Source organism: Proteus sp. HMSC14B05, from assembly GCF_001808035.1.
GTDB classification, from domain to species: Bacteria; Pseudomonadota; Gammaproteobacteria; order Enterobacterales; family Enterobacteriaceae; genus Proteus; species Proteus mirabilis.
Genome location: NZ_KV791961.1, coordinates 179,667 through 222,076 on the forward strand (window position 1 = coordinate 179,667; position 42,410 = coordinate 222,076).

The following is a 42,410-nucleotide window of genomic DNA, read 5'->3' on the forward strand; positions in this document are numbered from 1 at the left end:
AGGAGGCGTTACCCAGCATTATCACATTACTATACAAAATGATGGTAGTAATGGTCAGATAGGGCCTGAAGCATTGAAAAAAGTTTATGAAATTAGTAAGCGAGGTGCTCAGGACTATATTATGAGCCAACGTCGTGATGGTGGAGCTATGTAGATGGAAACATTTAAATGGAAAGTCAAACCCGATATGAAAAAGGAGTTTGAGCCTAGAGTAAAATCAGTGAAATTTAGCGACGGCTATGAACAGCGTCGCCCTGACGGTATTAATAGTCATTTAAAAAAATACAATGTAACGCTTATCTATATAAATAGTGAAAGCTTACAAATTGAATCATTTTTAGAAAAACATGCTGGCGTTACTGCATTTTTATGGAAGCCGCCTCATCAATCAGAATTAATTAAGGTACTATGTCGAAAATGGTCGTCTTCAGTAGGGATGATTAGAACGGAGATAACAGCGGAATTTGAACAGACTTTGTTTTAATTATGCTGATTGATAAAAATAACTTTAATGAGGGTGATATGAAAAGAGTATTATTTGGTGCGATAGCATTGTTAACATGTTCTTATTCCTTTGCTATTGATGAAATTACAGTTATCGATCATGCAAAACAAGAAGCATGTAAAAGTAATGTTGAGTGTGAAAAATACTTTGTAGATGCTATTGGTATTGTATCTATGATCTCACGTTATCATGGTGAGTGTGTTGTGGACAATGATACCTCAAAGCAATGCAAGGATGCTGAAAAAATATATAAATACATCATGACTCAATATGATAAAAATAACTAATTGTTATATAGGTTATTTCACTTTAGATTATTGAAATAAGGAATAGTGGTGAAAAATATAATACTAACAGTTTTGTTATTTACTTCATTTAGTGTAATTGGTAGTGGAAATACATCGTTAGGAAAATGGATCATAACTAAAGAAGAGAATAAATTAACTGATAAAATAGATTATTTTGCAATATTACCACCCGAAAATGGTGGTGGAGCTTTAGTATTAAGATGTGTTGATAATAAAACTGATGCGTTCCTTGCGACAGATGATTTTATAAGTTTGGATGATTATAGCAAAGTTACTATCAGAATTGATGGGCAGAAAGCATATACCGAAAGATGGGAAATAGGGGGAGATAATGATACTTTATTTCCTTTAAGTCCAATACAGTTTATAAAAAAAATAAATAATAGTAATAAATTAATTATTGGTTATAAGCCATATAGTAGAACTCAAACTGTAAGCGAATTTAAAATTGATCATATAGATGAAGTTTCAAAATCAGTATCAAAATACTGTGGATGGAAACTATAAAAAATCATATTAATTGTATTATTTAAGATATTTACGGAAATTATAATAAGCCACCTTTTTTGGGTGGTTTTTTATTTGGAGCTAATATGCAACATATTCCTCCTGAAATGCGAATTAGTATTACCGAACTCTCCTCTGATGATGCTTTGCTTGAACTTTATGAATTTGATTTAACCAAAATAGGTGGTATTCGGTACCGCTTTTTTGATGGACTTAATCAGCGTAAAGAGCCGTTAATCTGGCAAGGAAACACCTATGAGCCTTATCCCGTGAAAGGTGAAGGCTTTTCTTTTAATGGCAAAGGCCCCTCAGGGCGACCCACTATTACATTGTCGAATTTATTTGGATTGATTACAGGGATTGCCAGTCAATTAGATAGTGCAATCGGTGGGCTGGTGGTACGACGCATTGTCAGCACTCAATTTTTAGATGCAGTAAATTTTCCTCAAGGCAATCCTAATGCCGACCCATCACAAGAAATTGTGACACGTTGGATCATTGAGCAGATGACCAGTTTAAATTCAGTAACAGCTACCTTTATGTTAGCCACACCGAGTGAGACTGACGGATTAATGCTGCCTGGGCGTGCTATTTTGTCTGATATCTGTAATTTTTGTTATCGCTCAGAAGAGTGTGGTTACAAAGGCCCCCCTGTTGCTGACGAATGGGGAAAGCCAACCACTGATCCACTAAAAGACAAATGTGGCAAACGTCTTAGTGATTGTAAGTTACGAAAAAACGAATCACGTATAGGCGCGTTTGTCTCCACTTCCCGTATTGGTAATAATTAACTCCCTCCTAAGGTGTTTCTTATGATAGAGCAAGCAATTTTGGCGCATGCGAAAGAGCAAGCGCCATCGGAGGCGTGTGGCTTATTGGTAAGTACCGCACAGGGTGAACAGTATTTACCTTGTGTTAATCAGCACACTGATCCGAAAAACTATTTCACGATTTCTTTTGATGATTTTATTCGAGCCGAACAGCAGGGCGAGGTGATAGCCGTTGTACACAGTCACCCTGATGGTCAACCTTATCTCAGCACCTTAGATCGACAACTGCAGGTGAACAGTGCATTGCCGTGGTGGGTGGTTTGTAATGAAAAAATTCATTGTTATCAGCCAGTATCTCATCTATTAGGTCGCCATTTTATTCATGGCTCAACCGACTGTTATGGGTTGTTTCGTGATGCTTATCATTTGGCAGGACATGATCTGCCTGATTTTGAGCGACAAGATAATTGGTGGCGCCAAGGTAAAGAACTGTACCTCGATAATATGATAAGCAGTGGTTTTCGGCAGGTAAAAAAAGAAGCGCAACCCGGCGATATTATTTTGTGTTGCTATGCCAGCTCTCGTGCCAACCACGCGGGGATTTATTTAGGCAATCAAACGATTTTACATCACATTCCAAACCAACTTAGCAAACGCGAGGAGTATAACGAACGATGGCAACGAATGACGCACTCAATTTGGCGTTACCGCGATTGGCAACCTTCCGACTTTACGGGGATTTGCAACGATTTGGACGTCGCTTTGATTTAAATGTGAATACTGCTTCTGAAGGTCTTCACGCGCTTTTTATTCAACTTCCAGCATTACGCTTAGCTATTCGTGATGGTTGGTATCAAGTGCGCATTGCGGGTACTGATATTTCCCCACAAGACATTAACCAAAGATTCAATGAAACCTTACCTGATAATGCAGTAGTTCATATTGTGCCGAAATTATCAGGGGCTAAAAATGTCGGTGTTTTTCAATTTATTGCAGGTGCTGCTTTATTTTCATTGGGATGGTGGGGGCCAGCGTGGATCTCCGCAACAGTAGCGACTTCTTTGATGGCGGGTGGTGCAGCTATGATGATTGGTGGTGTCGCTCAAATGCTGATCCCGTCTCCAAAACCTCCCAATCTATCTCGTGGTGATGAAGAAAAAGGCAATACTTATTTTAGCAATCTTGATAATGCCGTTGCACAAGGAATGCCGGTGCCCATTGCCTACGGCGAAATTATGTGTGGTTCACGCGTCATTTCACAATCTGTTGAAATTATGGATGACAGTGATGGCGAAGATATCGATGCCGGCAAACACGGTGGTTAAGAGGAGCTTGTATTATGGGTAAAGGTGGTGGCGGTCAAAGAACACCGTATGAGGCACCAAACGATTTAACATCACGACAAAAAGCCTCATTAATTGATTTAATCAGTGAGGGACCGATTGAAGGTCCTATTCATATTCAAGGCTCGATGGATGATTTAGGGTGCATTTATTTAGATGATACGCCGGTGATAGATGGATCTGGCAATAGCACGATTAATGGAATGTATGCACAATGGCGGGCGGGTACCTTAGAGCAACCGGCAATGAGTGGTTTTACCGCGTCTGCGAATGAAGTGCCAGTGGGGATTGAGGTTAAATATAATTCCCCTGTCACTCGCACTATCACCTCGCCCAATATTGACCGCTTACGCCTAACCTTTGGTACGCAATCACTGGTTGAAACTAAAGATAATGGTGATCGAGTACCTACATCTGTTCAATTACAGATCCAAATCCAGCGCAATGGGGTATGGATAACAGAGAAAAACGTCACGATTAAGGGTAAACGCTCTAACTCTCCGTACTTGATGGCGGTTATTTTAGATGATTTGCCCCCAGTTCCGTTCAGTGTGCGCATGATCCGTATCACTCAAGACAGCACTTCTGACAAAATTCAAAATAATACCGTTTGGTCGAGTTATTCTGAGTTAGTGGATATTTCACAAACCTATCCGGGTTCTGCTGTTGCAGGATTAATGTTTGATAGTGAGCAGTTTGGCAATAAATTTCCGCGCCGTAATTATTTAATTAAAGGGCGTATTATTCAGGTGCCGAGTAATTATGATCCAGATAAACGAATTTATTCTGGGATTTGGGACGGTACCTTTAAACCGGCATTTACCAATAATCCAGCATGGGTATTATGGGATTTGTTAACTCATCCTCGTTATGGCATGGGGAAACGCTTCAATATTAGTGAGGTTGATAAATTCGCCTTATATGCGATAGGACGTTATTGTGACGAACAGGTTGATGATGGTTTTGGAGGAAAAGAGCCACGTATAACCTGTAATGCTTACATTACGGATATGCGTAAAGCCTATGATGTGATGGCAGATATGTGTGCCATGATGCGCATTATGCCAGTCTGGAACGGACGAACATTAACCTTTATTCAAGACAGACCGTCTGATGTAGTATGGCCTTATACTAATGCCAACGTAATTGATGGCAACTTCCAATACAGCTTTAGCGCATTAAAATCGCGTCACACTGCCGTCGAAGTTCGTTTTATTGATCCAAACAATGGTTGGAAAACCAGTGTTGAGCTAGTTGAAGATGATGCTAGCATAGCGCGCTTTGGACGCAATGTGATGCGCGTCGATGCATTTGGTTGTACTAGCAGAGGTCAGGCTCATCGTCATGGTCTTTGGTTGTTAACTACTGAGAAATTAGAAACTCAAACGGTTGAATTTAATATCGGTAGTGAGGGGCTACGTCATATGCCGGGTGATATTATCGAAATTGCTGATAATAATTACGCGGATAATCAAATTGGTGGACGTCTAACACATATTGATTATGCCTCTCAAACATTAACCTTAGATCGCAATATCGACACACCCAAAAGTGGTAAATCAAGTGTCACACTCATCAATGCTCAAGGTGATCCGCAATCTTATGAAGTGGTGAGCTATCCCGCATCTAATCAAATAAAGCTGGATACTTTGCCGTTAGGGTTACAAGAAGGCGGAATTTGGACATTAACACTTCCGTCTTTACGTCGGCGATTATTTCGTGCCATCAGCTTGGCTGATAACGGAGATGGCAGCTTTACGGTTATTGCAGTGCAACACACGCCCGAAAAAGAGGCTGTTGTTGATAAAGGGGCTAAATTTGAGCCAAAACCTGATACGCCACTAGGTGGATTTATTCCACCGGTTGAAAACCTTTCTGTGGATATCGAATCAGATACAAGTGCATGGCAAGTAGAAGCCAGTTGGAATACACCTTATTCCAGTCGAGGGGTAGATTTTTTATTAAAACTAACCACTGGTGATCGCATTGTCGGCACCGCCTCAACCACGGATACGATATATCGTTTTGGTGGTTTGCCTCAGGGGAATTATGTTTTATCCGTCCTGCCTCAAAATGATCGGAAACAAAAAGGCGAGGTGGCCACAACTTCATTTGCGATTAATCCACCATTACCACCCAGTTATATTGAGGTTGAGTCGGGCTATTTTAGTTTAGGGATTATTCCGCGATCTGGTGGTCAAAATAGCTTACGAGCACAGTATGAGTTTTGGTTTTCAGAAAAACAGATCACGGATATTCGTGATGTGGAAAATCGTGCTGAGTATTTAGGTATTAGCTCTATGTGGGTTATACAAGGACGTAACCTAAAGGCAGGACATACCTATTATATTTATGTTCGCAGTATAAACGCGGTTGGAAAATCGGTATTTGTTGAGGCTAAAGGGGAACCTGATAGTAATACTAAAGAAATACTCGATGAGTTAGACGGCCAATTCATGACAACAGAGGCAGGCAAACAACTTGACGAAAAACTGAATTGGAATACGGAGTCTATTGCTGAACTAACTAATGCCACCTATTCGCTATCTACGGATGTATTGCGATATTCCGCTAATGCTCAAGCCGGTATTACTCAACTACAACAACTCCGAGTTTCTGATAATGAAGCATGGGCGCAGGATATTAAGCGTGTATATGCATCAATAGAGGATAACGATAAAGCCTTACGTGCAGAAATTAAAGAAACTCAAACATCAATAACCGAGTTAAACAAGGCGTTCGGTCAAACAACTACGGAGATCCGCACAGAGTTAAAAACAACCAATGATGCAACAAATAAACGCATTGATGATACCAACCAGAAGTTAGGTAATACAGATAAAGAAGTCGGCCGTATTCGTGCAGATGTTGCGACCAACAAAGAGGCGATATCTGAAACGAATAAAGCCATGGCTAAATCCGAAGAACAGGTACAAGCGCAATTCGGCAAACAGCAGGGCATGATTAACCAAAAAATGCAGGCTGAATTTAGTCAAACCGGTGACGGTGTAGTTACCCATTCCATCAACATTACGATTGTTCATAACAACGTGAAATACAATGCAGCAGGGCAAGTAATTAGTGCTCAGGTTAAGAACGGCAAGCTTGAAAGTTTCATTGGCTATAACGCGAATAACTTTGCTTGGTATAACCCTGTAAATGGCAAGATGGAATTATTCATGTATGCCAAAAACGGGCAGTTCTTTATCAAAGAGGCGTTTTTAGATAAGGCTTCTATTCGTGAAATGGTTCTTTCAGAGTCAATAAGATCAGATAATTATGTGCCGGGTAAATCTGGATTTATTATTGACGTTAAAAATAACAAACTGGAAATGTATGGTGGTAATGGCGGAACAACATTAACCAATCAAAATTTATATGTAAAAGATGAAACTGGGTATAACGTTGTTATTATTGGTGATATCACAAATGAGCGATAATTATGGAATGGTAATCAAATCTAAAAAATATGGAATTAATTTATTAAATACATCTGATAGAGTCGGCCGAATTGTTGGTTGGCATGATATTACTCCTATACCACTTATGACTAAAAAAACCTTTAGTTATGACCATTCTGATCTAAATAAATATGGAGAAGTATTTGCTTGGTTTGGGACTTCCTTTATGAGAGGGTTAGCCGGAGATGTTACTTTAAATATTAATAACGGGGTAATTATTCTTGAACTCGATAATGTTTATAGAAATGGCTTAATCGATATATATGATGACATCATTAGGTTATATTATGGAGTATATTGATGGGTAAATATGGCATTATTATAAAAGGAAAGGATCGCCATGTTCAAATAGATAGTTTTAATACGGTTATGAACTGTATTAGAAAGCAGACTGTTGTAATGAAAGGCGGGATAGTATCTGGAAATCAAGGATATTATACTGAATTACCGAACACCCCACATTTATCTACAAAGTTATTTGCTGTATCACCTAATAATGTTTTTGTTAAAGTTATTGGGGGAGCCATAAAAGGAAGTGATAAAAATATCCAGATATCCCAACCTTATAATGACTCTTCGGGTAGTGTTGATGTATTTGAATTTGGTGATTTTCCGAATAATATTTTTAAAGAAAAATATGGAGTCGTTATAAAAAATAGTAGTACAAAACAGACTGTTTATAACTCTAATTGGGGGGTGCTAAAAATAGTAGGATATTTTATTGCATCATGGAAAGAAGATATTGATTATCAATTACCAAATATAAAAGATTTAGCTTTCGTTTTTGGTGGCGGAATGGGAGGAATATGGGAAGATGGATTTGAAGGGGCTTGGATGGATACTTTTATTAAAAGAGTGGGAAATACGTTACAAGTAAGATATAAAGAAGCTGTTCTTTGGGGCACAGGCAGTGCAAATCGTGATTTATCTAGATTTCCATCTACTTGCTTAATAATAGATGTGAGCGATATTAAGAAGGTATTATGAAAAAAATAATTTTATTATCTATTGCGGTATTTATTTCAGGCTGTGCTGATAGAAAACCTATAAATTATCAGACAGTGGAGTGTGTTGGTTTAATTAAAATACAGACTATTGAAAAATATCAGAGTTTTAAATTAAGTCGTTATAATAATGATAATAATATGTATTTTGGATACGGTAAAGCAGGTTTATGGCAAGGCGGTTGGGTTAGCTCTGATATGTTTGACAAAATATATTGCAAAGATAATTCACCTATAAAAAAATAAATTTAGGAAATAAATCATGATATACACAACAGGCACTGTTAGCACAGTGTCAGGGTCTGCTATTGTCTCTGGCACAGGAACTAAATGGACCGTAAATAATCCTGCTATTCGCTCAGGAACCATTATTTTAATTAAAAATGGTAACGCTAATTTTATTTACATGGTGGATAGAGTTAATAGCGATACAGAATTAGTCATTTCACAACCGGCTACATTTACCGTAAAAAACACTAGTTACAGCATTAATCTCACTGAGCCGAACTCATACAGCGACGCTAATAATCGTATGACCGCTATTGCATCAGATACGACGTATTTTCTGCGAGCAATGGATCAATGGATGATGAATAACGGTGTGGTAACAGTAGAGCTATCTAATGGGCAAAAGGTCACTCTCGATAGCATTAAGAAAATACAGGGGGATATTGCCAATAAGCTAGATGCAAAGAAAGGTGGCATTCAGTGGGTAGATGGTGAAGTTCGATTTACTGATGCTGTAGGAACTGTTTCTCGTGACGAAAAAAATGCCGCATGGTTATCTTTAACTAGAACAGAGCCTGATATATATATTAAAAGAAATGGAGTTGCTGATACATATAAGTTTCCAGATACTCGAGGGGGAAAGTTATTATCTTCAAGTAAAATATATGATTATAAAAATCCGGTTATTGTAGAAAAAGACACTAGCCTTGCTTTACAGTGCTACCATGATTTTAGAAAACACTATATGGGACTTAGGGATATAATTTCTTATCCATTTGGGTATTCATCTGGGTTTGTTGATTATAAAACCTTATTTGGTGGTACTTCTACAAGAGCCGTAGGGTTAGTTAACTTTAGAAACTGGGGTGATAAAAGCGGGCACGGCTCTTGTTTTCAGTTGATGTCTATTGGCGGTGATGGGGTGGATGGTTACACAGGGCTGTACTGCAGGCAAGGTATCACTGGTAGTGAACAGTACCCAGAAGCTATTCCAAGTGTATTTAAGCTATTGGATAACCGTCAGGTAGAAGGTGTGGATAATGCCATGCTTAATAATACAAACATGCCTACTATGTTTTTCCGTCAAGGGGGTGGCGCTGGAACAAGTGATTGGTTTAGCGGTTGGGGTTCTGGAATAAATTTAAAATACGACTGGAATAATTCGGTAAAAATTTTCTTTCATGGTTCATCTGGTGTTCCCACTATCGCAACAAAAAGAGGTAGTGATATTTGGTGGAATGTTTTATTAGGTTCTGCAAATACAACGGTTGATAGTAATGGGTTTGTTAAAAAGGCCTCCCCAATCATTAACATCAATCCCGACGGCACATTCACCACTAACGACGAATCAGAAGGCGCTACAGTTACTCGAGTAGCTCAGGGTGAATATCTTATCGAAGGCGTTTTAGGCTTTAACTCAGATGCAGGTTGGGGCGGTGTTGATGGTGGTATTGAAATTCCACTCGATGTTAATAAACAGCCGTTGATATGGGTAGACTCTAAAGTTATGGAGGACGGTTCTATCCTCGTGAGAACGTATCATCGAACTCACCCTAACGCACCTGAGTTTGCCAATAATAAAATTGACGGTTACAAAGATGGAGACCCAATTGATATCCCTGATGGTCGTTTCATTTCCGTTCGTGTACAGATGCCTGAGCAATCCATCTATAACGTGAGAGTGCGTGAGATGGAAGAGGCGCAGAAAGTGGAACTCAGACAAAAAGAAGAAGAAAATCAGGACACCAATTATAAATAGAGCTTTATCAAAATAATAATTTAGCAGTAACTGCAGTTGGGTGGTATGATAGCATCTTGATTTTAGAGGAGTATATAGTGGAAAAGTTAGCGCAATATAATAAATATTTAATGAAAAACATAAAGTCACTAGATGCTAACTTTTTCCCTAATTTAGTTGATCTTAATTCAATAGATAAAATTCTGCGTTCTATTCTACCATTAGAAGAAATGAGAGAGGCCGGTTGCTTTTTTACAGGTGAAGATTTATCAGTTAAAGCAATAGACTCTTTCTGTAAATCGATATCTTCACAATCTATTATATTAGATCCTACTTGTGGAGCTGGTAATCTCCTAATTGCTTGTTCACGAAAACTAAAAATTGAGGTTACACTTTCAAAAACATTACAATTATGGGGAAATATACTAAGGGGCTATGATTTGTATGCTGCATTCGTTACAACGGCAAAGCTAAGAATAATTATTGAAGCTCTGAGTAGAGGAGCGCATAGTGATTGTAATATTGATGAGGCTCTAGATTTACTGCCATTTATTCAGACTAGAGATGCAATGACAGTAACAGCCAAAGATGTAGAAAAAATAACTCATGTAATAATGAATCCCCCGTTTAATAGTTGGTTATCACCTAGGATTAACTACTGGAAGCAAGGGAAAGTAAATTCTGCTGGTATTATTCTTGATCATTATATTAGAATTTTACCTAACCATTGTAATATTAGTGCGATCTTACCTGATGTTTTAAGAAGCGGTAGTAGATATCATCATTTTAGAGATTTTATATCTTCAGAAATGAAGGCTACGTGTGAAATATATGGGCGATTTAATTCACAAACAGATGTAGATGTTTTTATTTTGTCTGGTATAAAAACTGAAAATAATTTAGAAAAAATAGAATGGGTTGTTGATTTAGGTAATTACACCCCTTTATCTAAATTTTTTGATGTTTGCATTGGTCCTTTAGTTGCTTATAGAGATCCTGAAGAAGGTAATGAATACCCTTATTTCCATGCTAAAAATAGCCTTGTATGGGAAGAAATATCTACATCAACTGAAAAACGCAGATTTCAGGGGAAAGTTTTAACACCACCTCTAATCTTAATAAAAAGAACATCTAGTCCATCAGATAAATTTAGAGCGTCAGCTACTTTGATAAATTTATCAGGTCCCGTTGCAGTAGAAAATCACATGATTGTTTTAATTCCTAAGACTGGGAAGCTAAGTGATTGTAGAAAATTAATAAAAATACTTAAGTCAGAAAAGACAAATGATTTTTTAAATTCAAGGGCAAGAATGAGGCATCTTACTGTGAGTATAGTAAAAGATATCCCCATTGATTAAACTAAATTAATTATTACAATCTTTTAAATATTCTCGGTTAGAGGCTGCGTTTTTTATAGTTCTGTTGACTACTTCCAACATTTCTATAATTTCTTCTTTTATATTATCATAGGCGCTGGTAATATCTTGAGAATTAAGTCGTTCACCATGAGCAATACAGTTTCTATTATTTAATAATACTTGATCTATAAAATTGCTTTTTAGTTCAAGATCATTAAATTTTAAACCTAATTGTTCCATGATGTTTCTAAAAACGTCTGATTTTAAATTAGAATTTGTTTTGACTATATGTTTTTCATTAATGTTAAAGTTACAATTTAACCCATATGAAATATATTCATAAATTTCTTTTTGAGAGGAATATTCTTTTATAGAAAATCCTTCTTCAAATCTACTTCTTAGGCTAATATGTTTGAAATTATCTTTCATCTCAATATATTTAGGTGATATTGAATTTAAGTACGTGAGATATATTTCGGATGCATTTTTGACATGCCCCTCCCAATGAGAGTACATCAATGCTATTGCAGCTCTCATTAAAGTTATTTTTGCACTCTTTCTAGAAGATGAAACTTGCCCAACTATTGTACTTATTTCATGTTTTCTCCATGCTAGATCTTGATCTAATGCATTATCTAGTTCATATAAACTTCTAATCTTCACTGAATTAATTCCTTTCCTAGATTAATCATTGCGACCATTCTATCTAGTGGTCGGGTGTTTTTTTCTAAGATATTGATAAAATCAGAATGTGAGGATATTTGTGTACTGGCAGATATTATTTTTTCTATTAGCTCTGATTCAATATAGCTAGGGTTCTTTTCTATATAAAACGAAACAGCTGTGGATAAAGCTTCATAAACTGGGATTGATATGGGACCTTCTAACCGTTTCTTTTCTGGGTTGTATTTTTTGAAGACATTATCTTCAAGAGATTTATTCAATAAGTAAAATGTTTTATCAAAAATTGTTTTTTCATGCTGATAATCAATAACAGTGGCTTTCTTAGAAAAAATACGATTTAGTTCAGCATCTAAGTATGGGCCTACATCTGAATGTAGTTTACGTAATGGTTCACTATAATGTCTTTGAATTATAAAACGTAAAGCTAATTCTTGATTATATCTTTCTTGTTCTAATCTATTGGAAATAGGAGTTGTTGTATAGAAGTCTTCGTTTTTAGATATTTCTTGTAACCACTCAAATGCATCTGAATTTATCATAAGCAGCATACAATTACGGACTTCTTGATCTGATAACTTTGATCCGCCAGTATTTAATCTTTGAAATAATTCGAACTTGGTATCATCTTGGCTTTCGCGTTTAATTATTTTTATATCAATTTTTTCTCGTTTAAAAACTCGTTTAATATCAAGATCTAATTCATTACTTTTATCATCAGGTTTATTCCATGCTTTTCCTGATAGTGAAGGTAAATATTTTGTAGATAATAGTTCTAACGCTGGTAATTTATCTCCATTTTCATCCCTTAATTCCCCCATGAAGGAAAATATAGTCGATAATCTTTGTAATCCATCTACGACATCCCATACACCATCCTGTCTCTGAGATACAAAAATAGATGGTAATGGAATACCTAACAATATAGACTCGATTAACTTACTTTTTTGTTCAGGTGTCCACCTATAAACCCGTTGGAATTCAGGATGAATTTCAAGTTCTTCATCAATATATAAGTTTACAAGCTCTCCTATTGACATAGGGTATGAATCTGCATGAACTTGTAGCCTAGCGTTGTTTATTTCATCAATCAAAGACATTTTATATACCTTAAATAGTAAGCCATCACATATTTTTATAATCTTAACAAATGATACTGAATATATACATATTATATAAGGATCTTTTTAAAGCCAACTCATGGTTATCAAAACCAATAAAAGTATTATGGTAATCAATTAGTTATAAAAAGGTATAAACATGGTCTTTTTAACCAAATAAGAGTAAATTTATCTTAATAAACAAATAGTTAATAATGGTTGATTTATATAATGCTACGCCATATGGGTTGGACAGAAGCCGCTGACTTAATCATTAAAGGTATGGAAGGCGCAATCGAAGCGAAGACCGTTACTTATGATTTCGAACGTCTAATGGACGGCGCTAAATTGCTGAAATGTAGCGAGTTCGGTGACGCGATTATCAAACATATGTAATTGTTGATTTGATAAATAGTTAACGGGAGCTTATTAGTTCCCGTTTGTTTTTTGTACTATAAAATTATTCCCCAAAACCCCACCAAAACTATTCCCCAAAACAGTACAATTAAAAATGTGGATTATCTGAAGTGATTTCTGAGAACAATGCGTGGTGTGTGAACTTAATTGATACTATTCAAGGTAATTCAGCAGAATATGAGCTCTATGTATTTGTGAAGTCTTCTTATCATATTTCACTTCATCCTCAAAAATGGGGAATTCAAATTTATCATAAAGGTGTTATTACACACGCTTCAAGCCAAAGACCGCTTAATTTATTAGAGGGAAATAACTTTGTACTCACAGGAAATAATTGGAATGGCGTGGATGTCGGTTTCCCCTGTACGGTATTAATCACAATAATTGGGCATATTGGGATGATGGATTCGATGGGAGGAAAAACAATTAGGGTAACCCTCTGTGGGCGAGGTAACCGCATTATTCCTCATTCGATGATAGTCTCCGGACAGATGTCAACAACCTCACTAGGTAAGCAGTATTTTTATATTGATGTGAGGGAGTATGGTGGGTGATAGGAATAGTTTAGTTGGTTAGTTTAGTTGGTGAGGATGAAAAGTTGCTAAAAAAGGATATATTTGTTGGTGGTCGACTTTGTGCCAGAAGCGGGCATTGCTAAGTTCAGAACGTACTAAGCGGTAGGGGCTAGTTAGGTGGATGTGGCAATTAAAGGACAACTTACGATGGAGGCCAGAAAAGTTAAACTGGAAGCGCGTGTGCGATTTGAAAGGAACAACCCAATTCTAACAATGCTCTGGGATTGGAAATATAAGGGCCAAAAGCTGAGTTACAACAGGGGGGGAGTTGTAGCAGGACTATGAAAGAGACATTGTGGATTTTTTGTGTGATCCAAATGGGGCTTTTGGAAAAGGGAGTTGATGATGGAGCACCACAATGAAATTTTTTGAAAAATCAATTTTGAACTATTCAGGTGTGCATTCTGATGTATCAATAACAAACCACCAGATTGGCCTCCGGCAGTTTGCGCATTTATGCAATAATATTTTTCATGTGTAGCCAAAATAGTGAGTTATGAAATTAGCTAATGTTTTTGAAATAAATCGTTTATATAGCTTTCGCTATGTTCTTTTTCATCTCTGCGACTATAGAAGAGCTCTCTTTCATCGTCATCATAATCATAAAAGTCAGAGAGGTGTGCAGATGCATCGACTTTACTATACATATATTCAATTTCATTGTCCTCAAAGGGAAGATCGTATTCATTAATTAAATCATGTAGCATGTCATATGCAATGTCATCAGCTTTAGATCTTTCGTCATAATTTTCGTGCCAATATTCTTTGATATGTTCCATTAGTTCCTGAGTAACTTCCTCTTCTTTTATTGTAGGTCGAAGATTGATTAAGTGTGCTAAGGGGAGGTAATCGTCATGGCTGAGAGTATATCTCCAACTAGACCTCATGGCATAATTTATAAAGTCAGAGATGAATTGATCGGAAAATAGACTTGGATTATTTTTTACAGCCCATAACACGCACTCACCAACTTCGTAATCGTAAGTTAGATATTCTTCTTTAATGTTTAAAAATAAGCTCGGATAGACCATTCTATTTTTATTGGTGGAGATTAAATTGGAATGTATGACCGAATGAAGAAGATGAATTGAGTAATCATTTAAGCATTTAAGATCAACGGCATTGAGTACTGACTCAAGTACTGAAACAAATACATCTGAATTGATTTTCCTATTGCTGTGCAAAGAGAATAAAGTGTTAATTGATTGATTTGTTTTAAGAGCTGAAAAGTAAAGTGAAAGAGAGGTTTCATCAGTAGCATAGCGATTGATGATATAGTCAGACACTGATGGGTTGAATGGTGTCAATCTTATCATTACATTTTTATTTAGTGGTGTTAGACTTCTATTAAGTGTTGATTTTATTGACTCTTTTATGTATTCATCTATTTTATTTACTTTGGAGTAAAAGTTATTTTTATATTTGATATTGAAAACGCGTTTTAATGCATTTTTACAATCCTGTTCTTCAATGTTATTAGCATTAAAAACAACCAAGCAAACTAGATCAAGGACTTCCTCACGTGTTTGATTATTGAAACAGTGCGACCAGATCATTTCAGGATTGTCTAATGAATTTTCGATATATGACCAAAAATTCGAACTATCGATTCCTGATATTCTATCGCTATCTGTAATAAACGATATAAGCCGTGGGTTAAAGTTTGGATGATGTATTATTTTCCAATAATTACGATTATCATAAAAAGTATCAATGTACTCCTGCGATAATGAACTATGCCAAACATGATTGTAAAGTATATCAGCCTTTTCTATATCACTAAGATCTGATACATTTATCTCAAGTTCTTTTTTTTCAATTTTTTCTATATTAAATAAATCACTGAGATTTTTAGCTCTGTTTAATATATTGGTTCTTGACGTTAAAATCATCTTTTTGTTTTTGTCGGTAATGATTTTTTTAATAAACTGAACAATTTTAGAATCAGAGTTTCTAGTGAAAATTTCTAAAAGAGTAGCGCCGAGAAAATCATCAAAATAGAAAAATTGCTTTCTCTCTTTAAAATATATAGATTCTATTTCCGAAATTGATCCTTCAATGTGGTAAATTTCATAGCCGCGATTACAATGCATAAGCATCACTTGTTTTGCAAGAGTGGTTTTACCAACGCCAGGTAAACCAGTTATAATTACAACTTTATTTTCATCTAAAATCTCTAACGCTTTTTTTAATTGCTTGGTTTCGATGAATTTGTATGATTCTTTCCTAGCATCTTCAATCAGGAAGTTACTATTTTGAATCGCAGCATTATTTAGTACACTCATTAAAAAATTTGTACTGGAAAGCCAAAGTTTGTAATGGTTCCGTTCTATATCGGGGTAAAGTGTTAAAAGATCATTTAGATGCTCAGGACCAATGATGTCATTATTGCTTAGAATGTAAGGATTAAATAAATCGAAGATTTCTTTTTTATTAGCAGGGGATAAACCAACGCTTGTGATGAAAATGTATCGATTAGGTTTTAAGTTTTCAACTTTTGCAACTTCTTCGCTTTTAAGTTTACTTAATAATCCACTATAACCAGTTTTAACATAGTGTTTAACTTGGATTATTACTTCGCCAGAGTGATAAAAACGACCATCAATTCCACCATCTTTTCCTGATTTAAAACGCTCAATAAGTATATTTTCTCTCTTGCTTAAGAGGTCTGTAGCTAGTCTTTCAAACTCTTCATTATTGAGTGCTCTGAAATCATAGTTTGTCATTGGAGTTCTTAATAATCGACTGAAAATGATAGCAATGTTACATGGTGTAAAAATCAAAAAAAAGTGGAATGATGATAGATTGTTATATTTATAGAGTTCATAAGGATTAAATTGTGATTTAGTGCAAAATTGCACAATTTTTCAAGGTAACTAAATGATGTGTCGCGTCGTATATGGCGCAGTTTTTCCGCCCTTCAGAAATAGTGCTGGATATTCTAACAGAAGGTCAGAAAGGAGCGTTTACCAAAGAGGATGGCGAGAAGGTTATTGACGAAACGGGGAAGCGGGTTAAGTAATCTGCCTGCCCACTTCAGAATATAGGACGTCTGTATGGGCGTTCGGTTTTCGCTCATAGCTGTCTTTTGAGTTCTGTATACGGAGGTTTGGTGACAAAAGCGGAATAGCTAACAGCACTTAGTGTTGATTAACGGGGAGCAGGTTACTATCGATAATTCCGCTTGCTGATGTATGAAACGTACTGATAACCTTGATTTGTTGTACTTACTTAATTAATACATCAAACATTATGGATGATCATTATGTCACGTAGCTTATACCCAACTACCTTGTTTCATTTTACTAAAGAGTTAGAAACCTTATTTAAGATACTTGAATCAAGCAATTTTCGAATTTCTTTCGCTAAAGAATTTATACAAGGCCCGCACACAAATAGAAATATTGCCATACCGATGGTTTCATTTTGTGATATTAGGCTAACACAGCTTAATCAGCATACTGAAAGTTATGGTCATTATGGCATCGGATTATCCAAAAGTTGGGCAAATGAAAATGGGCTAAACCCAGTGATTTACATGTCCAAATCCTCTTCTGTTTTCGATAATTACAATCTAGAACTTAGGAAGTTAAAAAAAGAAAACAAGAAGTTACATAAGTCTTTAGAAAAAATTAAGTTATCAGGAACAGATGCTCAAATTAATAATGCAAAGCGGAAATATCAAGCGGCGAAACGTAATTACAATAAAATTATAGATCCTTTGCGATACATGAAAAATTACCAGGCAACTTTGAAAAGAAGAAATAGGTCAGAGCAACCAAACTATATTTTTGCAGATGAGAGGGAGTGGCGATTTGTTCCGGATATAGAAATGTCAAAGGGAAAGTCACTGATCGTTGCTGGACAAAACATAGTAACTCAAGATGACAAGAGAAAGTACAACGAAGAATATGAAAGCATCAGGTTGCCTTTTTCTCAAAAGGATATTAAATATATAATTGTTAAGCATGAAAGTGATGTTGAAAAGATGATGGATTTTCTGTGTTCAAAAAATATATTGTTTCCAAGGGTTCTTTCAACCGAATTGATAGCGAATGATATGTAATTTAAGCCCCGCTTGGGGCTTAAATTACATATACAATGCTTCCTTTTTGATACATCATCGTATTCTTATTGTGTTTAACACTAAAATTAACCTGCTCTCCGAGTTTCACATAGACCGCTATTAGCAATGTCAACTGTTCGCTCAAAGCTGATAAACACGTTCGAAAGGTTACATAATAAATTGTTATTTTTTATTTTCAGTTTAAATAAAATACTCTAATTTATTACTAGCTTTAATTATTATAACCAAACTATTATTTTCTATTATTTAATATAAATAATAGGTTTGAATATTTGATAGTAAATCTGATAATTTTTCGAACACTCCAAATCACTTCCCCAAAACCACTCCAACCCAAGCTAAAAATCAACCAGTTACATACAAATCAATATCACATAAAAAATAAATTATCACCCAAATAATTATAATTTATTTAATAAGTTACCTAATTATTATGGGTATAATGCTACGCCACATGGGTTGGACAAAAGCCGCTGACTTAATCATTAAAGGTATGGAAGGCGCAATCGAAGCGAAGACCGTTACTTATGATTTCGAACGTCTAATGGACGGCGCTAAATTGCTGAAATGTAGCGAGTTCGGTGACGCAATTATCAAACATATGTAATTATTGATTTAAGAAATAGTTAACGAGAGCTTATTAGTTCACATTTTTTATTGTCAATTTTGAAATGGTTATCAAATAGTTATCAAAACGAGTTATCAAAATCACCTGAAATTTGAGCAATTAAATCACGATTTTTATCTAATTTTTGGCGTTCAAGTTGTTACCTGATTACTCAGCGTCGAGTTTTGCTTTCCAGCTATAAAGTAATTTATCGGTGATCCCTAAAAAACCTGCCGCTTTTGGAACGCTATAACCTTGTTCGCTGACTAATGCGACCGCTTCTTGCTTAAATCCAGTAGTATAAACACTGTTTGTTCGTTTTTTCATTTAACACTTCAATAGTTAGATTATATTCCATTATTAAAGAGCCCTGTTTGATTAAAGTAGATCAAATAACCCCTAAATTTAATTACTTATAATAAATAAATATTTTTTATTTCTTAATTAAAATTTTTGTTGTAAATAGGCTACTTATTCTAATTTCAATAATCTATTAATGAAAGGTTTAATTTATTTTTCTATCTTTATTTTTAATTATCTTAAAATAATGAAATAGCTGATGTAATCATATTTAAAAGTGATATTATTATTTTAAAATCATTTATATATATTTACATTATTTTTATTTTAATGCTGGAGATACACGTGAATAAAAGAGCACTTTCGACAAAGTATCGAAATTCGATGTATCCATCAATGATAAAAAAAATAGGGGGATACGGTTTATCGTTATTCTTGATACCAATAATATTCTTTCATTCCGCTAATGCGTTAGAGTTATCCGTTCCTATTGGCTCAACAGGTTATTTAGGGGAGGTCACTCCGCCAGTTGGTTCAACAACGAAAAATTATGGGATGGTAAGGTCAGTGCTTGAGGCGAATACACCTTATATAGGTTTTCGGTGGGAGCCTAGTCGATTTGTGATAGGTAAACTGCCTTTTTACCCCGAAATCGGTCGAGTGGGTGTGGCTATCTACAATAAAAGCAATCCCAAAGGGGCCTTTATTGTTTTAGCACCCAGTGGATATGGTACATTGCGTTATAAAAGAGCTAATGGCACATATGAGAATGCGTCATTTTCATTTAGTCGTTCCAAAACCACCGCTATGACAAATATGTATAATAATTTTTCCTCTAATTATGATGAATTAAGTTGGGGTCTTTTGCCCAGACAAGGCAATAGTGATTTTTTCTCAGCACGATACGTAGATGGTAGTGATAAAGTTCATTCGTTAACATTAACAATATCCAGTTATTCCGCGTATGCCATCGGGCCATTAGAGGCCGGTGAATATGCCATGCGTGATGGTTCAAGATTTTATGCCAACATTAGCACTAGTCCAAGTTCTTCTGCAAATTCTAAGACATTATTAAGTTCAACGGATAATGTGAATATTAAAGCACTCAAAGCCTGTGACGTTATCCCCCAAACGTCTACCAATATTCAGTTTCCGACTCAAATCGCGAAAAATTATGCAACACCTACTAAATTAGCAGATAATTTAGCTAGTATCAGTGTCAATTGTCCTTATGCTAATAAAAATATTTATCTCACCCTGAGCCCTTTTAATAATTTAGTCTCAGGCAGTGAAACAGGGATGGAGCTATCCACCAGTAGCACTGAAAATATCACCACACTGCCTTATGTGGTGGCTTCTTTAAAATCTGCACAATCAAGTATTTGTCAAGCCAATGCACAAGAGGCCTTGCGACTCGTCGGTAGTAATAAACTAGCACAACAAAATATGAAGAGTTTTACACAAAACATAATTTTTAACCTTTGTGCTAATGGCAATATCAAAGCCAATAAATATACAGGGGCAATTAATGTAGCAATTTTAATTGAATAGCGGTATTCCGGTATTATTGATAACTGGCTTGCGCACTACATGCTATGTTAAAGAGGAGTTTTGATGATTTAGGTAACATAAAGAAATCATTTAAAAAATATTTAACATCCATTAGGTAGGGTAGTGCAAACTGTACTTGATAGCCATCAGTTAATTGCTGGTGGTTTTTTATTGAAGAAGATTATGTCAGATAAACAAGAGATAGGTGAGTTTATCTACAAAGTCTTTTCAGAGCTATTTTAATATTAAATATTTTTCTCCAACTGATGATATAGTCACTAGTTAATATACTAAGCTTAATAAGCTATTAAAAATAATATCCCTATATTTGTCAATATTGTTTTAATAAATTTAATTTAGGTTTTATTTTAACTTTTGATGCTATTGTTTTGATTTATATGTAGGTACACTCATTATCAACTATATTGCAGATATAAAGATAACTATGTATATGGTGATATTCCAATATATACTTCAGGTGCGCTATTTGAGGGCGATGACTATCTTATCGACGTGAAAGGTAAATACATTGGTCTAAGATTACGGATTGATTGGATATGATGATCCGTAAGGCTGTTGCTAAAGAACCTCATAACTTTTAATTAATAAACTTACTTCTGTGAGCTTATTAATTGGCTTTTTACAATAATGAATAACATAGTTATATAGAGAATGGTATTTATAAACAAAAAATACCCTGTGATTTTTATACTCACAGGGTGTTTAAATGAAGCAAAAATAAAACTTAATTAGATATCAACACGGGGGTTGATAGAGATTTTAATATAACCAATTAGTTAGAAAGCCTCTAATAGTAACTACTAAGTATTGCAATAGATTAAACCAATTTGTCCATAGCATTATTAATGTGTATTAGTTGCAATGAGATGCCAAAGGAGAAATTTAAAATAGCTTCGCCAATAAAATCTAACCCATTAGTAATATCGACACTATTTGCAGCAAGGCGATCACGTGATGATTTATCAACATTTTTTTGTACTGATTAACTATACCTAGTTGGCGAAAAGATAAATAGTACACATTAATATACAAAATACTGTAATTGTATACAGTAAAAGATTGCATTTCGAAAAAATTTGCCTTATCATCTCTAAATAGTGGGCAATTTGTTACTAAGCACACTAAACTTTGTTAAACCTCACTCATTTAGTGAGGTTTTTTGTTATCTGAAATTAGCGAATAACAGGCCTAAAAACATGCCCTAGTTATAAGACTAATTAAGTTAAATGGAAAAAAACTTATCAATAATATAAGGAAATATTTATGGAACACTTTACTAAAAAATCGTTATTTACCTGCGATAAAACTAATGAAAATCTCCCTAATAAACCGGGTGTAATAACACATTGCCAAGAGCTAGCGTCTGACTTAGGGTTAAGCGAAGCTTTTGCGCAATACACAATATCTTATACTTCTTGTGATAGTGTTCATGGAGAAATTATCCGTGAAGATACTGGTGCTGTTTTTATTCCGAAAAGTCAGGCACCTAAAGATGGTTGGCCTGTCATTGTATGGAATCATGGTACGGTAGGGATAGCGCCAACTTGTGCTCCCTCATTAACGCCTAAAAATAGTCGCGTATCGCAATATTTAAATACTTGGCTATCCCTTGGGTTTGCGATTGTTGCACCAGATTATCCAGGTTTAGGCTCATCAGGGTTGCATCATTATATGGATGAAAGAGCAATAGCATGGAGCGCTTTGGATAGTGCAAAAGCTGTCTTGAAAGGTGGGTTTTCGCTAAGTAATCGCTTTATCTTTATGGGGCAATCTCAAGGGGCTCATGCTGCATTTGCCTCTGTCGGCTATCAGCCTGAATATGCACCAGAATTAAATATCTTAGGTGCGATAGTGACAGGGACGCCTTATTTTAGTGATAATCTACTTGAAAACTTTATTAGTGATGGTGTTCAAGATGAAGGTGATAGAAAGCTACCTTACGCGATGTACTTATATCTTTCTGCTGCTGATAAAAATCCAAACTTAAAAGTGGAAGATTATTTCCAAGAATTAGCAATACCTTATGTTGAAAAAGCGAAAACGCTTTGTATCAGTCCATTAAGTCAATTAGTAATGGATAATAAATTAAACGCATCAAATAGCTTAAAACCTAAGTTTTACGAGCTATTAGAGCAAGAAGCGTCAAGTTTAAATTATAGAAAACTTCTTGTTGATAAGCCCGTATTTATAGGGATTGGTTTAGAAGATATTCATGTGTTAACTCGTTGGCAACAAGAGTTTGCAAGAGATGTATTGGAAGCAGGCACAAATGCATATGTATATGAATATCCGAATATTGGTCATTTAGATGTATACAATGTCTCTTTGCGAAATTCAGTGCCTTTTGTATTTGAACTGATGAAAAATGAGCATAGCAAAATAGACTAAAAACTATTTTATAACTGATTAATTTCTATCTTAATCTTATTCTTATCATTTGAATGTGGAAAGATGAGTGATGTGAGATGCCAGATCATGTTTTGGTTAAAGAACATCTGGTATCTCTTTTTATTTTAATTCTTTGATTTAAGGAAATAAAAACTTATTTTTATTGATAAGTTTTTATGATTTTGTCTATATCAATCTTATTGATAGATTTTTTATTCACCAAAAATAAAGTTTGCTATCTGAGTTTTTCTATGGCTTAATGAAGTCACTGGTTTGGAAGTACAGACCTATTTATGTTAGTCAGTTTAAAGTTGTTCCCGTTTAGCGTTATCCTTGATACCACTTCATTGCGAATTCCTTCTAATTAATTCCCATAAGTAAAAATACCAAACAAACCACATATGCCTTATGGCAAATTAAATAAATTAAAGGAAATTCTATGTCTAATTCAATGACTGGTACAGTAAAATGGTTCGATGAAGGTAAAGGTTTTGGTTTTATTACTCCAGCAGATGGCAGCAAAGATGTATTCGTGCATTTCTCTGCAATCCAAAGTGATAACTTCAAAACATTAGCTGAAGGCCAACAAGTTTCATTTACCATGGAAAATGGTATGAAAGGCCCAGCAGCAGGCAACGTGGTGGCTCTCTAAAGGCGCTATTACAATTCGCCTCTATTTTAAATGCCCAAGTTGTCGCGGTTCACAATATAGAACATCACAATTTGATGTTACAGTGAACAATCCACACGGCGCAAAATGTATCTTTTGCAAAAGTGTGATGACAGCTCAAATGAGCTAAGCATTAAATAGTTGAATATACAAAGCCTCGCTTCGGCGGGGTTTTTTGCTATCTATAATCTTATATTGACTAAAGATAAAAAATTTAGATTTTAGGGCTTGAAAAATACTTGCTCGTTCATATTTATATATTGGGCCAATCAGATATCGCCCATAATTCAATAAATACTGAAGGAGGAATTATATGCCTAATATTAAACCTTTTTCATTATTCCCAACTTTATCTGACAATCTACTTTCAAACCGTTTTGATCAGATAGATCGCCTGTTTAGTCAGTTAACAGGCAGTAAACCAATTTCATCACCGACTCAGACTTATAATCTGAAACAGATTGATGATAACCATTATGAACTAACAGTGAGTGTGCCTGGATATCAAGAAGATGACTTATCGGTTTCATTGAAAGGAAGTCGCTTATTGATTGAAGGGAAAAAAGAAGAAAAATTAGAAGAAGACAATGATAAATGGATCCACCGAGGTATATCTCAAGGGCAGTTTACATTGCAGTTTGACCTCGGTAAAAATGTCAAAATAGAAAAAGCCGATTTATCAAGTGGACTTCTGACCATTGCTATTGAGTATGAGTTACCTGAAGAAGAAAAACGGCAAACAATAGCGATAGAAAATAAAGATAAAAGCTAATTTAGTGAGATAGCTTAAATAAGATTAAGGCTGCACATAATGTGTAGCCTTAATTTTTTGTAATAGCCTATAAATTATAATATTTGAATAAAGAAGGGCAAAATAAACCAGATGCTTAAAGAAGTGCAAGCTTACACTAGAAAAATGGATTGGGTGTTTATGGCTCGCAATAGATACACTTAATCGTTGGAGTATATGTGTTCATAACAAACCTCTTTAAGAGGGGGCACTTTATGTGAACGCATAATGAGATTTAACCATGATAGTTTATACAGTAGTAAATGTTTAAAAGATTAAATACTGTTGATACAAGAAAGTGTGTCAAAAAATGATATAGATATTTATACTAAATATTTAAAAGATAAGTTATTAGTAAATAATATACCAGTTTTTATTTATTATCTAATATAGAAATGAGTTTTCTATTATTAAAATAATGACTTCAGAATAAAGAAACGATATGATTTATTTTATTTAAATAGGAACTGTTATGAAAAAGCCACTTTCTTTATGGATAACTCAATTTTTGATTGTCTGCTGTATTATACTGATATTATATTTTTTTATAACCAATGCATCACTGTTATTAAATTTGTATAGTTTTGATATGCCCGCTGAGATAAAGATAGAAATTTATTTATGGAGTTTTATTCGTTTGTTAGTTTTAATTATACAAATATCAGCGCTTTACTTTTCCTTTAGGTGCGATAAAAGGGCGCGGGTATTGACTATCTTAGCTTGGCTACCAATCATTATCGTCATGTTATGGAGCAATTTCCATGATGGGTTAACTTCTTTGAACGAAAGTGGTATAAGCTATGATAATGATGCTCAAAGATCTGGAGGGATTATAGGTAAACTTATTCTGGCTGGATTATCCCTTTGGTTGACATCTATTATATTATTTTCAAAAAAATTAAAGCGTTATTTTCTATTTGAGAAAAGTGAATGATTTTTTTGACTACAAAAATGGATGGCTCAATAACCATCCATTTTTATTGCATAAAGATATCTTGGTATAAATAATTATTAACTAAAGTATAAATACATAATTATTAGAAATAATATCTGTATACTACTCCACTTCTTGTCGTGACAAGATATTAGGTAAATTTATTTCTATCCAATCCGCAAGAAGCGTGAGTTTCTCACTTATTTGCTCACCAAGATCTGTCAAAGAGTACTCTACATGGGGTGGAACAACAGGATATGACATTCGGTTAATAAAACCATCTTGCTCCAATACTTGTAACGATTGAGACAGCATTTTCTCACTTACTCCGCCAATTTTACGTCGTAAATCACTAAAACGATGTGTTCCATCTCGTAGGGCTATTAAAATGAGTATGCCCCAACGACTTGTAACATGTTTGAGGATCTCTCTGGATGGGCACTGTTTAGAAAATAAATTTCCTTCACGTAATTGCTGCGAGAGTGTGGATATTGTCATTTTATACTTACCTTTTTGTATGTACTTACTTTTAGTAAGTTTAGGTGCTATGTTATCAAAACACAAGTGATACATTAAGGAGTTATCTTATGATTGCAATTACTGGTGCAACAGGCCTATTAGGTCAACATGTGATTGAAAACCTTCTTCAAACCGTTCCTGCTAATCAAATAGTGGCATTTGCTCGTGATGTAAAAAAAGGATCGTCTTTAAGTCAGAAAGGCGTTTTAGTACGTCAGGCGGATTACAATGATAAAGCTTCATTAATAACAGCTTTACAGGGTGTCGATAAATTACTTTTAATTTCCTCAAGTGAAGTTGGCAAACGTACCATTCAACATCGTAATGTCATTGAGGCAGCAAAATCAGCAGATGTACAATTTATTGCTTACACTAGCATATTACATGCTGATCGCTCTCCATTAAGCTTGCATGTGGAACATGTAGAAACAGAAAAAATGCTAGCTGATTCTGGGATCTCTTACACTTTATTACGAAATGGCTGGTATACAGAAAATTATCTGGCAAGTGTCCCTGCAGCAATTGAGCATGGCGTTTTTCTGGGGGCGGCTGGTGATGGCAAAATAGCTTCAGCCACTCGGGCCGATTATGCATTGGCTGCTGCTCGGGTAATTAGTGAAGAAGGACATATAGGTAAAGTGTATGAGCTTGCGGGTGATGAAGCTTGGACATTAGAGCAATTGGCTAAGGAATTGACTAAACAAAGCGGGAAGCAAGTGATATATAACAATTTAAGTCAGGCCGATTTTGTCGCTGCGTTAAAAACGGCAGGCTTACCCGATAAATTATCAAATATGCTGGCTGATTCTGATATCGGCGCATCCAAAGGTGGATTATTTGATGATAGTCATACCCTAAGTAAATTAATTGGCCGACGTACAACAACACTTGCGGAGAGTATCAAAGCAATGTTGTAAATCGATAGCTAATATCTATTCTATTTTCAGTTTAATTTTTTGGCACCCTAAGAGTTGAAATTTTGGGTTTCACATGCAGGGTGCCTTTCATAAGCATTATTATTTATGATAGGTGAGCATCAATTAATAAAAGATTAATTTTAGTCGTAAAATAGTAGGATAGACTGCTACACTAGGTAACAAAAATGAATATAACTAAATGATATTGAAAAATATTTATTCAGCTCAATAGGACTTTATATGAAGCTAGTTTCAGCGATATTATTAACTTTATTTTTTGTTTCAGGATGTTCGACACCACAGTCTGATATTGATAAATATGAGCAATCGAGTAAAGATGCGATGAAGCCAGATCCATATTCTGACAGCGTAATCAATACGATTAGACAGCACCAGAAGATCACCGTATGTAATAGTAAAATTGGTGGGTGCTATTGATTTAATACGGCACAGCTTTAAGGTTAAACAATATACTTTAGGATATTCTGTGCAATTAAAGACACAGATGCGTTACCATCAATAATAATGTCAGCACTCAGCTTTTCTCTTTCTGTCATTGCCGTATATGAGGGCCGTGAGTAGATTAAGTACTCTTCTAAATAATGAATAATATCATTTCCACTTTTCTCTTTATAATCACGCAGTATTCTTCTTGCTAATGCGATATCTAGTGGCGTATCAATAAAAAAAGCATAGTCGATCATCTGTTGTAGCGCTGGGTGAGATCTGGCAAAAGGATAATCCAAAATGATATGAGTATATTGAGACTCTTCTATCGTCTGATTAACTTGTTCAACAAATGGCTTTATATCCCATTCGCTATAATTACCACCTTGTTCTATCCACTCATCGAGATCTTCAGGTGCTGTAGGGCAGTCGAAATCATCAAAATGAAGGCATTTGCTTGATGGAAGCTTTTCTCTTATATAATGAGAAAGTGCTGTTTTGCCGCCACCTGCAATTGAGGTGATAGAGATAATTATAGGTGATTTTATAGAACTCATTGTTAGCTCATAATCAAAATAAAATTGCATAGGATATTATATAGACTAATTTATATTAAGTATAATTTATTTATAGTATTCTGAATAAGTTCAGTTTTTAGAAAAACTTAATTAATTATAGTAAGAGGTAGGAATTAATAAACTATACTATATATTAATATAACTCAATAAGTAATATCGATTTTTTGATTATAAAATAAGCGGTATTGTTTGTAAAAGTAGTTATAATAACCAGAGTGATCACTTATTCTCACTAAGAGCATGAACGTTTACGTGTTAACATTATCCAAGGCAAACGTTTAGTTTTTATTTTTGAGTGAAACATACATCTTTCGACTTTTTTATTTAATTTTCTTTCTATTTCTGTGGGTTGGTTAATAACATCGTTTTTGGTACTGCCCTGTGTTTTTAATAGAAAAATAACAATAAAAAACAAAGAGATAAAGAATAATAATATATATCGCACTTGATTTCTCCGGTTTATAAAAAGCATGGATTGTTGATAATTTTATATACAAAATTATCAACATGTATAGTAATAAATAAGAATAATTATATTTTTATAAATAATCTTAAAGTTATCTTAATAACTTTTTTTGTATCACAGTATAATATTAACAACGGTGTTATTTTAAGTATCGATTAAGCATACCTTCGAAAAGGGAATTCCATCGATATTCTATAGTGTTGATTGGTCTAGTATAATTTGTTTTTGGCGGGGATTTTACTAATATGAGGGCTTAATATGCTTTTGATTTTTTTGTTTGCGAGTTTTTTAATATCTAATCAAGCAAAAAGAATAATTATTCTTGAATAAAGTTAAATAATATGTATAAGGCATTATTTTTCTTTTATTGGTATAATAAATTCTGCAGATAAAGCCTGTTTTGCTTTGATGATATTTTTCTCATCTGAAAGATTAATGATTTTTTTATCCAATAAATTATAATTAGGTAATAAACTTTGTGGCGTCATATTGAGAATAAATGCAATAGAAAACAAAAGTTCTACCGTGATTTTTATGTTGCCATTTTCTATTCGAGAATAATGTTGCTGGCTTATCCCTAAGCGATTTCCCATTTCTATGCCTGTTAGTCTTAACTCTTTTCTTCTTTGTTTTATTTTGTGTGCAATAGTGGAGTTTATCATGATCATCTATTTTTATAAGGTTATAAAGCATTTTTTAAAAGCAATTAACTTTTAGTTAACTGCTATTAAATGTTATATATCTGTATTAATTTAGTACTGCTATTAATTCTACAGTCAGAAATACAATAACTATCACTTTTAGATCGATAGCGGTAAAATTTAACATAAATGCAAATTTTTAGTATTTATAACCAAAATTATCGATTATTCTTATATATTAATATCAATATAAAGTAATTATCAAAATGTTTTTATCGATCGATTTGTAATATAATGATAGCTTTTATCTATCAAATGAATGGTTACGATCGTCAATATCAATCATTTGATTGTTATTATCATAGCAACAATAAAGAAGAGAATATCTAAAATTATTATAATTATTTATTATTTTTTTGAATGATAAATAAATTTAGGTGTATGATTTTAGTAAGATAATATGGAGCTAAAAATAAGCTGTTTTTTAGTTTTTTTAAGATAAAACATAGGATGTCATCAATATGAATTTTTCTTACTGAAAAATAATAAATTAATACTAATTTAGTAAGAAACGGAAGTAAGCCATATAAATAAATTATTTCTATGGTCGTTGATATTACTAACAAAGCACCAATAAATATATTTATTGGTGCTTTATACAAAGTTATTTCTACTTAACCGTCCAAGCTTCTGAGAAGTCGTGCTCTGAAAATAATTCAGCTAAGCCACTAATCTGTTTTAAACGTAGTACTTCATCTTGTGACATACCTAATTCATCACCAATCTTTTGGTCATTCCAACCTAATCTTGATAAATCTCTAACTATATCCGACATTGCTGCCACTTGATGTTGCCCTCTAGCCCGATTATGGCGAATAGTCGCTGCCATTTGGTCAGCCATAGTATGACTTTCAACATCAAGTATAGTAATAGGTAAATAGCCGTTAATTCGCTTGTTTAAGCTATTTTTTTTACTCAATAAATAACGATGGTAACCATCAACGACTTGCCATTGTGATGGTTTATTTTTGGATTGTTGAATAGGTAAGACAACAACAGGCTGAGTATAACCGTCTTTTACCAGAGACGTTTCTAGTAATCTCTTTTCTGTCGGAGACATGACATTGGGATTATAGTCATTAGCGATAACTTGTTGTTGCTTTATCCAAAGAACACAGTCAGTAGGTTCATTTTTAAATGGGCTTATTTGATGAAGCGATATTTTTATTTTATTGAGAGCTTCAATTTTTTGTTCATCATTTAGTTTTGCTAGGTACTCTTTTAAAACAGAAATTATAGTTTCAATGGTCATATTCACACCTTGCTAAATAAGTTGCCAGTCTTTTCGTTTTCCTTGTATCCGTTTGAAATATCGATCATAACAGTGTGATTTAGTAGGACTAAATGCTAATGTTCTACACCAAAAATCGTTACGCAAGATGGTCTTACAAATTCGTCGCCAAGAAGGTATTTGTTTAGTGCTAGTATCACCTTCTTGTGCATCAGGTATGCCATTTGGGTAATCTCGTTCGGCATACCAGCGAAGATAGACCGCTATTTTATTACGATAATGTTCTGCTGTTTTCTCTGGTAAACTGGCTAATAAAAAGTGAGCATAAGATTTCCACGTATGATGGGAAGGTTTGCTAATTTGATGCCGCCCATAGAAACCTGATTTATTACGAGGATTCGTATATAACATTCCGGCATCAGCTCCACTCACTCGTTCACAAGCAAGACTCCATGTTTCAGGCTCTAGCACATGATATAACCATAGTCCCTTGCGTTGCTCTGGCCCAAAAGGTTCACAAATACGCATTTGACTTAAACTAACGCCCGCTTGGTGCATCAGATCATAAATAGGGTTATAGGGTAAATTGAAACGCGCTATATAAGTCCAGATATCTTTAACATGCCAATCATAAATAGGGTAGGCCATATAATAAAAGCCTTCTGCTGATGCCGTTGTCCAAGGAATATCATCGGCATAACGTAACTTTCGATTATTACTAATGGCAATAAATCGGTTTAAAGATTCATCCGCTCTTATGCCTAGCAGGATAATCGAACTGCGATGATTACCTGTGATCCACTGGTTAAATGCAGGGGTAAAATCTTCAAAAAGCATATTTGGGTGATAAAAAGGGAAAAAGTGAGGGTCAGTTATCGCATCTTCTGGCGGTTGTCTTACCCATTTTTTACCAGGCTCCCATGCTGTCCATGTAGGTTCATATTGAGAAATGCCACTTTCAGTGGTGATAGGGAGTGCTATCCAGTAAAACTGTTCAATACAATCTTGGTAGATAGATTTCATTTTTATAATATGATCTATAGTCGCAGAATATTGAACTTCCCAATCAAGAAACATCACATTAAATTTTCTATGTTGTTTTCGCGCTTGTGCGACAACAAGATGAAAAAGCGCAGTAGAATCTTTCCCTCCCGAAAAGGAGAGAGTGATTTGTTCAAAAGTATCAAATATCCACTGGACTCTCTCTTGAGCAGCTTCTAATACATTTTTCCCCAGCGCAATTTTACGTTTCAAAGACATAACTATCACCAAAATAGATTAGCTAATGTTAGTATTATCACTTAATCATATTTAGATGATAAAGGTAAGTATTAATTGTTAGTAATTATTAATTTTATTTTAATACAGTAGAGTAACTACTCTATTTAATTGTTTTTATTAAACTAACTGATTATGGAAAGATATTACTATATTATTTCAATATGGCGTTATGCTGTATAGATCTGTGATTATGCATTTTTGGTGGTTTTTTATACTAAATATCAATTGGTTATGCAGTAAAATGTATAAAATAATCCAGCGCAAGGGCGATTTAATATCTTTTATTTACTAAAAATAAAACAGATGAATAAGTTTGCTTATCATTAAGCTGAGAAAGAAGATTTCTTAACCGGTCAATCGGCGCTTTTAATGTCAATAACACCTTACTTAACCGTTAGAGTTTGATTTGTTTTTTATTTAATTTCAATATGTTATGCCGTCTTGTTTAGATGATTACCTGTTTAACTATTCGTTATTTCCAGTTATTCGTGGTTTGTATAAATCATAGAATAATCATTTTACGACTAGGATTTTGTATGGCACTAGACACTCACAATGGAGTTAAAGTATATACCCCCACAGCATTAAAACTTTATGACTGGTGGGTATTAAATATTTCTAACCGTTATGCATGGCGTTGTGATACAGATAAATATTTGCTACCTCATTTTAAAAATAATCTTGGTGAGAACCATATGGATATTGGTGTAGGAACAGGATTTTACTTAAAAAGAGCTTTAGCTAATATAAATAAAATAGCATTAACAGATCTTAATATTAATAGCTTAGATTATGCTAAAAAAAATATTGTTGATGATAAATTAACTTATTGCTTACAGCATGATATCTATCATAAATTTCCTAATGAATTCAATTCATCGTTTGACTCTATTTCTTTATTTTATCTATTACACTGCTTACCTGGCACAATGGAAGGTAAAAAGAAAGTGATAGAAAATATAAGTAAAATATTAACGGAAAAGGGTGTTTTATATGGTGCTACTATCTTGGGGGCTGATGTTGAACACAATTTTTTTGGTAATAAATTGATGTCTGTTTATAACAAAAAAGGTATTTTTAGTAACTATTCTGACTCGGCAGATGCTTTAGAAAAAGTATTATCTTGTTTTTTTTACGATGTATCTATTCATATTCAAGGAGTTGTCGCGTTATTTACCGCGAGAAATAAAAAATTATAAAAAAAGTAGTATAGTTTGAATAAATTGAAAATGTATCAAGAAGGCGTTACACAGTTGGAGATAAAGTTAGCCTCAGAGAATTAATTTATTTGATAGAATGACAACTGTTTGATAAATAACAGTATTGCTTCTAGTGTGTATCGCTTAAAGTAACCGAAAAAAGCTTAGTTATAAAATATAACTAAGCAAAACGGGGATAATCAAATCAAAGTGTGTGTCCATTTAAGATGATCAAAAATGGATAAGCGTTAAATTATCTAACCATTGAGAATTAATCAACTAAAATTTACCAATTAATTGTAAATTAGATATTAATACTTAGTTATTTTTACTTATTTGGAGCGCTAAAAATATGTACAATACTAAAAATATTTATAAATAATTTATGTATTGATAATAAAAATAAGTAGCAATAATAATAACAATATAGTCGGGTTTTCTCTACATTTAGCATTGTTAAATAACAAATGTATAATAAATTATTTAACAGGCTGATGCCTTAATGTTAGAGATCATGAGTTTAGTGACCAAGTTATACATCATTTTATGAGATGACCGGACAATGAATAGAAAAGAGCTTATCGAGTATATACAGAAAACATATGCCGTAATCCCCGAATATTTATGGAGTAAGTACCCTAATTATGCGGTTTTCAGACATCATAATCATTCTAAATGGTTCGCAGTCATCATGGATGTCGCTGAAAACAAGCTATTTGATACGGGTAAAAATAATAAAGTCGATGTGATTAACTTAAAAGTACCGGTGCCTTTAGTGGGTGCTCTACGCTTAAAAAAAGCAGTTTATCCCGCTTATCATATGAACAAAGAGCATTGGATTTCTATTCGCTTAGACACAGATTTTGATGATACTGAGCTAAAATCATTAATTTCTGAAAGTTACGAACTGACGCAGTGAAAGGCTTAATACTAATAATCAATAACAAGGTGAATATAATAAAAACTTATAGTTATAAATAGAATATGTTTAGAAAAAGCATCTATTTTTGATGATTATATGACTTGGAAAAAGCAAAAGTGCACCCATGTTAAAAATAACTTTATAACAGTTTTGAATCTGTGTTTCCTTAAAGTCATTGATAGCGTCAGGTGGAGTAAAGATGAACAAAGTGGTTTATAAAGTGAGTGGACTATGGAACGAAACGTCCTTTGTAAATCTATTTATTGCAACGAATGAAAAAGAAGTATTATCTGCAATTATACTATGGGCTCAGTTTAGTGGTGCAAAAGTGGATGATTTATCTATTGAGTATTATAGTTCCGTGCATTAACACAGTGTTAACTTATTGATTAATAACTTAATTATCACTAAATATCAATCAATTTAATCAGATAGCTAATATTTGCTGTAAGTATATTAGCTATTTGCTATTCATATCTATCAATATTGTGATATCAGTGGTTAACGGCTATCCTTTCTTTTAATAATATTTTACAAACTAATTAAATGATAAACATAGTAAAAGTAGCATTATGTTACTAAGATAAATTATGAGCATAGATTTATTAATCTGATTAGTCAGGTTAGGTGATTGTTTCATATGAGGTCATAGCCATGCCCAAAACTCTTATGAGTCTTAAACAAAATGATTTTACGCATAAAAAAATTATCGTAGGTATTAGTTCATGCTTATTAGGGGATAAAGTGAGGTTTGATGGTGGGCATAAATGTTGTCATCTTGCTGCTGATGAATTATCTGAGTTCTTTGAATATCAATCTACTTGCCCAGAAATGGCTATTGGTTTACCGACACCCAGACCAGCATTACGATTAGTTCAGTCTAAGACTGGTGAAGTTAGGTTAAAATTTAGTAATGGAAGTGAAGGTGACTTAACCCAAATGATGAATGATTACTCTATCGAATATTTGAGGAGATTTAATAAATTTAGCGGTTATATCGTGTGTGCAAAATCACCCAGTTGTGGATTAGAACGTGTCCGGGTTTATGATCCAATAGGCAACGGCAATAAAAAATCGGGTACAGGCATTTTTACTGAAAATCTGAAAAGAATAATGCCGTGGTTACCTATAGAAGAAGATGGGCGGTTAAACGATCCCTATATTAGAGAAAATTTTATTACACGGGTGTTTGCGCTTAATGAGCTAAATCAATTGAAAATAAATAACTTTACTCGCCAGGCATTAATTGATTTTCATACAAGATACAAACTATTGTTATTAGCTCATTCACAACCGCTTTATCGGCAACTAGGGCGCTTTGTTGCTAACAATAAAGATTGGGATTCATTAGAGACTTTCTTTGTTGAATACCGTAATCGATTTATGGCTCTATTACAACATCAAGCCACACGTCGTAATCACACTAATGTTCTTATGCATGTGCAAGGATATTTTAAGCAAGATTTAACTTCTAAGCAGCGACAAGCATTAAGCCAATTGATCTTAGAGTATCGTCAAGGAATACAACCTTTATTGGCACCATTAACATTAATTAATCATTACTTATCAGAATACCCAGATAATTATCTGAGTAAACAAAAATACTTTTATCCTTATCCTCAATCTTTAAGATTACGTTATGGTTTATGATATATTAATTTCACTACTGTATCTATTTTTATAGAAAGAAAATAACTATTTTTAATAAGTGAATTTTATATTTAAAGCAAGGGGAATAGGACTGCTTTTTGTATTTAATGCTTTGTTAATGTAAGTTAAATTATAATATTTTGTAAAAGGATGTAAGTCAGACCGTTCTGTTTATATTTTATGTCAGTATTCTTTTTTTTATAAAAAGAGGCTGATATGTCTACAATGAAAACTGAAGTCGTTGTTATTCGTTTAACCAAACAAGAGCGAGCTGCATTAGATTCAATAAAAACGATGCCATTACTTGCAGATTGGCTAAAGGAGCTAGCCCTTTCCAAGTGGAAGGAGCAGGCATTACAATTAGAACAATCTAAAAATGGTCATAGTAATTAATGAAATACGAGGGTAACAATCAACAATCTTAACTAAAACCCTCGATAAAAAATTATTGAATAGATTGTTAGCTATTCTATTTCAATCAGTTAAGTTATTAGTGTTATCAAGTTACTGATTGCAAAAAGAAAAGCCCAATGTGGCGGCATTGGGCTTAGTGTCTCAAATAGATGGGTATATAAAAACTATTAGAGAACTCTTTTACTTTAATTCAAATTTATTTATAGAATTAACAATAAGTGCTTTTTGATAGAAGAATAGTGATGTTCGTATAAAATATGAGCATTTTTATCTTATCCTGTTTTATAGTCTTAAGTTAGACCAATTTCATGCAATAGTGTGTCGATATCCTACTTTGTTGTAGTTTTATGTTAATTTTTACTTGATATCGCTCTTGTTTTTCACATAAAGAGTATGACAGTGACAGCAATTTAAGGGAGACTTAAAAGTAGTATGACACTCATCACTCATTGATAATGGAAGGTAGGTAATATGTTTCCAGAATATCGTGATTTAATTGCTAAGCTTCGTCAAACTGATCCCCATTTCCGAGCCCTGTTTGAACAACATAATGAACTTGACCATAAAATTGTACGCTTAGAACACCGAGATAGGCGAGGATATGGAGAAGAAGTTGTTGAATTAAAAAAACAAAAATTACGTCTAAAAGAAGAAATACATCAGATCTTAAAAAATCCCCCAGAAGATGAGTAGCACAAATAAGTACTGTATGTAATTAATAAAATTAAATAGAAATAATAAAAGAAGGCCATATAGCTAATGGCCTTCTTTTATTATGGTTTAAAGATAATATTTCTCATGATATTTATATCTTTTGATTGTTTGTGAATAAGAACTAAAAGTTTTAATACTGTTTATATGTTTTTATTTTATACTGCATAAAAATATTTAATTTAGTTAAGTTGTATAGTTAAATTTTATTTAGGTTTTTATAAAGAGATGTTTTTTTATAAACATACCAGTTTTAGTTGTTAATTATTATTCTTTTATCTGATATTCATACAGAAATATAATGGCAATTAAGATTATCCTTATCCTAATTTTAATTTTCTTTGCGATAATAAAAATTCAAGACGCAGGTATCATTTTTTTTATTAATTACAAAATATAGGATATTTATGAAAAATATTATTTTAGCACTAGGTTTATTATCATTATCTTCTGTTGCTGTTTCGGCTGAATTAACAAAATCTTGCGAAGATTATTTTAAAGAAACTGATGCCTATGTCGCATTAATGGAACAAAATGATGCAACTAAAGCACAAGCAGAAACAATGAAAGCACAATATGCTCAATCAAAAGAACAATTTGCTGCATTACCTAAAGATGTTCAAGAAAGCACCTGTAAACAAGCTTTAGATTCTTTAGAGCAAATGAAAAAAATGTCTGCTGGTCAATAAAAAATAGATTTAATTAAAGTCTTATGTTTAGAGAATAATAAGGCTTTATTTTTATTTCAAATTTAAAATTTTCCAATGTAACAATGACCATATAATAACCAGTGTTATTATATGGTCATCTTAATATTATTTTAATATAAACTATTTCTTTCTTGTTTTTTTGTGGAAATATTTCTTTTTTACTTAATATTACAATCTCTAATCAAGATAATTATCCCGCCATAACCCATCTATTTATATTATTATTTTATATATTCTTGTTACTTGAATAAAGAATGCTTTTTATATGAAATAATTGTAATTCATTTTGTCGTCTATAAATTTTATGGAATAATTATTTACATCTATTTATTGCTCCTATTTAAGATATGAATTGGTCTTTTATTCTAATTTTAGCTCTATTTGTAGTTGTTGGTTGTGTTGATAAAGAGAGGAATACATCTGGCTCTATAGAAAAGGTGGCAACAGAGATAGCGACTCCTACTGTTCAATATCACCACGATGAAAGTCGTTATCCCACATTTATGTTATCAAAACAATCTCGTTTTGAAATGCAAGCCAAGGAGGAAAAACAGAAATTCAATCAATTATTTAAATTTGGATTTGAAGAGCCAACCACATCTACTAATAGCGAATATTCCTATAAAAAGGAACAACGTATAAGAAAGAATGACCAGTCAATGATTATTCTGCCAGAAGCGATACCTGTATGGAATAAAGATAAACAAGAAGTTGAAGTTAAGTGGAGCTACAGACCAAAATATGTTTTTGATGCATATTAAATTTAACCTTTATGTTTTAGGAAGACTATGCGCCCAATTTTTTTGTTAATACCATTTATGTTTTTAATTGGCTGTACCGAGCAAATGAGTGTCGGAATTGGCACTTCTAGAACGCATAATATAGGATATCCGGTTTGTTCAACATTAGTTTGTGGAAAGAATACGCGAACAGTTGAAGAACAAAAGGCAATTAATGAAGCGGTGCATGAACAGCAAAGAGCTATTATGCGAGGAGAAAAACCAGATTTAAAAATTATTGCCTCATATTAAATAATACCATCAAGGAGAGTCTATTTTTTGTCCTTGATGGTATAGTCAATATAAGCGCTAAGCTAAGATAGCGATGTTATATTGTTTATAATAAATTTTACTCTTTGGTTAACATCGGCTTTGGGTAATTCAATTAAGGTATAATTATACTGTCTATATATCGCCAGCATCGCTTGATAAGTTGCTACGGCTTCATCAAATGTCTGTTGACGCTCTTTATCTTGTAAGTAAATTTCTTTCCATGGCGGAGCTATAAACACGGTTGTAGAATATCTATATAGCCTTATTGCGTTTTCAAGATGTTGGGGAATAGGGCGCTCACAAAAGTGTAAATAACCTGCTATATCCGGTATGCCTCGGTCATAAAAATAAGGTTTGCTGTTATCATCTATATTGGATGCATCATGCCATGATCGTAGCTCCCAGCTTAACATTAACTCAGCAAAAGCGATCGGATCAATCCAAGGAAGGGCTGAACCACCAATATGACTTTGATCTTGAATAATGGCTCTACCTGCTTCTATTGAGCAAGAGTAGCCATTTCTTCTTAACTTATTGATAATAGTGCTTTTACCAGAGCCGGGACCTCCGGTTAAAATAATACGGCAAGGTTTTTGGGACATAGTAATTCCTTAAATAATATATTTTGACTTTAAATGATTGAGGGCTGAATGCAGAAATTTTTAGAGGGAGAAAGGCGAAAAATAAGCAGTGCTAGCAAAGAAAGAGAACAAGTAAAGGAGGACAAGATATTACAATTATAATCGAAAAGAGAAAATATCAAAATAAAGCCGCATCAAAGATCAATCAATATCTATCGACCTCTTTTATAACTTATCAGGTTACTTTGTATTGCTATTTTAATAACTGATACGCATTTATGCAGATTTAAGCACATAAATCCAAATAGAAGCACTATCTGGTCATTGCAAGCTAAATAGATTACTTTTATTATATAATATATATGTTTTATTATAATTCGTATATAAGGGTTAAGTGTGGGTATTGTAAAAATTTCTGATGAGCTACATGAGTATCTTCGTAAAGCAAGTAATGTGATGTCTCGATCAGTTAATGCACAAGCAGAGTTTTGGATAAAAATTGGTATTCAAGCAGAATTAAATCCAGAAAAAACGTTTCCAATGATTATTAATGAAATGTTAGAAAAAGAAGCAATAAAACAAGAGCATAAGTAAATATAAAGGAGATTAATATGGATAAAATTACGATTAAAACCCCTGAGGAAATTGAATTAATGCGTGAATCAGGTCGTTTATTAGCCCAAGTTTTTACAATGCTTGATGATTTTATTGTGCCAGGTGTTTCCACATTAGAAATTAACGGTAAAGTAGACGATTTTATTACTCATGATCTGCAATCGAGACCTGCAAGCAAAGGACAATATGGTTATGAGTATGTACTTAATACTTCAATTAATGAGGTAGTATGCCATGGTGTTCCTAAAGCAGATGAGCTATTAAAAAGTAAAGATATTATTAATGTCGATATTACACTAGAAAAAAATGGTTTTATTGCTGATTCTAGCAAGATGTATGTCATGCCAGATGCCTCACCTATAGCAAGAAGATTAGTCAAAACAACTTACCAAGCGATGTGGGAAGGTATCAAAGAAGTTAAACCAGGTGCAACACTCGGTGATATCGGTCATGCAATCCAAAGCTTTGCACAAAGTCATGGGTATAGTGTTGTAAGAGAGTATTGTGGACACGGGATTGGTCGAGAAATGCACGAAGCCCCTCAAGTATTACATTATGGTATTCGAGGACAAGGTGTTGTACTAAAAGAAGGGATGACCTTTACCATTGAACCGATGATTAACCAAGGTGGACACAAAATAAAAACCAAAAAAGATGGTTGGACTGTAGTCACCCGTGATAAAAAATTATCGGCACAATCAGAACATACTATTTTAGTTACTGCTGATGGGTATGAAGTACTCACTTTGCGTCCAGAAGAAACACTTCCATAATAAATTAATTTATATCTATCTAATTTTTGATGCAAAAATTATGATATAAATTTATATTATTTTAATAGCTAGAAATATTATTTTTAGCTATTTTTCTATTTATATATTGATATTTAATTTTATTATTTCTATTGTATTTTTTAGATAAATAACTATATTTATATACTACAAGGACTGTATAAAAAAACAATGTGATCATATAGTGTATTTTAGAAAGATAAACAGGATGTTTATATGCAAAAAATATCAAAACTGATGGAAGCCTGGGGCTCATGGGTTGTAAATAATAATTTATATATCAATACATTAACAATAAATAAACGTGAAAATGTGCCAATACGTGTTAAATTAAGAAAAGCCTGTACTGATCGCCAAGGCATCATAGTCTCGGTATGTATGAGTAAACTACTAAAAAATCATAAAAAAGATTATGAATTACTAGTCGATTACTATGTATTTGGACAAACATTTATTCAATTAGCACAAGCGCATCGATGCTCTGATACTTATATCGGAAAAAAACTCAAAAAAGCAGAAGGCATTGTGGAAGGGATGTTAATTATGGCCGAATTAATATTTATTATTGAGAAAAATGAAAATAGTACTTTACGATCGTAATTTAAGGCTTATTCTAAACAAACTGATAGCAAATAAAGAATTGCAATAATATTGTTTATTGCAATTTATCTATTGAGTTCAACATTTGCTAATAGGATGTTAGCAATTTAATTAAGTGTTTTTAACCCCAAGGAGTGGATGTATGTCAACGAAATATCCTATCGTTTTAGTTCATGGTTTAGCTGGTTTTAATGAAATTGTTGGTTTTCCCTACTTTTATGGTATTGCAGATGCCTTAAGGCAAGATGGGCATCAAGTTTTTACCGCTTCTCTTTCTGCCTTTAATTCAAATGAAGTGCGTGGCAAGCAGTTGTGGCAATTTGTCCAGACTCTCTTACAAGAGACACAAGCGAAAAAAGTGAATTTTATAGGTCATAGCCAAGGGCCATTAGCTTGTCGTTACGTTGCGGCTAATTATCCTGATAGTGTTGCTTCGGTAACTTCAATTAATGGTGTAAATCATGGTTCAGAAATAGCCGACTTATATCGACGCATTATGCGTAAAGACAGTATCCCAGAATATATTGTCGAAAAAGTATTAAATGCATTTGGTACTATTATCTCAACATTTTCTGGTCATAGAGGCGATCCTCAAGATGCTATTGCCGCATTAGAGTCTTTAACAACAGAGCAAGTCACAGAATTTAATAACAAATACCCACAGGCATTACCTAAAATCCCTGGTGGTGAAGGTGATGAAATCGTCAATGGGGTTCATTACTACTGTTTTGGTAGCTATATTCAGGGATTAATTGCTGGGGAAAAGGGGAATCTACTGGATCCTACTCATGCGGCAATGCGTGTGTTAAATACATTCTTTACTGAAAAACAAAATGACGGCTTAGTTGGTCGCTCGAGTATGCGATTAGGCAAATTGATAAAAGATGATTATGCGCAAGATCATATTGATATGGTTAACCAAGTTGCAGGGTTAGTGGGTTATAATGAAGATATCGTTGCTATTTATACTCAGCACGCTAAATACTTAGCGAGTAAGCAACTTTAATCATGATAAGTAGTCATACTTTGTATACTATTTTGTATACTCTATAGTTATATGATAGATAGTTATATGATAGCAAGGTGGCGTAAATTATTATGGCCACCTTTTTTATTAGATGAAAATATCGAACTAGCGCTGTTTATGCACAGATATAGCAATGTGGTAACCCAATAGGTAAAGCGCTTGCTCTAGGCTATCGATTTTTGAAGTTTGATTGATATCGAGTAAACGCTCAATTTGGGCGCTATTTAGATTCATTTTTCTTGCCAGATCTGCCTTTTTAGTTTTTGTTGTTAACATGGCATTATGTAATGCGATTTTTAAGCAACTAATAGGGGGAAGATAAACAATAAAATCCCCTGATTGAGGCTCAGAAGGCATAGGGATCGGCATTTTACTCGAAATAAACTCTTCAAGTCCTACATGTAAAATATCCGAGGCTTCTAGTTCAATATCATCTTCTGTATATGCCACTGCATGTATATTGTCAAAATCACGATAAGTAATCTCGTAAGTTTCACTTTCTTCGTCAAAATGGGATGTTGCTGGATAATTGAACATAAATTGCCTAATTAATTTTAAAATTTATGCTCATGATTAAAGCATATTTAGCAGTTTTTATCCAAAGCACCGTAAAATCCCGTTCTTCAGGTCGGGGATATAAGGCGCGGTTTTTTAA

General features: G+C 33.7%; 47 protein-coding genes and 3 pseudogenes (1 of these 50 only partly in view). 39 read left to right on the forward strand and 11 right to left on the reverse strand.

What is annotated here, in order from left to right:
- The 13 genes from HMPREF3129_RS01415 to HMPREF3129_RS01475 all read left to right on the forward strand — a co-directional run.
- Positions 1 to 154, forward strand: the end of a protein-coding gene (locus tag HMPREF3129_RS01415; protein WP_070486633.1) for a phage tail tape measure protein. Its footprint begins 2,864 nt before the window's first position; only the last 154 of its 3,018 coding nucleotides appear in the window; its start codon lies off the left edge, out of view; the stop codon is at positions 152 to 154.
- Positions 155 to 484, forward strand: coding sequence for a phage tail protein (locus tag HMPREF3129_RS01420; RefSeq protein ID WP_070486635.1), 330 nt, complete (start codon positions 155 to 157; stop codon positions 482 to 484).
- A 2-nt stretch (positions 485 to 486) separates the two neighbouring features.
- Positions 487 to 792 (forward strand): hypothetical protein, encoded by a 306-nt coding sequence (locus HMPREF3129_RS01425; RefSeq protein ID WP_070486636.1) that lies wholly within the window; start codon positions 487 to 489, stop codon positions 790 to 792.
- Between the two features lie 48 nt (positions 793 to 840).
- A complete protein-coding gene (locus HMPREF3129_RS01430; protein WP_070486637.1) occupies positions 841 to 1,320 on the forward strand; it encodes a type VI secretion system-associated protein TagO in 480 nt (159 codons plus the stop codon).
- 86 nt (positions 1,321 to 1,406) lie between these two features.
- Positions 1,407 to 2,111 (forward strand): phage minor tail protein L, encoded by a 705-nt coding sequence (locus HMPREF3129_RS01435; RefSeq protein ID WP_070486639.1) that lies wholly within the window; start codon positions 1,407 to 1,409, stop codon positions 2,109 to 2,111.
- Between the two features lie 21 nt (positions 2,112 to 2,132).
- Positions 2,133 to 2,861: a C40 family peptidase gene (locus HMPREF3129_RS01440; protein ID WP_070486641.1), complete on the forward strand. Its 729-nt coding sequence runs from the start codon at positions 2,133 to 2,135 to the stop codon at positions 2,859 to 2,861.
- Entirely contained in the window at positions 2,765 to 3,415 is a 651-nt protein-coding gene (locus HMPREF3129_RS01445) for a tail assembly protein (RefSeq protein ID WP_049209898.1), read from the forward strand. The genes HMPREF3129_RS01440 and HMPREF3129_RS01445 overlap by 97 nt, the downstream gene beginning before the upstream one ends.
- A gap of 14 nt (positions 3,416 to 3,429) precedes the next feature.
- Positions 3,430 to 6,873 carry a TipJ family phage tail tip protein gene (locus HMPREF3129_RS01450; protein ID WP_240087784.1) on the forward strand — a complete coding sequence of 1,148 codons (3,444 nt, stop codon included), beginning with the start codon at positions 3,430 to 3,432 and terminating at the stop codon, positions 6,871 to 6,873.
- Positions 6,863 to 7,195 (forward strand): hypothetical protein, encoded by a 333-nt coding sequence (locus tag HMPREF3129_RS01455; RefSeq protein WP_036970230.1) that lies wholly within the window; start codon positions 6,863 to 6,865, stop codon positions 7,193 to 7,195. The genes HMPREF3129_RS01450 and HMPREF3129_RS01455 overlap by 11 nt, the downstream gene beginning before the upstream one ends.
- Positions 7,195 to 7,881 (forward strand): hypothetical protein, encoded by a 687-nt coding sequence (locus HMPREF3129_RS01460; RefSeq protein ID WP_070486645.1) that lies wholly within the window; start codon positions 7,195 to 7,197, stop codon positions 7,879 to 7,881. Before HMPREF3129_RS01455 ends, HMPREF3129_RS01460 begins: the two co-directional genes overlap by 1 nt.
- Positions 7,878 to 8,144, forward strand: coding sequence for a hypothetical protein (locus HMPREF3129_RS01465; RefSeq protein WP_070486647.1), 267 nt, complete (start codon positions 7,878 to 7,880; stop codon positions 8,142 to 8,144). Before HMPREF3129_RS01460 ends, HMPREF3129_RS01465 begins: the two co-directional genes overlap by 4 nt.
- Before the next feature lie 16 nt (positions 8,145 to 8,160).
- Positions 8,161 to 9,885 carry a phage tail fiber protein gene (locus HMPREF3129_RS18805; protein WP_070486649.1) on the forward strand — a complete coding sequence of 575 codons (1,725 nt, stop codon included), beginning with the start codon at positions 8,161 to 8,163 and terminating at the stop codon, positions 9,883 to 9,885.
- Positions 9,886 to 9,962: 77 nt separating this feature from the next.
- On the forward strand, positions 9,963 to 11,222 hold the full coding sequence (locus tag HMPREF3129_RS01475; RefSeq protein WP_058336133.1) for an N-6 DNA methylase: 1,260 nt from the start codon (positions 9,963 to 9,965) through the stop codon (positions 11,220 to 11,222).
- Positions 11,223 to 11,228: 6 nt separating this feature from the next.
- Here HMPREF3129_RS01475 and HMPREF3129_RS01480 read toward each other — a convergent pair whose 3' ends face one another.
- Positions 11,229 to 11,885, reverse strand: coding sequence for an MAE_28990/MAE_18760 family HEPN-like nuclease (locus HMPREF3129_RS01480; RefSeq protein WP_058336134.1), 657 nt, complete (start codon positions 11,883 to 11,885; stop codon positions 11,229 to 11,231).
- Positions 11,882 to 13,003, reverse strand: coding sequence for a DUF262 domain-containing protein (locus tag HMPREF3129_RS01485; RefSeq protein WP_058336135.1), 1,122 nt, complete (start codon positions 13,001 to 13,003; stop codon positions 11,882 to 11,884). Before HMPREF3129_RS01485 ends, HMPREF3129_RS01480 begins: the two co-directional genes overlap by 4 nt.
- 228 nt (positions 13,004 to 13,231) lie before the next feature.
- Between HMPREF3129_RS01485 and HMPREF3129_RS18180 the strand changes: the two are divergent.
- Positions 13,232 to 13,399 (forward strand): annotated as a pseudogene (locus tag HMPREF3129_RS18180) (isocitrate/isopropylmalate family dehydrogenase); the annotation flags it as partial.
- Between the two features lie 131 nt (positions 13,400 to 13,530).
- Positions 13,531 to 13,974, forward strand: coding sequence for a hypothetical protein (locus HMPREF3129_RS01490; protein WP_223842455.1), 444 nt, complete (start codon positions 13,531 to 13,533; stop codon positions 13,972 to 13,974).
- Between the two features lie 527 nt (positions 13,975 to 14,501).
- Here the strand turns inward: HMPREF3129_RS01490 and HMPREF3129_RS01495 are convergent.
- Entirely contained in the window at positions 14,502 to 16,721 is a 2,220-nt protein-coding gene (locus tag HMPREF3129_RS01495; RefSeq protein ID WP_070486651.1) for an nSTAND3 domain-containing NTPase, read from the reverse strand.
- A gap of 188 nt (positions 16,722 to 16,909) precedes the next feature.
- Here HMPREF3129_RS01495 and HMPREF3129_RS18460 point away from each other — a divergent pair.
- From HMPREF3129_RS18460 to HMPREF3129_RS18185, 3 genes and pseudogenes are all read left to right on the forward strand, one after another.
- A pseudogene (locus HMPREF3129_RS18460) lies at positions 16,910 to 17,017 on the forward strand (arsenate reductase); the annotation flags it as partial.
- A 243-nt stretch (positions 17,018 to 17,260) separates the two neighbouring features.
- Positions 17,261 to 18,061 (forward strand): abortive infection system antitoxin AbiGi family protein, encoded by an 801-nt coding sequence (locus HMPREF3129_RS01505; RefSeq protein ID WP_049208622.1) that lies wholly within the window; start codon positions 17,261 to 17,263, stop codon positions 18,059 to 18,061.
- Positions 18,062 to 18,512: 451 nt separating this feature from the next.
- On the forward strand, positions 18,513 to 18,689 hold the full coding sequence (locus tag HMPREF3129_RS18185; RefSeq protein WP_302622744.1) for an isocitrate/isopropylmalate family dehydrogenase: 177 nt from the start codon (positions 18,513 to 18,515) through the stop codon (positions 18,687 to 18,689).
- 177 nt (positions 18,690 to 18,866) lie between these two features.
- Here HMPREF3129_RS18185 and HMPREF3129_RS01510 read toward each other — a convergent pair.
- Positions 18,867 to 19,016: pseudogene (locus HMPREF3129_RS01510) on the reverse strand (transposase); the annotation flags it as partial.
- A gap of 318 nt (positions 19,017 to 19,334) precedes the next feature.
- Between HMPREF3129_RS01510 and HMPREF3129_RS01515 the strand changes: the two are divergent.
- The 6 genes from HMPREF3129_RS01515 (at position 19,335) to HMPREF3129_RS01535 (ending at position 25,343) form a co-directional block, all read left to right on the forward strand.
- Entirely contained in the window at positions 19,335 to 20,540 is a 1,206-nt protein-coding gene (locus tag HMPREF3129_RS01515; protein ID WP_036918213.1) for a hypothetical protein, read from the forward strand.
- Between the two features lie 1,284 nt (positions 20,541 to 21,824).
- Complete coding sequence (locus tag HMPREF3129_RS01520) at positions 21,825 to 22,949, forward strand: lipase family protein (RefSeq protein WP_070486653.1); 1,125 nt, start codon at positions 21,825 to 21,827, stop codon at positions 22,947 to 22,949.
- Between the two features lie 439 nt (positions 22,950 to 23,388).
- Positions 23,389 to 23,601: a transcription antiterminator/RNA stability regulator CspE gene (gene cspE / locus HMPREF3129_RS01525; RefSeq protein ID WP_004247907.1), complete on the forward strand. Its 213-nt coding sequence runs from the start codon at positions 23,389 to 23,391 to the stop codon at positions 23,599 to 23,601.
- Between the two features lie 7 nt (positions 23,602 to 23,608).
- The gene (gene ymcF / locus HMPREF3129_RS19150; RefSeq protein WP_406819891.1) at positions 23,609 to 23,749 is read left to right on the forward strand and encodes a cold shock small protein YmcF; all 141 of its coding nucleotides are present in this window, start codon (positions 23,609 to 23,611) and stop codon (positions 23,747 to 23,749) included.
- Positions 23,750 to 23,932: 183 nt separating this feature from the next.
- The gene (locus HMPREF3129_RS01530) at positions 23,933 to 24,391 is read left to right on the forward strand and encodes an Hsp20 family protein (RefSeq protein ID WP_004242516.1); all 459 of its coding nucleotides are present in this window, start codon (positions 23,933 to 23,935) and stop codon (positions 24,389 to 24,391) included.
- 490 nt (positions 24,392 to 24,881) lie between these two features.
- Positions 24,882 to 25,343, forward strand: coding sequence for a hypothetical protein (locus HMPREF3129_RS01535; protein WP_004247908.1), 462 nt, complete (start codon positions 24,882 to 24,884; stop codon positions 25,341 to 25,343).
- Between the two features lie 123 nt (positions 25,344 to 25,466).
- Here the strand turns inward: HMPREF3129_RS01535 and HMPREF3129_RS01540 are convergent, their stop codons facing one another.
- Positions 25,467 to 25,841: a winged helix-turn-helix transcriptional regulator gene (locus HMPREF3129_RS01540; RefSeq protein WP_036920088.1), complete on the reverse strand. Its 375-nt coding sequence runs from the start codon at positions 25,839 to 25,841 to the stop codon at positions 25,467 to 25,469.
- An 89-nt stretch (positions 25,842 to 25,930) separates the two neighbouring features.
- Between HMPREF3129_RS01540 and HMPREF3129_RS01545 the strand changes: the two genes are divergently transcribed.
- Positions 25,931 to 26,779, forward strand: coding sequence for an SDR family oxidoreductase (locus HMPREF3129_RS01545; protein ID WP_070486655.1), 849 nt, complete (start codon positions 25,931 to 25,933; stop codon positions 26,777 to 26,779).
- Positions 26,780 to 27,019: 240 nt separating this feature from the next.
- The gene (locus HMPREF3129_RS18190) at positions 27,020 to 27,217 is read left to right on the forward strand and encodes a hypothetical protein (RefSeq protein WP_072021446.1); all 198 of its coding nucleotides are present in this window, start codon (positions 27,020 to 27,022) and stop codon (positions 27,215 to 27,217) included.
- A gap of 23 nt (positions 27,218 to 27,240) precedes the next feature.
- On the opposite strand, the gene HMPREF3129_RS01550 is transcribed toward HMPREF3129_RS18190, so the two are convergent.
- From HMPREF3129_RS01550 to HMPREF3129_RS01570, 4 genes are all read right to left on the reverse strand, one after another.
- Complete coding sequence (locus HMPREF3129_RS01550; protein WP_004251489.1) at positions 27,241 to 27,783, reverse strand: nucleoside/nucleotide kinase family protein; 543 nt, start codon at positions 27,781 to 27,783, stop codon at positions 27,241 to 27,243.
- 840 nt (positions 27,784 to 28,623) lie between these two features.
- Positions 28,624 to 28,938 carry a helix-turn-helix domain-containing protein gene (locus tag HMPREF3129_RS01560; protein WP_004242524.1) on the reverse strand — a complete coding sequence of 105 codons (315 nt, stop codon included), beginning with the start codon at positions 28,936 to 28,938 and terminating at the stop codon, positions 28,624 to 28,626.
- A 643-nt stretch (positions 28,939 to 29,581) separates the two neighbouring features.
- Positions 29,582 to 30,223: an IbrB-like domain-containing protein gene (locus tag HMPREF3129_RS01565; RefSeq protein WP_004247912.1), complete on the reverse strand. Its 642-nt coding sequence runs from the start codon at positions 30,221 to 30,223 to the stop codon at positions 29,582 to 29,584.
- A 12-nt stretch (positions 30,224 to 30,235) separates the two neighbouring features.
- Entirely contained in the window at positions 30,236 to 31,462 is a 1,227-nt protein-coding gene (locus tag HMPREF3129_RS01570) for a phosphoadenosine phosphosulfate reductase (RefSeq protein ID WP_070486658.1), read from the reverse strand.
- A 557-nt stretch (positions 31,463 to 32,019) separates the two neighbouring features.
- Between HMPREF3129_RS01570 and HMPREF3129_RS01575 the strand changes: the two genes are divergently transcribed.
- The 9 genes from HMPREF3129_RS01575 to HMPREF3129_RS01605 all read left to right on the forward strand — a co-directional run bounded on the left by HMPREF3129_RS01575 (position 32,020) and on the right by HMPREF3129_RS01605 (position 38,120).
- On the forward strand, positions 32,020 to 32,682 hold the full coding sequence (locus HMPREF3129_RS01575; RefSeq protein ID WP_049208187.1) for a class I SAM-dependent methyltransferase: 663 nt from the start codon (positions 32,020 to 32,022) through the stop codon (positions 32,680 to 32,682).
- A gap of 562 nt (positions 32,683 to 33,244) precedes the next feature.
- The gene (locus tag HMPREF3129_RS01580) at positions 33,245 to 33,601 is read left to right on the forward strand and encodes an MmcQ/YjbR family DNA-binding protein (RefSeq protein ID WP_004242530.1); all 357 of its coding nucleotides are present in this window, start codon (positions 33,245 to 33,247) and stop codon (positions 33,599 to 33,601) included.
- 202 nt (positions 33,602 to 33,803) lie between these two features.
- Entirely contained in the window at positions 33,804 to 33,974 is a 171-nt protein-coding gene (locus tag HMPREF3129_RS18605) for a hypothetical protein (RefSeq protein ID WP_004242531.1), read from the forward strand.
- 284 nt (positions 33,975 to 34,258) lie between these two features.
- Entirely contained in the window at positions 34,259 to 35,254 is a 996-nt protein-coding gene (locus HMPREF3129_RS01585) for a YbgA family protein (RefSeq protein ID WP_036918216.1), read from the forward strand.
- A 216-nt stretch (positions 35,255 to 35,470) separates the two neighbouring features.
- Positions 35,471 to 35,647, forward strand: coding sequence for a hypothetical protein (locus HMPREF3129_RS18610; protein WP_004247917.1), 177 nt, complete (start codon positions 35,471 to 35,473; stop codon positions 35,645 to 35,647).
- Between the two features lie 492 nt (positions 35,648 to 36,139).
- Positions 36,140 to 36,361 (forward strand): HP1242/YdcH family protein, encoded by a 222-nt coding sequence (locus tag HMPREF3129_RS01590; RefSeq protein ID WP_004242534.1) that lies wholly within the window; start codon positions 36,140 to 36,142, stop codon positions 36,359 to 36,361.
- A gap of 425 nt (positions 36,362 to 36,786) precedes the next feature.
- Positions 36,787 to 37,068: a DUF5339 domain-containing protein gene (locus tag HMPREF3129_RS01595; RefSeq protein WP_004242536.1), complete on the forward strand. Its 282-nt coding sequence runs from the start codon at positions 36,787 to 36,789 to the stop codon at positions 37,066 to 37,068.
- A gap of 368 nt (positions 37,069 to 37,436) precedes the next feature.
- Positions 37,437 to 37,850, forward strand: coding sequence for a hypothetical protein (locus HMPREF3129_RS01600; RefSeq protein WP_004242537.1), 414 nt, complete (start codon positions 37,437 to 37,439; stop codon positions 37,848 to 37,850).
- A 27-nt stretch (positions 37,851 to 37,877) separates the two neighbouring features.
- A complete protein-coding gene (locus HMPREF3129_RS01605) occupies positions 37,878 to 38,120 on the forward strand; it encodes a hypothetical protein (protein ID WP_004251481.1) in 243 nt (80 codons plus the stop codon).
- A gap of 62 nt (positions 38,121 to 38,182) precedes the next feature.
- Here the strand turns inward: HMPREF3129_RS01605 and HMPREF3129_RS01610 are convergent, their stop codons facing one another.
- Entirely contained in the window at positions 38,183 to 38,743 is a 561-nt protein-coding gene (locus HMPREF3129_RS01610) for an AAA family ATPase (RefSeq protein ID WP_004247920.1), read from the reverse strand.
- A gap of 375 nt (positions 38,744 to 39,118) precedes the next feature.
- On the opposite strand from HMPREF3129_RS01610, the gene HMPREF3129_RS01615 reads away from it, so the two are divergent.
- The 4 genes from HMPREF3129_RS01615 (at position 39,119) to HMPREF3129_RS01630 (ending at position 41,734) form a co-directional block, all read left to right on the forward strand.
- Complete coding sequence (locus HMPREF3129_RS01615; RefSeq protein ID WP_004242542.1) at positions 39,119 to 39,316, forward strand: ParD-like family protein; 198 nt, start codon at positions 39,119 to 39,121, stop codon at positions 39,314 to 39,316.
- 17 nt (positions 39,317 to 39,333) lie between these two features.
- Positions 39,334 to 40,110: a type I methionyl aminopeptidase gene (gene map, locus HMPREF3129_RS01620; RefSeq protein ID WP_036918218.1), complete on the forward strand. Its 777-nt coding sequence runs from the start codon at positions 39,334 to 39,336 to the stop codon at positions 40,108 to 40,110.
- 234 nt (positions 40,111 to 40,344) lie between these two features.
- Entirely contained in the window at positions 40,345 to 40,728 is a 384-nt protein-coding gene (locus tag HMPREF3129_RS01625) for an antiterminator Q family protein (protein ID WP_004242548.1), read from the forward strand.
- Between the two features lie 142 nt (positions 40,729 to 40,870).
- Entirely contained in the window at positions 40,871 to 41,734 is an 864-nt protein-coding gene (locus HMPREF3129_RS01630) for an esterase/lipase family protein (protein ID WP_004242549.1), read from the forward strand.
- Between the two features lie 126 nt (positions 41,735 to 41,860).
- Here HMPREF3129_RS01630 and HMPREF3129_RS01635 read toward each other — a convergent pair whose 3' ends face one another.
- Entirely contained in the window at positions 41,861 to 42,292 is a 432-nt protein-coding gene (locus HMPREF3129_RS01635; RefSeq protein WP_004247923.1) for a type II toxin-antitoxin system HicB family antitoxin, read from the reverse strand.
- Positions 42,293 to 42,410 lie beyond the last annotated feature (118 nt).

Bases quoted from the DNA above. Each gene is read 5' to 3' on its own strand.
- HMPREF3129_RS01420 (WP_070486635.1), top strand. From the start codon at position 155: ATGGAAACATTTAAATGGAAAGTCAAACCCGATATGAAAAAGGAGTTT.
- HMPREF3129_RS01425 (WP_070486636.1), top strand. From the start codon at position 487: ATGCTGATTGATAAAAATAACTTTAATGAGGGTGATATGAAAAGAGTA.
- HMPREF3129_RS01435 (WP_070486639.1), top strand. From the start codon at position 1,407: ATGCAACATATTCCTCCTGAAATGCGAATTAGTATTACCGAACTCTCC.
- HMPREF3129_RS01440 (WP_070486641.1), top strand. From the start codon at position 2,133: ATGATAGAGCAAGCAATTTTGGCGCATGCGAAAGAGCAAGCGCCATCG.
- HMPREF3129_RS01445 (WP_049209898.1), top strand. From the start codon at position 2,765: ATGGCAACGAATGACGCACTCAATTTGGCGTTACCGCGATTGGCAACC.
- HMPREF3129_RS01450 (WP_240087784.1), top strand. From the start codon at position 3,430: ATGGGTAAAGGTGGTGGCGGTCAAAGAACACCGTATGAGGCACCAAAC.
- HMPREF3129_RS01455 (WP_036970230.1), top strand. From the start codon at position 6,863: ATGAGCGATAATTATGGAATGGTAATCAAATCTAAAAAATATGGAATT.
- HMPREF3129_RS01460 (WP_070486645.1), top strand. From the start codon at position 7,195: ATGGGTAAATATGGCATTATTATAAAAGGAAAGGATCGCCATGTTCAA.
- HMPREF3129_RS01465 (WP_070486647.1), top strand. From the start codon at position 7,878: ATGAAAAAAATAATTTTATTATCTATTGCGGTATTTATTTCAGGCTGT.
- HMPREF3129_RS18805 (WP_070486649.1), top strand. From the start codon at position 8,161: ATGATATACACAACAGGCACTGTTAGCACAGTGTCAGGGTCTGCTATT.
- HMPREF3129_RS01485 (WP_058336135.1), bottom strand. From the start codon at position 13,003: ATGTCTTTGATTGATGAAATAAACAACGCTAGGCTACAAGTTCATGCA.
- HMPREF3129_RS01495 (WP_070486651.1), bottom strand. From the start codon at position 16,721: ATGACAAACTATGATTTCAGAGCACTCAATAATGAAGAGTTTGAAAGA.
- HMPREF3129_RS01505 (WP_049208622.1), top strand. From the start codon at position 17,261: ATGTCACGTAGCTTATACCCAACTACCTTGTTTCATTTTACTAAAGAG.
- HMPREF3129_RS01520 (WP_070486653.1), top strand. From the start codon at position 21,825: ATGGAACACTTTACTAAAAAATCGTTATTTACCTGCGATAAAACTAAT.
- cspE (WP_004247907.1), top strand. From the start codon at position 23,389: ATGTCTAATTCAATGACTGGTACAGTAAAATGGTTCGATGAAGGTAAA.
- HMPREF3129_RS01530 (WP_004242516.1), top strand. From the start codon at position 23,933: ATGCCTAATATTAAACCTTTTTCATTATTCCCAACTTTATCTGACAAT.
- HMPREF3129_RS01535 (WP_004247908.1), top strand. From the start codon at position 24,882: ATGAAAAAGCCACTTTCTTTATGGATAACTCAATTTTTGATTGTCTGC.
- HMPREF3129_RS01540 (WP_036920088.1), bottom strand. From the start codon at position 25,841: ATGACAATATCCACACTCTCGCAGCAATTACGTGAAGGAAATTTATTT.
- HMPREF3129_RS01545 (WP_070486655.1), top strand. From the start codon at position 25,931: ATGATTGCAATTACTGGTGCAACAGGCCTATTAGGTCAACATGTGATT.
- HMPREF3129_RS18190 (WP_072021446.1), top strand. From the start codon at position 27,020: ATGAAGCTAGTTTCAGCGATATTATTAACTTTATTTTTTGTTTCAGGA.
- HMPREF3129_RS01550 (WP_004251489.1), bottom strand. From the start codon at position 27,783: ATGAGTTCTATAAAATCACCTATAATTATCTCTATCACCTCAATTGCA.
- HMPREF3129_RS01560 (WP_004242524.1), bottom strand. From the start codon at position 28,938: ATGATCATGATAAACTCCACTATTGCACACAAAATAAAACAAAGAAGA.
- HMPREF3129_RS01565 (WP_004247912.1), bottom strand. From the start codon at position 30,223: ATGACCATTGAAACTATAATTTCTGTTTTAAAAGAGTACCTAGCAAAA.
- HMPREF3129_RS01570 (WP_070486658.1), bottom strand. From the start codon at position 31,462: ATGTCTTTGAAACGTAAAATTGCGCTGGGGAAAAATGTATTAGAAGCT.
- HMPREF3129_RS01575 (WP_049208187.1), top strand. From the start codon at position 32,020: ATGGCACTAGACACTCACAATGGAGTTAAAGTATATACCCCCACAGCA.
- HMPREF3129_RS01580 (WP_004242530.1), top strand. From the start codon at position 33,245: ATGAATAGAAAAGAGCTTATCGAGTATATACAGAAAACATATGCCGTA.
- HMPREF3129_RS18605 (WP_004242531.1), top strand. From the start codon at position 33,804: ATGAACAAAGTGGTTTATAAAGTGAGTGGACTATGGAACGAAACGTCC.
- HMPREF3129_RS01585 (WP_036918216.1), top strand. From the start codon at position 34,259: ATGCCCAAAACTCTTATGAGTCTTAAACAAAATGATTTTACGCATAAA.
- HMPREF3129_RS18610 (WP_004247917.1), top strand. From the start codon at position 35,471: ATGTCTACAATGAAAACTGAAGTCGTTGTTATTCGTTTAACCAAACAA.
- HMPREF3129_RS01590 (WP_004242534.1), top strand. From the start codon at position 36,140: ATGTTTCCAGAATATCGTGATTTAATTGCTAAGCTTCGTCAAACTGAT.
- HMPREF3129_RS01595 (WP_004242536.1), top strand. From the start codon at position 36,787: ATGAAAAATATTATTTTAGCACTAGGTTTATTATCATTATCTTCTGTT.
- HMPREF3129_RS01600 (WP_004242537.1), top strand. From the start codon at position 37,437: ATGAATTGGTCTTTTATTCTAATTTTAGCTCTATTTGTAGTTGTTGGT.
- HMPREF3129_RS01605 (WP_004251481.1), top strand. From the start codon at position 37,878: ATGCGCCCAATTTTTTTGTTAATACCATTTATGTTTTTAATTGGCTGT.
- HMPREF3129_RS01610 (WP_004247920.1), bottom strand. From the start codon at position 38,743: ATGTCCCAAAAACCTTGCCGTATTATTTTAACCGGAGGTCCCGGCTCT.
- map (WP_036918218.1), top strand. From the start codon at position 39,334: ATGGATAAAATTACGATTAAAACCCCTGAGGAAATTGAATTAATGCGT.
- HMPREF3129_RS01625 (WP_004242548.1), top strand. From the start codon at position 40,345: ATGCAAAAAATATCAAAACTGATGGAAGCCTGGGGCTCATGGGTTGTA.
- HMPREF3129_RS01630 (WP_004242549.1), top strand. From the start codon at position 40,871: ATGTCAACGAAATATCCTATCGTTTTAGTTCATGGTTTAGCTGGTTTT.
- HMPREF3129_RS01635 (WP_004247923.1), bottom strand. From the start codon at position 42,292: ATGTTCAATTATCCAGCAACATCCCATTTTGACGAAGAAAGTGAAACT.